The following is a 57,671-nucleotide window of genomic DNA, read 5'->3' on the forward strand; positions in this document are numbered from 1 at the left end:
TCCAGCAATGGTAGTAGATAGTTTTAGTTCCTATCAGAACATGGTGCGGAAGGAGAGACTTGAACTCTCACATCCGAAGATACTGGAACCTAAATCCAGCGCGTCTACCAATTCCGCCACTCCCGCATATTGCTCTAGTAATGTTGGAACCTAAATCCAGCGTTTAATACAAAACGTTGGCCAATCCCGCAACTTTCGCATACTCAAACAAAACTATGGTAGCATGTTTTAAAACATGGTGGCTACGCCCTGATTTGAACAGGGGACCCCATCATTATGAGTGATGTGCTCTAACCAGCTGAGCTACGTAGCCATGTTTTGTTCGTTGTCATCATCGCTGATGCGGGGCGTATTATGCTGATTACCCCCAAATCCGTCAACACCTTTTTTTCAAAAAAATGAATATTCCGAGTTGTTTGCGTTTTTTTTATTCGAACTGAACAAAAAACCGCAAAACAGAAGGTTGTTTAAGTTAAATATTATACAAAGGGTACTGCTGGAATTTAAATATTTATAAGCCTTTATTCATTTTTACTTGCGCATGCTGAGTATTTTATTGCGTTAAGAAGTGAAAATAGCAACGCTAAGAAACATTGCTAGATTAACTTTTAAGCATATCTAAATATCAAAGTGGCATTATTATCAACCGTAAGGTTGCCAGTGATTGCAAATCTGGATAACGAATGTCTTTATAGCATTGTTATCGCGCAATTTTGCGATAGGTTTATCTGTAATAGAGGCGCACTTTTGCTTCACGAAAATGAGCCTTATACTGAGCAAAACCCTAGATTGCAGTAATAACAGGTTTTGTAAGTTGAGGTGCTTTACTATTTTGAGTACACACCTGAAATTGAGTTGCACAAATTAAGCTGGATTTGTGAAATGGGTAAATTGGGGTTTGCTTCAGATAAGCACGCTTCGTTGATGGGTGAATACTTGAATTTAGTATTAAAGCTGTCTTGGCGCCCTAGCATGGGCCAGTAGAAAGAAAAAAGGCCCGCAAATGCGAGCCTTTTCAAACACTATTTTCTTATACGTTAAATAAGAAGTTCATTACATCGCCATCTTTAACAATGTAATCTTTACCTTCTTGACGCATTTTACCTGCTTCTTTAGCACCTGATTCGCCTTTGAACTCAATGTAGTCATCAAAGCCGATAGTTTGAGCACGAATAAAGCCGCGTTCAAAGTCAGTGTGGATTTTACCTGCAGCTTGCGGCGCCGTTGCACCGACAGGAATAGTCCATGCACGTACTTCTTTAACACCAGCAGTGAAGTAGGTTTGTAAGTTAAGCAATTCATAGCCCGCGCGAATTACACGGTTTAAACCTGGCTCTTCTAAGCCTAAGTCATCCATAAACTCTTTTTTGTCTTCGTCGTCTAATTCTGAAAGCTCAGCTTCGATTTCAGCACATACAGGTACAACTACCGCATTTTCTTGTGCTGCAATCTCACGCACTTTATCTAAGAATGGGTTATTTTCGAAACCATCGTCATTTACGTTGGCAATGTACATTGTCGGCTTAATAGTTAAGAAGTTGATGTACTGGATTGCTGCTTTTTCTTCTTTTTCAAGCTCTAATGAACGAAGTGTAAGGCCTTCATCAAGGTGCGCTTTCACCTTTTCAAGCACAACGAGTTCGAATTTCGCGTCTTTGTCGCCGCCTTTTGCTTTTTTAGCGTTACGTTGCACTGCTCGATCAGCCGCTTCCATATCAGCAAGCACAAGTTCAGTATTGATAACGTCAATATCGTCTGCAGGGTCAATTTGACCTGCAACGTGTACAATGTTTTCATTTTCAAAACAACGTACAACGTGACCAATTGCATCAGTCTCGCGAATATTTGCGAGGAATTGGTTACCTAAACCTTCACCTTTTGACGCACCTTTTACAAGACCTGCAATATCAACAAATTCCATTGTTGTTGCCAGTACTTTTTGTGGATTTACGATAGCAGCTAGTTGATCTAGGCGTGCATCTGGAACCGCAACAACGCCTGTATTTGGTTCGATGGTACAAAATGGAAAGTTTGCAGCTTCGATACCAGCCTGCGTAAGTGCATTAAATAGTGTTGATTTACCTACATTTGGTAGACCAACGATGCCACATTTAAAACCCATAATAATAAACCTTAAACTAAGTTAAACCAGTCTTAAGCGACTGGTTTAAATGTATGTAATCTGTTTTGTGCTTTTAACACACCGTCTTTTGCTAGTATTTCCATGCAGCGAACTGCCTCATCCACCACATCATCAATTAAAGCTTGATCTGCGGCAGGTGCTTTTCCTAGTACCCAGCCAGTGACTTTGTCTTTATGACCTGGGTGACCAATACCAATTCGCAAACGCATAAATTCTTTTTGGTTTGCCATTTTACTAATGATGTCTTTTAGTCCGTTATGGCCGCCGTGTCCACCGCCTTTTTTAATTTTGGCAATACCAGGCTCAAGGTCCATTTCATCGTGTGCGACTAAAATATTTTCGACAGGAATTTTGTAAAAATTGGCTAAACTACTGACCGCTTTACCACTTAAGTTCATAAAAGTAGTGGGGATCAATAATTTGAATTCTTGATTTTGGATAATCACTTTGCCCACTAGGCCGTGATGTTTAGAATCGTGTTTGAGAATGCAGTTGTAACGTTTGGCAAGTTCTTCGATGAACCATGCACCAGCATTATGACGGGTTTTTGCGTATTCGGGGCCTGGATTAGCCAGGCCCACAAGCATTTGAATATTATTCAAGGTGCTAACACCTTAATAATTATTCTGCAGCGTCTTCTGAAGCTTCTTCAGAAGCAGCGCCTTTAGGAGCGTTTAAAGTCACAACTGCTTGGTCGTGATCTGCACCTTTAGCAAGCTCAACTGAAACAACGCCAGCTGGAAGAGCGATATCAGAAAGGTGCACGGTTGCACCAACTTCTAACGCAGCAACGTCAACTTCGATGAACTCAGGAAGTTGTGCTGGAAGACATGTGATTTCGATTTCAGTTACAAGGTGAGCAACAGTGTTACCGCCTTTAGTTGCAGCTTCTTCGTTAAGGAAGTGTACAGGAACCTTAGTGTGGATCTTGTGGTTAGCGTCAACGCGTTGGAAATCTAAGTGCATTACTTTAGGCTTGAACGGGTGACGTTGGATATCTTTAAGGATAGCTTCAACTTTTTCACCGCCAATGTTTAAAGTAAGGATGTGGCTGTAGAAACCTTCATCTTCTTGCGCTTTGATCACTTTGTTGTGAGCTAAAGTTAGAGATACAGCTTCTTTTTCTGCACCGTAAAGAACAGCAGGAACTTTGTCAGCACGGCGTAGGCGGCGGCTCGCACCAGTACCTAAGTCAGAACGTACTTCTGCATCTAATGTGTATAATTCGTTAGACATGAATGTCTCCAATATTTTAATTAAAGTATGTTGAAAGCTTCGCGACCAAAGCTCTCACCTAAAAAAGGCGCGCTATAGTAACACTGCAACCTAATAAAAGAAACCATTATTGTACTTTTAAAAAGCGAAGGGTGAAATGCTGGTTTCATGATTGCAAAACCTAATGGCATAATTAGATTAACTCGATAATCAAAGCAAGTATCACGTGGCCTATCAATTAAGACCTTATCAGCAAGAAGCGGTTGAAAAAACCTTAGCTCACTTTCGCAAAAGCAATCACTCAGCGGTTATTGTATTACCCACAGGGTCAGGGAAAAGTTTAGTAATTGCCGAACTCGCGCGTCTTGCACGTAAAAAAATATTGGTGGTGACACATGTTAAAGAGCTTGTGGAGCAAAACCATGAAAAATATGAAAGTTTTGGCTTAAAAGCGAGTATTTATTCGGCAGGGCTTAAACAAAAGTCGCTTGCACACCAGGTTACCTTTGCCAGCGTTCAGTCACTTGGGCAAAACCTTGATGCGCTAAATGACGAGTATTCATTGGTAATTATCGATGAATGTCACCGCGTCTCTGGCGATGATAATTCACAATATCAAAAGTTGATTAGCCATATAAAAGGGAAGAACTCTGAGTTAAAAGTGCTGGGTTTAACCGCTACACCGTATCGTTTAGGACTTGGTTTTATTTATCGTTTTCATTACCACGGCTTTGTAAGGGGAGATGGAAATGCCCCGTTTGAACATTGCATTTATGAACTGCCATTAAGGTATATGATTAAGCATCAATACCTTACGCCACCAAAATTAATCAATGCCGCAATCACGCACTATGACTTTGATTCACTCAGTAAAGATGCGTTTGGGCGTTTTAGCGAACGTGATCTCAACCAACTGCTGCAAGAAAATCAGCGTGCAACTAAAGCGATTATTAATCAGGTGCTTGAGCTATCTGACTCGTGTCAGGGTGTGATGATTTTTGCTTCAACCATTCAACACGCACAAGAGATCATTGAATATTTACCAAAAACGCAAAGTGCGCTGGTGATTGGTGATACCCATAACGCTGAACGCGATGCAATTATTCGTCGATTTAAAGCAAAAGACATTAAATATTTGGTGAATGTATCAGTACTCACTACAGGCTTTGATGCACCGCATGTGGATTTTATCGCTATTTTAAGGCCAACCGAGTCGGTTAGTTTGTATCAACAAATCGTTGGTCGGGGTTTACGCCTCGCTGAAGGTAAAACCGAATGCTTGGTCATTGATTATGCCGCTAATGGCTTTGATTTATTTCACCCCGAGGTTGGCAGCGTTAAACCTAATAGTGACAGCGAACCCGTGCAGGTGCTGTGCCCCGGTTGTGGTTTTGCTAACACCTTTTGGGGCAAAACCGATAGTGATGGCAAAGTAATAGAGCATTTTGGTCGTCGTTGTCAAGGGATCTTAGAAGACGAGGGGCATAGCGAGCAGTGTGACTTTCGCTTTCGCTATAAAGAATGTGAGCAGTGTGGCGCACAAAATGATATTGCCGCGAGGCTGTGTCATCAGTGCCATCAACCTATTGTTGATCCTGATGATAAGTTACGTGATGCGCTTAATTTAAAAAATGCGTTGGTATTGCGTGTCAGTGGCATGCAGTTAGAAGCACATAATCAGCGACTGAAAGTGACTTATCATGATGAAGATGGTGCAGACGTGAGCGAATACTTTAGTTTATCGTCAGACAAAGCGTCGTTTTATTTTAAACGGCAGTTTTTGCGCGTGGGTGTTCCCAGTAAAATTGATTTTTCTAACCCTAACTCAGTCGTTACTCATCAATCATTGCTAAAGGTGCCGGACTTTGTGGTTGCAAAACGAGACAAAGGTAAACATAAAGTGGTAGAGCGAATTTTTGACTACCAAGGGCAATTTAGGAAAGCACATGAGTTAAGATAAAAAATTTATATAAAACAAACAATAAGTATTTGGTACTTGGTTAAAAATAGACCTAAACTCTAAATAAAAAACAGGCAGGGACGATGTTTTCAAGTACTAAAATTACATTTCGTGTGACTCTCGCATTTATATGCTTGCTAATAGCTGTGATTACAGCATCTGTTGCTATTGGCTTACAATATTATTTTTCTAAACAAATTACCGTAAGCGCCAGTCAGCAGTTTGCTGAACAAGTAGCCAAGCAAGTTGAGTTATCAATATCAAAAATGGATGATACGGCGAAAAATACCGCCTCATTACTCGCTAAATATTCATCGTTAATTGAAGGTCATACGCTTGTTGGCAAAGCAGACCAAATTCTCACCGATTTACTTATTGACCATAATGATTTTTACGCTATTTATTATGGATTTGATAATGGCGATTTTTATGAGTTGATTAATCTTGAGACTAACCAAAAAGTCCGGAAACAGCTCGATGCCGCAATGGAAGACCGGTTTGTTAAAATACATATTTATACCGATGGCGAGCAAAGAGTTAGAAAAACTGAGTACCTTAACGATAAATTGCAGGTAAGACACAGTAAAGTTGAAGAGAGTGATTATGATGCAAGTAGTAGGCACTGGTTTATTAACGCCAATACAAAACGTGTTGTAAAATCCCCACCTTATCTATTTCATCATTTACAGGCTTCTGGCCAAACCTATTCGAAGATTGTTCATGGCACCAACCATGTTGTGGCTGTTGACTTAACATTGCAAACAATCGCTAAGCAGCTCAATGGCAGCTTTGAGCGTAATCGCAACTCAGATAGCATAGAAGCGTATATTTATGATAATCAAGGTGAGTTACTGCTCAGCAATTTAAATGGCAAAGACAACGCAGCGCTTAATGTTGAGCCGTTAACGCTTTCTAGCGAGCAGCAAGCATTAGTTAAGGAAGTTGGCTCTCTTACTGTTAGTAATGAAATAAATTGGGCGCCGGTCGACTTTTCCATTTCAGGTATGCCGAAAGGGTATACACCAACATTAATCTCTTTACTCGGGCAAAAACTTAACTTAGATATTAATTTTATCAATGGTTATACGTGGTCTGAGTTAGTTTCTTTGTATCAAAACGGCAAAATTGATGTGTTGCAGCCAGTGCATCAAACATTAAGCAATAAACAGTGGGGCGTATATTCTAAGCCTTTGCTTAATTTGCCACTGACACTTGCAACCTTACCCAAAAACAAGACGATTTCATCTCTTTCTGATCTTAATAATAAGCGATTAGCCATTCCTGAAGGCTGGTCACTGGTTGCAGCAATAAAACACAGTTACCCTGAAATCACCATTGTTGAAGTAGCCGATTTACAAACGGCACTGTTAGCAGTTAAAAATGGCACGGTAGATGCCGCAATTGATAGTCAGTTGATACTAGCCTATACGGCGAAGATGTTTTTTATTGACGGACTGCAATTTCATACAAATATTGATGCGAGCTTATTAAGTTTTGATACACACCTTCGTATGGTAGCAAAAGACAACAAAATTATTGAACTGCTAAACTTTGCACTTGAAAATGTAACGCAACAGGAACTTGCTTATTTATCTGAGCAGTGGCTAACGTTTGACCGAAGCGCTAAGGCCGTGGATGCCTCAAGGGTTGTGCCTTATAAGCAATTAATTACTCTGTCAAAAGACAATGCTAACCACAATCGCTTACAAGTTATCGAAATTGAAAATACCGACTATTTACTTTTTATCGCACCTACAACGCTTGGTACAGAAGAACAAAATTACTTAGCCTTGCTGATCCCCACTAAGCTCGCGTATTCAGAGGGGCTAAGCTATGTCACTAAATCAATAATAGTGACAACCATTATTTTATGTTTGTTAATGCCATTAACCTATTTTGTTGCGAGTCCCATTGTCGCTGCAATGCGCCGTTTAAGTGCAGAGAATACAAAAATAAAACAACGAAAATATAACGCAATTGACGTTGAGCATAGCTTTATTAAAGAAATTGACGATGTGTTTGATTCGCTCAATCAAATGGCCGAATCTATTCAAGCACATGAAGCAAAACAAGCAGAATTGCTCGATTCTTTTGTAAAATTAATAGCGCAAGCAATCGATGATAAATCACCTTACACAGCCGGCCACTGCAACCGTGTACCAGAGCTAGGCCTTATGCTTGTTGATCATGCGAGTGACTGCGATGAACCTCATTTTAAAGCATTTAAACTAGATACCGATGATAAAAAACGAGAGTTCAAATTAGCGGCATGGTTACATGATTGCGGCAAAATAATTACGCCAGAGCATATTGTTGATAAAGGTACTAAGTTAGAGTGTATTTATAACCGTATTCATGAGATAAGAATGCGTTTTGAAGTTTTATTACGCGATGCAGAAATTAGTTGTTATAAGCAGTTGCTGCAACAGCCAGAGCGTGAAAGCGAATTACAACTTGAGCTAAATGCTACTCAGCAAGCGCTTTACGAAGAGTACGAATTTGTTGCCAAAATTAACCAAGGTGGCGAATTTATGGAAGAAGACAAAATAACCCGCTTAGAAGAAATAGCAAAACGTACATGGCTGCGCCATTTCAGTGATAAAAAAGGATTATCACCGCTTGAAGAGTTAAAAAATGATCAACCTGATGAATTATTGCCTATTACCGAGCAATTATTAGCTGATAAAGAAGGTCACATCATCAAACGTGAGCAGGCGGTTGAGTATGCGCCTCATTTAGGTATCAATATTGAAGTTCCTGAGTATAAAGCGAATTTAGGCGAGTTGTATAACCTTAAAATTGGTCGTGGCACACTGACCGCGGAAGATCGTTTTATTATTAATGAGCACATTATCGGCACAATTAAAATGCTTGATTCGTTGCCTTTCCCATGTGAATTATCGAATGTGCCACGTTATGCCTCAACTCACCATGAAACACTCAAAGGAACGGGGTATCCACGAAAGTTAACAGGGGATGATTTATCAATACCCGAGCGTATTTTGGTACTTGCCGATATATTTGAAGCACTTACCGCATCCGATAGACCGTATAAAAAGGCAAAGCCCCTTAGTGTGGCGATTGATATTTTGCATAAAATGTCACTCGATCAGCATGTTGATATTGAAGTGTTTAAGCTCTTTTTACGCTCTGGCGTGTATAAACAATATGCACAAAAGTACATGCCAAAAGAACAAATTGATGAGATTGATTTAACTAAATACTTATAGCCTATGATATAGGTTTTATAACTGCGTGAGTATGTTAACGAAGCAAATGCATTATTAAGTGTGTTGAGAGTTGAAAATTAGATAGCTCAGGGTCGAATTTTTTGCTTGGCTTTTGGTGTGTTTAGCTATATCAACAACTGAAATAGCATGGTTATAAGAAATTAAAAAAGGCTTGTTAAAAGCCTTTTTTAATTTCTTGAGACATAACCTAATTTGGTTGATTTTGCCTAATTTAGGTTGTAAGAGTGGGTTCCTTTCTCACACAATCGCTTTAAATACTATCCGCAGTTGAGAGCGGACAACGGGCAATTTCTGTTATTTCACCGTTTGCATCTTCTTGCTCTAAAATCACGTCAAACCCCCATAAACGATATAAATGTTTAATCACTTGGTCTTTAGTGTTCGCAAGCGGTATATCGTTATGTGGCGTATAACGCAGTGTAAGCGCACGGTCGCCTCGAACATTAACATTGAACACTTGAATGTTGGGTTCTAAATTGCTTAGGTTATATTGCTCAGAGAGTGCCTGACGAATGGCGTGGTAGCCCGATTCATTGTGAATAGCACTGACTTCTAAGTGGCTTTCTTTCTCGTTATCTAAAATAGAGAAAAACTTAAAGTCGCGCATTAACTTAGGCGATAAAAACTGACTGATAAAGCTTTCATCTTTGAAATTTTCCATCGCAAAATGCAAAGTATCGAGCCAGTTACTGCCAGCGATTTCAGGAAACCACCGTTTGTCTTCATCTGTTGGGTTTTCGCATATACGACGAATATCCACCATCATATTAAAACCGAGGGCATAGGGGTTAATGCCAGAATAGTAGGGCGAGTTATAAGGCGGCTGATACACAACATTGGTATGGGATTGCAGCACTTCTAACATAAAGGCGTCACTTAACTTTCCCTCATCGTACAAATGATTAAGCAAGGTGTAGTGCCAAAATGTAGCCCACCCTTCATTCATTACTTGAGTTTGCTTTTGTGGGTAAAAATATTGCGAAATTTTGCGCACAATACGGATTATTTCGCGTTGCCATATTTCGAGTAATGGTGCTCGTTTTTCAATAAAATAAAGAATATTCTCTTGTGGCTCACTGGGAAAGCGTGCGGCTTGTGTTTCAGCTTCGTTTTGTTGTGAGGGAATGGTTTTCCACAATTCATTAACTTGAGATTGTAAGTAATCTTCGCGTTCTTTCTGCCTTTTTTGTTCTTCAAAAAGGGATATTTGTTGAGGTCGTTTGTAGCGGTCTACACCATAATTCATTAATGCATGGCACGAGTCGAGTAGTTTTTCGACTTCTTCAACGCCGTACTTTTGTTCACATTCGGCGATATAATTTTTAGCAAACAGTAAATAATCAATTATAGAGCTTGCATCGGTCCAGGTTTTAAATAGGTAATTACCTTTAAAAAATGAATTATGCCCATAACAGGCGTGTGCCATAACCAGTGCTTGCATCGGCATGGTGTTTTCTTCCATCAAGTATGCAATGCACGGATCTGAATTGATTACAATTTCGTAGGCAAGTCCCATTGCACCACGCTTGTAATTTTGCTCTGTTTGAATAAATTTTTTGCCAAAAGACCAATGACTATAGCCAATAGGCATGCCAACACTGGAGTAGGCATCCATCATTTGCTCTGCGGTAATTACTTCAATTTGATTAGGGTAAGTATCGAGGCGGTAAATCTCAGCAACCCTAGCAATCTCGGTTTGGTATTCTCCGAGTAAATCGAATGTCCAATCAGGACCATCGCTTAGTACTTTTTTACTCATAACTAGTCCTTGAAAATTAAGCTACATCTGCGGTGGTATCTTTTTTAAATAACTCTCTGAATATAGGGTAAATGTCTTCCACAGATTTAATGTGTTGAATGGCGAAGTTTTCATGAGTATCAGCGAGCACTTGATATTCACGCCATAAGCTTTGATGTGCTCGTGTGGTGATTTCAATATAAGCGTAATAGCGCGTAACTGGCAGAATTTTATTTGTAAGCCAATCACTGCATTGTGGCGAATCATCAGCCCAGTTATCACCATCAGATGCTTGCGCAGCATAAATATTCCACTGTTCAGAGTCATAGCGCTCTTTGATTATTTCGTCCATGAGCTTTAATGCACTTGATACGATTGTGCCCCCCGTTTCTTGCGAATAGAAAAATTCGTGTTCATCCACTTCTTTTGCTTGGGTATGGTGACGAATGTAAACAACTTCGATGTCTTTGTAGGTACGAGTTAAAAATAAATAAAGCAAAATATAAAACCGTTTTGCGGTTTCTTTGGTTGCTTGATCCATCGAGCCCGACACATCCATTAAGCAAAACATCACAGCTTTAGAACTTGGCTCAGGGCGCTTCTCATAGTTTCTAAAACGTAAATCAAAGGTATCAATAAACGGTACTGTGGCAATTTTATTTTTAAGTTGCTCTATTTCTTTTTCAAGCAGGGCAATTTCGCTTTGGTTGTCCTTTTTGTTTTTTGTAAGCTCAGCAAGTTTTTGCTCAAGTTCAGCTAATTGACGTTTGTTGCCTGCAGTCATGGCAATACGTCTTGCGACTGAGCCTTGCAATGAACGAACAATATCAATATTTGATGGAACTCCATCGTTACTGTAACCAGCACGATGGGTTTTCATTTGAACTAACTTATTGAGTTGATTCTGTTTCAAGTTTGGCAGTGCAAGATCTTCAAACAGCAAGTCTAAGTATTCATCTTTTGAAATGGAAAAAACAAAATCATCTTGGCCTTCTCCAGAGTCACTGGCATCACCTTCGCCCGCACCTTGACCTTGTCCGCCAAGGGGGCGTTTTATTCTGTCCCCTTGACTGAATTGGTCATTGCCTGGATGCACCATATCGCGTTTGCCACCTTTACCTTGATGGAAAATAGGCTCTTGCATATCACGACTTGGAATCGAAATACTTTCGCCTGTTTCCACGTCAGTTACGCTGCGTTTGGCAATCGCATCGGAAACCGCCTCTTTAATTTGGCGTTTGTAACGCTTAATAAAACGTTGGCGGTTAACCGTATTTTTGTTTTTCCCGTTTAAGCGTCGGTCAATAAAATGTGCCATATACGCCTCCGTAGGTCTTCTTTACAATTACTACTAACTTACTGTGACTTACGAACTCGTAAATACCATTCACTGAGCAAACGAACTTGTTTCGCTGTATAGCCTTTTTCAACCATGCGGTTAACAAAGTCCTCGTGCTTTTGCTGATCTTCGGCGCTGGTTTTTGCATTGAATGAAATAACAGGCAGTAGATCTTCGGTATTTGAGAACATTTTCTTTTCGATGACCGTTCTTAATTTTTCATAGCTCGTCCAAACAGGGTTTTTACCATTGTTGTTAGCACGCGCTCTTAAAACAAAGTTTACGATCTCGTTGCGGAAATCTTTTGGATTAGAAATTCCCGCTGGCTTTTCAATTTTCTCTAGTTCTGCATTGAGTGCAGCTCTATCAAATAATTGGCCTGTATCTGGGTCGCGGAACTCCTGATCTTGGATCCAGAAATCGGCATAGGTTACATAACGGTCGAAAATGTTTTGGCCATATTCAGAATAAGATTCTAAATAAGCGGTTTGAATTTCCTTGCCGATAAACTCTACATATTTCGGAATTAAGAAACCTTTTAAGAACTCAAGGTAGCGCTCTTGGGTTTCTTGTTGGAATTGCTCGCGCTCAATTTGTTGCTCTAGCACATAGAATAAATGAACTGGGTTGGCTGCCACCTCAGTGTGGTCAAAGTTGAAAACACGCGATAAAATCTTAAAGGCAAAACGTGTTGATAGGCCGTTCATGCCTTCGTCAACACCGGCGTAATCTTTGTATTCTTGGAACGATTTAGCCTTAGGATCGGTGTCTTTTAAGCTCTCGCCATCGTACACGCGCATTTTTGAATAAAGACTTGAATTTTCAGGCTCTTTAATTCGTGATAACACTGAAAACTGCGCTAGCGTTTCTAATGTACCTGGGGCACATGGCGCTTCGTTTAGTTCTGAGTGTTGTAGTAGTTTCTCGTAAATTTTCATTTCTTCAGAGACACGCAGGCAATAAGGTACTTTCACAATGTAAACACGGTCTAAAAACGCTTCGTTGTTTTTATTGCCTTTAAACGTTTGCCATTCTGATTCATTAGAGTGAGCCAAAATCATACCATTGAAGGGCAGAGCAGAGAGACCTTCGGTACCGTTGTAGTTACCCTCTTGGGTTGCGGTTAATAATGGGTGAAGCACTTTAATTGGTGCTTTAAACATTTCAACAAATTCCATTAAACCTTGGTTAGCATGGCAAAGTGCACCGGAATAGGCGTATGCATCGGCATCGCTTTGCGCAAAATGTTCAAGCTTGCGAATGTCCACTTTACCTACAAGCGCGCTGATGTCTTGGTTATTCTCATCGCCAGGCTCAGTTTTCGCGATAGCAACTTGGTCTAGAATAGATGGGTAACGCTTTACTACTTTAAATTTCGTAATATCACCGTTGAATTCGTGCAGGCGCTTAGTGGCCCACGGTGACATAATTGTTTTTATGTATCGATTGCTAATACCATATTCTTTTTCGAGGATATCGCCGTCTTCTACTGGGTCGAATAAGCAAAGGGGGTGGTCATTTACAGGGGAATCTTTAAGGCAATAAATAGGTACTTTTTGCATTAGGTACTTTAGCTTTTCAGCAAGTGACGACTTACCACCACCTACAGGGCCAAGTAAATAAAGTACCTGTTTGCATTCTTCAAGCCCTTGCGCTGCATGCTTTAAGTAGGCAACGATTTGTTCAATGCTATCTTCCATGCCATAAAATTCTTTAAAGGCAGGGTAGCGCGGAATAACACGGTTAGAAAAAATACGACTGAGTGTTGGATCTTGTGATGTATCCACCATTTCAGGCTGACCAATCGCCATTAATAACCGCTCTGCTGAGCTGGCATAGGCGGATTTATCTTCTTTACAGATCTCGAGAAACTCAGCAATAGTAAATTCTTCTTCTTTTGCGGCTTCGTAACGAGATTGGAAATGATCAAAAATTGTCATATAGACCTCCTAAATACCGGAAATTTTGCAACAGCAATAAAACTAGCCACTATTTATAAGGTTAGACGGGATTTTTGATTGTGCGAGATAAATAAAAGATATTTAAAGAAAAAACTTTACTATATTTCAGAGCGTTGAATATTATGCAATAGTCGGTGAGGAATTATGGAAAGTGCTGGGAAATGTCAGTAAAACGCATGCGTTTTACTGACAAAAATAGGAATTAAGCTAGGTTTGCGTTTGCAAATTCCCAGTTAACTAGTGCCCAGAAACCGTTTAGGTATTCAGGACGCACGTTACGGTAATCGATGTAGTAAGCGTGTTCCCAAAGGTCAACAGTGATGATTGGCGTAACACCCGCTTCAGTTAGTGGTGTAGCTGCATTTGACGTGTTAACGATGTCTAGGCTGCCGTCAGCTAGTTGTACTAACCATGTCCAGCTTGAACCAAAGTTGTTAACAGCTTTGTCGTTGAAAGCAGCTTGGAATTCAGCGAAAGAACCCCATTTTGCGTTGATTAGCTCAGCAACTTTACCTGTTGGCTCGCCACCACCGTTTGGTGAAAGGCTGTTCCAGTAGAATGTGTGGTTCCAGATTTGTGCTGCGTTGTTGAATACACCACCTTCAGAGCTACATACTACTTCTTCAAGAGTTTTGCCTTCGAAGTCAGTGCCTTCTACTAGACCATTTAGTTTTACAACGTATGTGTTGTGGTGCTTACCGTGGTGGAACTCTAGTGTTTCTTTTGAGATATGCGGCTCAAGCGCATCGATTGCATATGGTAGTGACGGTAGTTCAAAAGCCATTTTATTTCTCCGTTGGCGTTAAAAAAGCGGACAACATTTTACATGAAGATGTCCGATATAAGTGTTAAACTATACCCGAGTATTTTACTCAAGTTTTTATAAACAGCAATGCTAGAAATAATTTGCGTTTATTTTATAAACAGTTAGTTACATTTTAACTGTTATTCAACGCGTCTAGCATAGTATTAACTTAAAGAAAATTCACCTATTGTGATAGGGTGCATTTAACTTTGTTGATATTTTTTCAGCTAGGTATTTGAGCTAAGGCCTAACGCGCGATTATCGGCTCGTTTTAACCGATGTAATTGATAATTTAGTGTGTGAGATGTGCATGGTCAAATGCCTGCCAATAGATGCGAATAGGCCTATTGGCATGTTGAAAAAGAGTAACAATCGACAATGAAACTGCGCTAGTGTGCCAAATAAGGCGAGTAAATCACTCGGTTGAATTGCTAAACAAAGATAAATTACGCCAAAAGGTGTCGAGGTAGTAAATGGAAACGTTAGACAAGATTAAGCAACAGATCGCAGAAAACTCAATTCTACTTTATATGAAGGGCTCTCCAAAATTACCGAGCTGTGGTTTTTCATCTCAAGCGTCACAAGCTTTAATGGCATGTGGTGAGCAATTTGCATACGTTGATATTCTTCAAAACCCTGATATCCGTGCAGAGTTGCCAGCTTATGCAAACTGGCCTACGTTCCCACAGTTATGGGTTGAAGGTGAGCTAATTGGTGGTTGTGACATTATTGTTGAAATGTTCCAACGCGGTGAACTACAACCTTTAATCACTGAAGTAGCCGCTAAAAATAAAGAAGCAGAATAATATTACGTTAAGTAGTAATTGATTTTGTGGTATTTTTGCTAAGCTTAAATCATTAGTATGATGTTTTAAGCTTAGTATGACTTTTCAACCTTATTATATTCCTCTCGTTGTTACGCTGTTTTTATTGAGTTTAGAGAGCGTTGCAAAATCATTTGAACTTTCATATCAACATCAGCAACAAACTAAAACGATCACCGTTAATCAGCCCTCTGCCAACCGTTTTGAAATAGCTCGTGAATTACCACAGCAATTAAGCTTAGTAACGCTTGATTGGCCGCCATACATTGACCGTAATTTATGTGACAAAGGTTGGGTATTTACACTTACCGCAGCGCTATTTAATGAACTTGGGTTTGGTATTAGTGTCGAGTTTTTTCCTTGGGCTCGCTCGGTACGCATGGCTGAATTAGGGCAGGCTGATATTTTGTTTCCAGAATACTTTATAGAAGTGACCGCCCCCAGTGATGTAATAGCTAATAGCTTTAGACGCAACAATTTAGCCTTATCGACTCCTTACGCAGGCGGCTTAATTGGGCTAATGAGCCGTGAAAATTATAAAGCAAAGTATGATGGCACTTTTCAGTCAATCCAAGGGGCACGAATTGGCGTTGTAAGAGGGTATCAAAATACCCCTGAGTTTGATAAGCACCTTGATCTTGGCTTTTTTAATGCAATTCAAGCGCGCGATGATCAACAAAACCTAAAACTCTTATTGGCGAGTCGGGTAGATTACATTGTTGCTGATCCCAATGTGGTCGATTACCTATTAAGTCACGACGAGCAAGGTGACAAAAATCAAATTAAATTCATTGAACCCGCCTTTCAATATAATGATTTTTACTATGCTATAAGTAAACGCAACGCAATGTGGCAATCGCTGCAAGTTAAAATTAATGCCAAGCTATCAGAGTTTGAGCAAGGCGGAACGATTAAAACCATTCAACAAAACGCTGGAAAGTGTGCGCCCGCAAACTAGCGTCCTGCCTGATGTACAAGATAATTCAAGTTTAAAAAGTGGGTTTTCGGTTAATTGGTATTACCATGAATAAATATTCAAAATCATGAATAGCTTACGTTTACGTAAACTACAGTTGAGAGTTGTTTTTATTTACATGGTGTTAATATGATACCGGTGTCAATAAGATCCTATAACCAAGATAACCCCAGTTTAGAGGCTTTTATCGGCAAATTTGTTGAATTTATGTATAAGTGAAAAATATTCAACAACCTGAATATGTATTCACAATTTGGTTGACTCTAACCAATATCTTGGTTAATTTTGAGAATCGCGCAAGTGAACACACGGCACGTACCAACATTAGCAACCTTTGTTTCGCGTTAACAAAATCGCTATTACTTATCGAACTGTCATAAAACTTCGATACGGTCATGCCAATACTTCCGTCAATCACAACTGTTTTGTTCACTTGAGCTGTAGCAAGGGAGGAGTCCAACATGTTATATGACTCGAGATTAGAAAAAGATAATTGCGGTTTTGGCCTTATCGCGCACATTGAAGGTCAGCCGAGTCACAAATTAGTTCGCACAGCGATCACTGGGTTAGACCGAATGCAACACCGCGGTGGTATTGCAGCAGATGGTAAAACCGGCGATGGCTGTGGGTTGTTATTGCAAAAACCAGACGGTTTCTTCCGTGCTGTTGCCGCTGAAAACGATTGGCACTTAGGTAAAAACTACGCTGTTGGTATGTTATTCCTAAGTCCTGATCCAGTTATCGCAGAGCACAACAAACAGATTATTAGTGAAGAACTAGAAAAAGAAACGCTAAAACTGGTTGGTTGGCGCGATGTGCCCGTTAATCCAGCAAGTCTAGGACCGATTGCGCTAGAACAATTACCGAATTTTCAACAGGTCTTTATTTCAGCGCCAGAAGGCTGGCGTCCAAAAGATTTAGAACGCCGTTTATACATCGCACGCCGTCGCATAGAAAAACAAATTAACGATGATCATTTTTATATTGCGAGCCTATCAGGCTTAGTATCGGTGTATAAAGGCTTAATGATGCCGGCAGATTTGCCGAATTTCTACCTTGACCTAGCCGATATGCGTATGGAATCTGCTATCTGCGTTTTCCACCAACGTTTTTCTACCAATACGCAACCGCGCTGGCCGTTGGCACAACCATTTAGATACCTTGCACACAACGGTGAAATTAATACTATCGAAGGTAACCGCCAGTGGGCAAGAGCGCGCGCATATAAGTTTTCGTCACCATTACTGCCTGACTTACAAAGCGCGGCACCATTTGTAAATGAATCGGGCTCAGACAGTTCAAGCCTAGATAATATGCTAGAGCTATTCTTAGCGGGTGGTATGGATATTTTCCGAGCGATGCGCATGCTAGTGCCACCTGCATGGCAGAAAAACCGAGCGATGGATGAAGACTTACGTGCTTTTTATGATTTTAACTCAATGCACATGGAGCCTTGGGATGGTCCTGCAGGGTTAGTAATGTCGGATGGCCGATTTGCCGCGTGTAACTTAGACCGAAACGGGTTACGTCCTGCGCGTTATGTAATTACTAAAGACAATCATATTACTTTAGCGTCAGAAGTTGGTATTTGGGATTACTCTGCTGACGAGGTTAAAGAAAAAGGCCGTGTTGGGCCGGGTGAATTACTCGTTATTGATACATTGCATGGCAAAGTATGGCAATCGTGCGAAATCGATGAAGATTTGAAAAAGCGTCATACCTACAAGCAGTGGTTAACTGAAAACGTAAAACGTTTAGTACCACTAGAGGAAATTGACGAGCAAGACCTTATCGGCCAACGTGAATACGACGATGATATGCTGGCGATTTACCACAAGCAGTTTGCTTACAGTAATGAAGAACTTGACCAAGTTATTCGCCCAATGGGTAACTCAGGCCAAGAAGCAACGGGGTCAATGGGCGATGACACGCCATTTGCCGTGCTGTCGTCACAATCGCGTTTAGTGTATGACTATTTCCGTCAAAAGTTTGCGCAGGTGACAAACCCGCCAATTGATCCATTACGTGAAAATCATGTTATGTCACTGGCTACCTGTATTGGTCGTGAACAAAACGTATTTAACGAGACAACAGGCCACGCAAAACGCTTGCAGTTTTCATCGCCAGTATTGACTTACTCTGATATGAGTCAGTTGCTCTCTGCAGATCAGGCGCATTATTCATTTGCCTCATTGTCGATTAATTATGATAAAGATGACTCATTGTTATCGGCAATTGAAAACGTATGTGACCAAGCGGAAGAGTTAGCGCGTCAAGGTACGGTATTGATTGTATTAAGCGATAAGGGTTTAACGCCTGACACCTTACCGATCCCTGCTGCGATGGCGGTGGGTGCGGTGCAACGTCGTTTAGTGAGTAAGAACTTACGCTGTGATACTAACATTATTATTGAAACAGCAAGCTGTCGTGACCCACATCAATTTGCAGTATTGCTCGGCTTTGGCGCTACCGCTATCTACCCATATTTAGCGTATGAAACGCTAACACAAATGGTAGACACCGGCATCATCGAAAAATCGTATCGCGATGTGACCTTGGCGTATCGTAATGCAATTAATAAAGGTCTCTACAAAATAATGTCTAAAATGGGCATTAGTACCGTTGCTAGCTACCGTTGTTCAATGCTTTTCGAAGCAGTAGGATTAAGCGATGAAGTTGTAGACTTATGTTTCTCAGGTGTTGTTTCGCGTATTCAAGGTGCAGACTTTAACGACTTCCATCAAGATCTTATTAATTTATCGCGTAAAGCATGGATCAAGCGCAAGCCGCTCGACCACGGTGGTTTATTAAAATATGTGCATAACGGCGAGTATCACGCGTACAATCCTGATGTGATCCAAACATTACAAGTAGCCGTGCGCTCAGGTAATTATCAGGATTATCAAAAATATGCGGATTTAGTAAACACTCGTCCAGTCACTAATATTCGTGACCTGTTAAAACTGAAAACAGGGCAAACGGCTATTGATGTGAGTGAAGTGGAAGATGCAACTGAACTCTATAAGCGCTTTGACTCAGCGGCAATGAGTATTGGTGCGTTATCGCCTGAAGCACATGAAGCGCTAGCGATTGCCATGAACCGCTTAGGTGGCTGTTCAAATTCAGGTGAAGGCGGTGAAGATGTAGCTCGCTACGGCACCGAGAAGAACTCGCGCATTAAGCAAGTTGCATCGGGTAGATTTGGTGTAACGCCACACTATCTAAAAAATGCGGATGTTATTCAGATAAAAGTGGCTCAGGGTGCAAAACCTGGTGAAGGCGGGCAGTTACCGGGTGAAAAAGTGACACCGTACATTGCTAAGCTACGCTATTCAGTACCTGGCGTAACATTAATTTCGCCACCACCGCATCATGATATTTATTCAATCGAAGATTTAGCCCAGCTTATTTTTGACTTAAAGCAAGTAAACCCAGACGCCATGATTTCAGTGAAGCTAGTATCCGAACCGGGTGTAGGCACAATTGCTACTGGTGTTGCTAAAGCTTATGCTGATCTTATTACCATCGCCGGTTACGATGGTGGTACGGGCGCTTCACCATTAACCTCTGTTAAATATGCGGGTTGTCCTTGGGAGCTTGGCCTTGCAGAAACGCAACAGGCGCTGGTTGAAAATGGTTTACGTCACCGTATTCGTTTGCAAACCGATGGTGGTTTAAAAACAGGTTTAGATATTATTAAAGCGGCTATTTTAGGTGCAGAAAGCTTTGGTTTTGGCACCGGTCCTATGGTTGCACTTGGCTGTAAATACCTGCGAATTTGTCATTTAAATAACTGTGCAACAGGTGTTGCAACGCAAGACGAAACACTGCGTGCGAAGCATTATCACGGTTTACCAGAAATGGCGATGAACTACTTTAAGTTTATTGCAGAAGAAGCGCGCGAAATTATGGCGAGCTTAGGGGTAACTAAATTAGTCGATTTAATTGGCCGAACTGATCTGCTTGAAGTGCTTGAAGGCACAACAGCAAAACAAAGCAAGCTTGATTTATCGCCTGTTATTGCAAAGCCAAATAATAAGAGTGGTGAAACCTTATATTGCAGTGCGCCAAATACATCGCACTACGAAGGCAAACTTAATGAAAGTTTGTTGGCTCAAGCAAAAGAGGCAATTGAGAGCAAAACGTCTATTAAATTGCGATCTCCTATTCAAAATACCGATCGTTCAGTTGGTGCGTTGTTATCTGGCTATATTGCTGATCTTCATGGAAATCAGGGGTTAGCGGCCGATCCGATTATTATCGAATTGCAAGGTACTGCAGGCCAATCATTGGGTGTTTGGAATGCGGGCGGTCTTGAACTGCATGTAACTGGTGATGCTAACGATTATGTCGGTAAAGGCATGGCTGGCGGTAAAATTACCGTACGTCCGCCGCTTGGTTCATCGTTTAAATCACATCATGCAACAATTGCAGGTAACACCTGTTTGTATGGTGCAACTGGCGGTAAATTATTTGCTGCAGGCAGAGCGGGTGAGCGCTTTGCGGTACGTAACTCGGGTGCTATTGCGGTAGTAGAGGGACTCGGTGATAACGGCTGTGAATATATGACTGGCGGTATTGTGTGCGTGCTTGGCGATACTGGTATTAACTTTGGCGCGGGTATGACAGGTGGTTTTGCTTACGTACTTGATGAAAAAGGCGACTTTGATAAACGCATCAATACAGAGTTGGTCGAGTTAGTAGAGCTTGCAGATTTAAATATTCATCATGAACATTTACGCGGCTTAATTGGCGAGCATTTAGAAGCAACACAATCAAATCGTGCAGAGCAAATTCTTGCTGATTTTGAGTCATACATTGCGCAATTTAGATTGGTTAAGCCTAAATCGAGTGATGTGAAAGGTTTGCTTGGTCATAGAGCACGTTCAAGTGCTGAATTAAGAATACAGGCGCAATAGGAGAAGTACCATGTCACAAAACGTATATCAATTTATCGATGTGCAGCGTGTCGACCCGCGCAAAAAGCCTATTTCGTCACGTAAAAAACAGTTTGTTGAAATCTACGAACCGTTTTCTGCGAAACAAGTTGATTCGCAAGCCGATCGTTGCCTTGACTGTGGTAATCCATATTGTGAATGGAAGTGTCCTGTACACAACTACATTCCGCAATGGTTAAAACTGATCAAAGCCGGCAAAGTTATCGAAGCGGCTGAATTGTCGCATCGAACTAATAGTTTACCCGAAGTATGTGGACGCGTATGCCCACAAGACCGATTATGTGAAGGTGCATGTACGCTCAACGAGGAGTTCGGTGCGGTAACCATAGGTAATATCGAAAAGTATATTTCTGATACGGCCTTTGCGATGGGCTGGAAGCCAGATATGTCGCACGTGGTTTGGAGCGATAAGAAAGTTGCTATTATCGGCGCGGGACCTGCAGGTTTAGGTTGCGCTGATATTCTAGCGCGTAATGGTGTAAAACCTGTGGTGTTTGACCGTCATCCTGAAATTGGTGGTTTACTGACCTTCGGTATCCCATCGTTTAAATTAGAAAAATCGGTAATGGAAAACCGCCGTGAAATTTTCACGGGGATGGGCGTTGAATTTGTGCTAAATACTGAGGTTGGTAAAGACATTGCACTACAAACCATTATTGATGAATACGACGCGGTATTTTTAGCGGTGGGCACTTATCAAAATATGCGTGCAGGTCTTGAAAACGAAGATGCTGATGGTGTGTTTGATGCATTGCCATTTTTAATTGCTAATACCAATTTTCAAATGGGTTACGACGAAACACCAGAATCTTACATCAATATGCAAGGCAAACGCGTCGTTGTGTTAGGTGGTGGTGATACAGCAATGGACTGTGTGCGTACCTCAATTCGTCAAAATGCCAGTAGCGTTGTGTGTGCTTATCGTCGTGATGAAGCCAATATGCCAGGCTCAGTACGTGAAGTAAAAAATGCCAAAGAAGAGGGCGTTGAGTTTATGTTTAATGTACAACCAAAAGGGGTTGTACTTAATGACAGCGGCAAAGTAACTGGCGTAAAAATGGTTAAAACGCAGCTTGGCGAGGCTGATGAAAATGGCCGTCGTCGTGCAGAAGAAGTAGCAGGTTCTGAGCATGTTGTGCCAGCTGATGCGGTAATTATGGCGTTTGGTTTTCAGCCTCATGCAATGCCGTGGTTAAGTGAGTTTGATGTAGAGCTTGATAAATGGGGTCGCATTGTGGCACCGGAGCAAGGCGCATATACGCATCAAACATCTAATCCTAAAATCTTTGCTGGTGGCGATGCAGTAAGGGGTTCTGATTTAGTGGTTACCGCTATTTATGAGGGTCGCAACGCAGCAGAAGGCATTATGGACTATCTCGAAGTTTAGTGCTGTGTAGCCTGAATGTGGTTAAACATTTAAGGCAGCTTATAACATTAAAAAAGGTGGGCAAATGCCCACCTTTTTTGTATTTATGTTTTTTTGCTTAATGATATTGCGACAGTAATTCTGAGGCATTAGTACGGGTAATTTCACTAATATTCGTGCCACCTAATAAGCGTGCAATTTCATCAATTCGTCCCGAGTTATCGAGTACCGACATATGGGTATGCGTGTGGGTGCCATCATCGCTTTTACTGACAAAAAACTGATTATGACCACTTGATGCTACTTGCGGTAAGTGGGTTACACAAATTACCTGTGTACTATTGCCTAATTGGCGCAATAATTTGCCAACTGCTGATGCAGTTGGGCCAGAAATACCCACATCGACTTCATCAAAAATTAAGGTTGGTGTAGTCATTTTATCTGCAATGATAACTTCAATGGCAAGACTAATACGTGATAGCTCACCACCCGAGGCTACTTTCACAAGCGGTTGTAAACGTTGACCTGTGTTAGCAGCTACTTGAAAATCTATGCTGTCTAGGCCTTTGCTACTGGTTATCTCTTGTTGCTCAACCACAATGGCAAACTTTGCGTTTTCCATTGATAACATTACTAGTGACTCAGTAACTTGCTTTGATAGTTCATCTGCTGCGACTTTTCGGCTTTGCGAAAGGCGCGTTGCGACAGTTATATAATGTGTTTTAGCTTCGGCGATTTCGCTTTCTAGTGCGGCGAGACGTTCGTCACTTTGCTCAATGTTGACAAGACTTTGCTTTAGCTCAGCGTGTAAATCTGGGATTGCTTCAGGTGAAATATCGTGTTTTCTAGCCAAATCAAGTGCGCGTGCGATACGGTCATCGAGTTCTGATAACTGCGCAGGGTCCATCTCAATGCTGTCTTGATAATGGCTAAGTTCGCGCGCAGCTTCTTCTAAACTGATACCTGCTTCAAATAACAAGTCGGCGATTGGAGCCAATTTTTTATCTAAACTTGCTAACTCAGCAATTTGGTTTGCGCTCGATTGCACCATAGAGTACGCATTATAATTATCTTGTTGATAAATAATTTGCAGCTCTTTTTGTGTACCTTCAAGCAACGAATTTGCGTTACTTAGCAGCTTATGTTGCTGTTCAATTTCTTCAAACTCACCGTGCTCAAGTGAAAACTCATCTAACTCAGCCACTTGATACTCGAGCAATTGCTTTTCGGCTGCTGCTTGTTGTAGTGACTGGGTTAGCGTCGCCTTTTCTTTTTCAAGTGATTGCAGTGCGTTGTATGCTGTTTTAACGTCGTTCACAAGATCAACGTGTCCCGCAAAGCTATCGACTACCGACAACTGATAACCAGCTTTATTGAGCTGTTGGTGCGCGTGTTGGCCGTGAATTGAAATAAGCAGGCTGCCGAGAGACTTCAACTGGCCTGCAGGCACCATTACGCCGTTTATATAGGCTTTACTGCGGCCGTTTGCCGATACTACACGGCGAATTATGCATTCGCTACTATCACCTAGTTCATGCTCACTAATAAAGTGTTGTGCAGCAGGTAAGTTCTGAATATCAAACACCGCTGAAACTTGGGCTTTATCGGCGCCTTCGCGCACCATGCTGGCTTCGGCACGTTCGCCTAAACATAGCGATAGGGCGTCTATTGCGATGGATTTACCTGCGCCAGTTTCACCTGTGATAGTTGTCATACCTTGATGCCATTCAATATCAAGGTGTTCAACAATTGCAAAATTTGTTACTTGTAATGATGCTAACATAACTGATTATCCATACAGTACATTAACTGGTAATTTATACAGTAAATAAAAAATAGGCAAGTTAAAAATGAAGATATTTTATTTCGGTAGAAAAAAGGAGTAGGCAGAATTATTGAAAAGGGTTGCGCTAATGGCTTGTATTTAGCCTTTAGCGCAGATCAAATTAAATGTTTTCTTCGTGAAGTTCCGGCTCAACGTGTTCATCGGTAGATGCAGGTGTTGGCGTTATCACTTGTTGGCTTAATGAAGGCAATTGATGCCAATAAAAATCACTGTTGAATTGGTGGCCAGATGTCGGTAATTGTTCAACAAAGGCGTAAATTTGTTTGCTTAACGTTAGTTTATCGTCTGCCGATTCAAACTTTAGCAGCTCATTTTCGAGTAAGTCAGTTAGGTTACCGATGACTTGTTCATAGTGGGTAATGGTTTCATCACTTTTACGTTGCATTACAAAATAATTGTTGTTGATTTGCGATAACCCACTAATGTCTTTTGGTTTTACAATGCGTGATTTGCCATAGCTTTGCACTATTTTGCTGTAACGAGAGCTAACAACCTCGATACGTTCGCTTTGTTGTTGTTTTTCAAGTGCTAATGCTTTTTTTCGATTGTTATCTATGACTAAAAATGTCGTTAACAGTACAATTAATAAAACGGTGGTTAAAAATACTACAAACCCCACTTTTTCTTTCCTTTCAATTGATTACTCTGAATCTGACTAATTAAATTGCGTAACACACTTAGCAATAATGTTTTTGTTCGTTCTAGTTTTATCGATTTTCCAAATACAAAACAAATTTGTGCGATAAAATAGGGCTAGTGTACTCACATTTAACGATGTAATGCCTTAGTGTCCGCTAGAACTTAATTTGTTATGTTGATTTCAGGTTGATTAATATAAACGACTGCCCCAGTTTAACTTTTGGCGCAGTACATTGTAATACGAATATTTGCTTGGATGCACCATGCGCAACTGTTGTTCACTTCGTTTGATTACAATTTCATCACCTGGCAATACCGCTAACACAACATGGCTATCACAACTCACTTGTAAGTCCACATCATTCGCAGGACTCAATACCAGTTTTACTTCACTATTTGCATCCACCACGAGTGGGCGGCTTGTTAGTGTGTGCGGAAACATAGGCACCAATGAAATGGCGTTGAGTTTTGGGTTTAAAATGGGGCCGCCGCCAGAAAGACTATAGGCAGTAGAACCTGTTGGCGTTGACACAATAAGGCCGTCAGATTTTTGCGAAAATACAAACTCTCTATCAATAAAGGCTTCAAACTCAATCATGTGTGCAACTTTATTGGCATGCAGCACGGCTTCGTTAACCGCCGTATTTGAGCTTTTTAGCACTTCATGGCGATAGATTTCCACTTCCAACAAGAAGCGTTTTTCTTCACTAAATTTACCAGCCAGTACTTGCTCAAGCTCACGCTCAAAATTGTCGGGGTCAAGGTCGGTCAGAAAACCGAGATTACCTCTATTTACACCGATAACCGCAATATCAAAGCGGGCCAATACGCGAGCAGCGCCAAGCATATTGCCGTCACCACCAACCACAATCGCTAAATCACAGTTGCGGCCAATTTCAACTAACGACGCTGAATATTCTTCATCAACAATGGGTTCAGCGACACGGCTTTCAACGTAAACTTGATAACCGAGAGCCGTTAAAAAGGTATGCAGTTTGGCAAGTGTTACAGCCGCGCCTTCATGGTTCGGTTTGCCAATCAATCCTATGTTATTAAATACTTGTGCCATAAAATCGTCACTGATAAAGTCTTGCCTACAGTATATCTTGATTTTTAATCATCAGGCCATAAATAATAATCATGAAATTAAGCGCCCGTGATCAACTCATTTTTTCTGCCGTTATGGACTTATATTGCAATGGTGAAGGTACGCCAGTTGCATCAAGCCATGTGGTAAAGCAGAAACAAATTAATATTTGCAGTGCGACAGTACGCAATGCAATGGCGCGTATGGAAAAGTCGGGGCTATTGTATGCGCCTCACACCTCTTCGGGACGTGTACCTACAGAGCTAGGTTTTAGCTATTGGTTTGATGAATTTTTTCAACTTTCTGATATTGCAGACTATTGGCAACCTAGTGCGCAAAGCCTTATTGAATTTTCTCATCGCTTAAGTCAACAATATAAACTGTGTGTGTTGGTGAGTTTGCCAGAGGCGATGCAGCAACATATTTATCGTGCAGAAGTGCTCGATTTTAGTTTTGAAAACTGGCTTATTTTACTATTCGACAGGGACGGTAATAGCCAAAACATTCAGATTACTAAGCCTCGCGAAGCAAACGATGCATTACGCAATCAATTTAATGCGTGGTTAAATACTGTTTTCGCAGGGCATAACTTGGCCGAAGGGTTACGCCGCATGGCGGCGATGCGCCAAAGTGCACCAATGTTTTGTCATGGTTCACTGGGTATGTGGATTAAAGCGCTCGCTGAAAAACTGCATGTAGATAGTAGCATTGTGATTGGCAGTCACTATTTATTTGGTGCACTGTCTAGCGAGCAGTTAAATCAAATTGGCGCGCCATTTTTAGATTATGTAGAACAAAAATTAGCGATGAAAATGGGTATGTCGGTTATGTACCACGACAACTTGCCGTTTGGTGCATTGGAAGACTATTTATTACTGAGCGTGCCGTACTTTTCACAAGAGATATACCAAGGCCGTTTATGTGTGCTCTGTCCAAAGTCGGCGAAAATTGAAGCAATTATCAACGAAATATCGATTAATTGCGCTATTAGCTCTTGAAAGGCGTTTATCAATCCCCATAATTAGCATCAGTTGTAAGATTTCGGAGAGTATCAATGTCTGAGCAAAATAATCAGCCAGAGCAAGAAGCAGAAGTACAGGAAACCCTTGACCAAGTAGCAGAAGAGCTACAAGGTGGTGAAGAGCTAAGCGCAGAAGCGGAAATTGCAGTATTAAATGCAGAGCTTGAAGCAGCGAAGCAAACAATTGAAGAGCAAAAAGACAGTGTAGTACGTGCTGCCGCAGAAGTTGAAAACATGCGTCGTCGCACAGCGCAAGATGTTGAAAAAGCGCACAAGTTTGCCCTTGAAAAATTCGCCAATGAACTACTACCTGTGCTTGATAACTTAGAGCGCGCGATTGAGTTTGCTGACAAAGAAAACGAACACATTAAGCCGGTTATCGAAGGTGTTGAGATGACGGCAAAAAGCTTTGTTGATGCCGTAGCAAAGTTTGGTGTTGAAGTGGTTGCGCCACAAGGCGAAACGTTTAACCCTGAATTCCATCAAGCAATGTCAATTCAGCCATCTGCTGATGTTGCACCAAACACTGTTATTGCAGTAATGCAAAAAGGTTACCTATTAAATGGTCGTTTGCTTCGTCCAGCAATGGTAATGGTGTCTAAAGCTGCTGAATAATAGCGCTTAAGAATGCAAAAAAGCTGTAACCTTGGTTACAGCTTTTTTTGTGCCTGTTGTATTGAATAACAGGTATTAATGGCCGAACTTTAACTGCTTTAATTGGCAGATTAAAATACCGCTTACTGCCATTGCCATAGCAACCGCAAACCCGATGCTTGGTGGCAATGGAATAAACGCTAAAATTGGGCCAGCAAAGGCGCCACTGCCAAAGCGTAAAGTACCTATCACTGCGGTAGCTGTTCCAGACTTCTTCTTGAAATTGATTAAAATCAGCGCGTCGGCGTTGGTTGCCATAATGCCTAAACTCATCATCAGCGGCGCAATAAAAGCGGCAACCAAATATACATTATGCGTAAATACACTGACTAAAATAAGGCACGTTACCGCAATAAAACTAATAGCTAAGCCAATATTGAGCATTTTACGTGAGCCAAATTTAGGTACTAGCCGGGTATTAATAAAGTTACCTAACATCAACGCCAATACATTAAATGCAAATAACACCCCAAATAGTGTTTCATTCACCTTAAAGTGTGCCATATAAATTGCTGATACTTTAGTTAAAAAGCAAAAGAATGCGAACGAGGCGAGCATGGAAATAACAATATCAAATCGTGCTTTTTTGTTTGTAAGCACGATACGATAGTTTGAAAAAAATAGCGCCAAACCTTTAATTTTACTCGGGTGGATAGGCACTTCTCGCAAATAAAAATAAGCTAATACAAAGAGCACGCTGGCATAAATCGTCAATGCATAAAATATCGCGTGCCAATGCCAAGTGATCATTAAAACACTGCCGATACTTGGTGCGAGCAGGGGAGCTAACATCATAATCATCGACACGTAAGACATGCCTTTCGCTGTATTTTCTTGATACATATAGCGAATAATACCAGGTACGACGACGGTGACAGCAGAGCCAAAAAATGCTTGTGCAAAGCGTAAAACAATAAATGTATCAATAGACTGTGTTACGGTTAGCAAAAAAGAGCATAAGCTAAAGCCTAGCAAGCCAAAGAGCGCGAACAAGCGCCTGCCTTTTTGATCAATAAGCGGCCCAAATAACATCATACCTATGGCATAGCCGGCTAAATAACTACTTAAAGAGAGTTGGACTTGCGCCATATCAGTGTTGAAGTAGCTTGATATTGCAACAAAAGCTGGTAAGTACAGGTCAATTGCTAATGGCGTTGTTGCGACGAGCGCCGATAGCAGAGGTAAGATGGATTTAGATAACGTTTTTTCAGTCACAGAAATACTTATTCAGGGTATCGGGGAACCCTATTTTACGTGTAAAATACTTGATTTGATACACCAGATCCGATTAAGCGCTTTGCTAAATTGTAGGTTTATTGTTAAAAATAAATTAGCTTACCAATTCAGGGCTTTGTGATGGTAAATATTGCAAAATCAATATTTGTTAAACAGCGCTAAACGACATTAGGGAAAACGTAATGAAATTATCTCATGTATTGCTCTCACTTTCAGTGGCTGCCACGCTGGTTGGGTGTAAATCGAGTCCAACAGGGCGCACACAAATTGCCATGTATTCTGAAGCGGAAATGAACCAGCTTGGCAAACAAAGCTTTGTTCAAATGAAAAAGCAGCAACCAATTAATACCGATGCCAAAATCAATCGTTATGTGCAATGCGTTGCTGATAACGTTATTTCAGTGCTTCCTGCAAAATACGCAAATCAACAATGGGAAGTGGTGGTATTTGAAGAACCATCTGCAAACGCATTTGCGCTTCCTGGCGGTAAAATAGGTGTGCATACGGGGCTATTAAAAGTAGCACAAGGGCAAGACCAATTAGCAACAGTACTTGGCCACGAAGTTGGGCACGTAATTGCCGAGCATTCAAATGAACGTATGACTGCAGCCGGTATTAAACAGGCAACATTGCAAGTTGCAGACGCGTATAGTCGTTCGCAAGGAAACCGTTTACATAATGAAACTATGATGGCGTTAGGTGTAGGTGCTGAATATTTAGGCATGATGCCGTTTAGTCGCATGCATGAAAGCGAAGCCGATAAAATAGGCTTAGACTTGATGGCAAAAGCGGGATTTAATCCAAAGCAGTCAGTTGAATTATGGCGTAATATGGCGGCAAATAATAACGGTGCACCACCGGAATTTTTATCAACGCACCCATCATCAGATACCCGTATTAGTGATTTGCGTAGCTGGATGCCAGATGCGATGGCATTACACAATCAAGCAAAAGCACAAAATAAGCGCCCTCACTGCGAATAACGCAGCTTTTTTCTAATTGAGTAAATTGATTTTTACTCAATTAGAAATTCAAATTAAAAGTTTAAAAAAACGTCAGCTTGGTCTACATTTATAAATAAGAATAATTATAATTTAATGTAGTCCGTTGAAACTGAAAAACCCCTTAGCAAAACAACTGCTTGTTGGTATTTTACTCACTAGCTCTGTGTTAACGTTAATGATCACCAGCGCCATTTTATGGATGGACTACAAGCGCGATCTCAGCGTGATCGATCAAGGTTTTCAGCAAATTGAAAAAAGCCACTTACCTTCGGTTACCAATGCGCTTTGGGCCGAAGATGAGAAACAGCTTGAATTACTATTACAGGGTATTAGCGAACTTCCTAACGTATCGTCAGTAACGATTTGGCAAGATAATGCCAACCGTCTTACCGTTAATAAAACGCAAACCAAATACGCTAAAAGTAAATCTTGGGCTATTGATTACCGATTTAATCGCACTAAATACCATTTGGGCGAACTGATTGTAGTAATGGATATGTCTGGGGTGTATGGCTATCTCACAGACAAAGTCGTGGTAACTTTGCTTACTCAAGGTGCAAAAACCTTTATTGTATCTATGATTATTTTCACCTTAGTGCATTTATTAGTAACCCGTCATTTAAATCATTTAGCGTATTCTATGAGCCACGTGAATATGTCGGCACCTAAAAAATTTAGACTTGACCGAAAACAAGCGTGCGATGACGAAATTAATCGTCTTGTTGTAGAATTTAACGCCATGATGGCAGCGTTGTCTAAATCATTCGGCGATCTTAAAAAGCAAAAACAAGCAGAGCAGAATGCAAATAAGCTTAAAGGTGAATACCTCGCTAATATCAGTATGGAAGTAAAAACGCCAATGAATGGGCTTTTGGGCATGGCGCATTTGTTGTCAGAAACCAAGCTTGATCACCGCCAACATAGTTACGTTAGTGTTATTCAAAAAAGCGCATTCAATATGCTTGAGCTACTAAATGGTATTTTAGATTACTCCAAAATTGAACACAGCCAACTTGCGCTCGACCAACATATTTTCGATATTCACGCCTTAATTCGTGAGATTTTTCAAGAGTGTGAGTTGAGAGCGAAAGAGAAAAACCTGCACTTAGTCACCTATGTTGACCCCGCTATAAATAGCTATTTAGTCGGTGACTCGGTGCGTTTAAAGCAAGTTATTTGTAATCTTGTAAACAAGGCAATTAAATATTCTGATCGTGGCGATATTTCGATTAATGTTGATGCTGAAGTAACGACGGGCTTGTCAGAGCTTACAATTAGTGTACGTGATAACGGTCAAGGCATTGATGAAACCGTGTTAGCACAGTTAAATAATCCGAAAGCAAAAGCTAATAAGGGCAATTCCTTAAATGCGCTTGGCTTAACAATTGCCCAAAACTTGGTAACGCTAATGGGTGGCACATTTACGGTGAACTCAAAAGCGGGGCTTGGCACAGATGTTAGATTTACCTTAGCACTGCCAACGAGTACATTAATTGAAAATCACCTTGATGATGAGGGACTACTTGTAAATAAACGTGTCTTAATTTTAGACAGTAAGTTGTTTTTAGCGCGTTATTTAAGTGAACTGTTTGCACAATGGCAGATGCAAGTCACCCACGTACAAGACGCAGAAATTGCCCTGAATTATATGCTGGGGGATGACTTACAGTTTGCTGGATTCGATTTTGTATTGTTGTCACACAATGAGCTTGAAAATCAATTGGTTAGCTTTTATGAAAAAATTAACCGTCACAGATTCAACCGACCAGCAAATTTAATCGTATTTGGTGATGAAATTGCGGATGTAGATGTCAGCAGAGTGACGAACATCGGCTATAACCAAGTATGGCAACTACCAAAGCACCCAAGTGATATTAAATCGGCCTTGGTCAATAACATTAAACAGAGTAACGATGTGGTTACGCCACAAGAAACCGTGCCGTTAACCGTGTTAATAGCTGATGACGCACCGATTAGCCAACGCGTTCTTAGCGCGATTTTAATGAACCGTGGCGATAATGTGATTGTCGCAGCTGATGGTGAAGAGGCGGTAGCACTGTGGCAGCAGCATCAGCATGAAATAGATATTATTTTAATGGATTGTGCTATGCCTAAAATGAGTGGCTATGAAGCCGCTCAAACAATACGTATGCAAGAGTCCGGCGATAAAATAGGCGTACCGATAATTGCGGTTACGTCGAGTGACCGTGAAGATGAGTACAACTATTGTAAAACGTTTGGAATTGATGAAGTGTTATTTAAACCGTTTTTACCTGTTGAGCTGTTGGATGTATTATCGCAATTTAAACTGCATATTGAAGAACATAAAGCGTTCAATAATTTGAAAAATTAGTCAGGGTTCAAAATAGTTTTAAATTGATATTTTGGTAAGGCTAAAAAATCTCGGTTAGCAGCACGTATTATTGATTGATAAAGAGTATGCTTTACGCGGGCTTATTTCTCTGAGTGATATCGAAAGAGATTACATCTCTCAATAACATTTACGAGAAGGCGCATATCTTCAAAGAAATCTGCAATGTGGCGTTTACGTAACTAGAAAAAACAAAACCTCATAATATGAAAAAGGGCGTACATTACGCCCTTTTTCGATGAAATTATTTAACTTACCACTTTTTCTTCGGTGCAAAGAGCTCATCTAAGTCATCTTTTTCGTTATCAAGCTTTTTCTTTGCATCACTGGCGTTGGTTGCTTTTAACTCGGTCATTATTTCTTCAAGCATATCTTCTATTTCTTGTTTGCGTGATGCGACATACTCGTCTGTAAAGTTGAGCGAATTAATTACCGCAAGCGCTTTTTCAAAATACTGGCGTGCAGAGCCAAGCATATTAGCACTGCGCGCTGCTTTGCCGCGTTTTAATTGGCTGTCGATATTTACTTGTAATTGCATTTTTTCTAAACGTTTGTCTTCGTTTAAGAACACTTGTGTATCAATCTTGCCTTTTGAATGCTCAGAGCGAACTATGCTGCGTAGCTTTTTAACACCTTGCAATAATGCAATGACTTGTTTTTCATTATCAGGTAGCGCAATGCGTTCTGCAGAAGAATCTTGGCTTGACGAATTTTCGATACGCTCTTTTGCTTCAGTTAAGCGATTTCTGATTTCTTTAGAATTGGGAGAAAGTTCAGCCATAACCGCTAACGCGGTATAAATGCGTCGATATAATACGGAAAATAGGGCTTTTGACATTGGAATATTAGCAGAATTCATCAACACTTCTTCAGTCTCTTCAATGATTTTTTTCTGCTTTGTAAGCTCCTGACGTCGCTCAGCATTTTGTTTTTCTTTATGCTGCTGTACCGCGTTGACCCAAACGCCAATAACAATTAGTGCCACTATTAGCGTGATGATAATGTAAACTACCATGGAGTTTTTCTCATTCTTATAATTGCCCTAATCTTAACTAATTCTAATTACTTAGTGTAGTGTTGTTAAAAGGAAAGTTCTAATAATAGCACTTTATTACCAGCTTTTTTTATGGCAAAACAAGGGTAAATTTGCTGCCACCTAATCGCCCGTCATTGGCAAGCGCGATATGTCCCTTGGTTTCTCTATTAACATGTGCTGACGCAATTAAATTAGCGAAATAGATACCCAGCCCAGTACGCCCTTGACTAATAAGGGCAGCAGACATTTCATTATTGGCTTTCTCAAGCATGCTTTCTGGGTAGCCTTCGCCATTATCGTGAATTTCAATAACCAGCTTATCGTTTTGTTGATGTGCGCTAATGAGAATTTTTGATGCTGTGTATTTTAGTGCGTTAATAAGAATGTCATTAAGTAAATTGGCAATTAGGTCGGCGTCAAAAAACCACGCCAGATCTTGTTCAATATCACAACTGACATCAATATTTTTATTGGTGATATAAAGCTCATTTTTAGCAAGTAGCTCGTCGACGACGTCATCTAAAAAATGCTCTTCAATATTGAGCGGCAGTTGTGCGTTGTGTTCGCGATAAAGGGCGAGTACTTGCAATAAGTTGGAATTAACGCGGGCAACTTCGTAATGAATCTTGGCGAATTCAGATTGTGCTTGTGGCGTTTGCTCAATACTTTGACTAATTGTTTCCATCGATTGAAGCAGCATACACAAAGAGTTTTTCATATCGTGCATACTTGCGCCAAGGACAACGGAAAAGTCGAGCTTATTATGGTCCATAATTATCCCGTTAATTTAGCTTTAGCAAAGTTTAACAGACTTTGACTTTGCTTGTGGCGATGGTCGTGAGGCGCTAACGTTTTTAACGCATTCAGTGACAAAGCAAACTGGCGCTTTGTTAATGTGAACTTTTGATTTTGTTTATGCAATTGATACGCCGCTTGTAACAGGTTTAATGCAATATTTGGGTTGTTAGGGGCATTGGCTAGGGCAGTTGCAAATGCGCCTTGAGCGCTTTCAAATGCTTTCTCTTTGTATTTCACCATGCCTTGGTGATTAAAGTTCTCTGATTTTTCGTGGTCTTCGTGAGAAATAATCTTTGCTTTACCGCGCGTAATAATTGGGTCGAGCTTGGCGGTTACCACTTCAATATCAGCGTGCTTCATAATGATTTCGAGCAGGTTAATAAATGCCGAATTGAGCGCGTCTGGGTAATCAACAATTTTATCTACCACTAAAATGAGTTTTTCACCTTTTGCGCCGTCTTTGTTAACTAAGTACTCAACAAATACTTGATGTATTTCAATTGCTAATTGACTTTGCACACCAGGGTAGAGTTTTGTGATTGTACGATAAATTGCGGGGTACTCTTTTTTTGCGCGTCGCACAAAGTTTGCTTGATCCGTAAGTTGTATCTGTGTGCAAACACATAACTGATTTATATAGTCATCGAGTTGCGCTAAGCATGAATACTTGGCTAATTGCATAACGCGCTTGTAAGCGTTAAAGGCAATTTCCAGTTCATTGTAGCGGGTTGCTAACAAGGCTAACTGGCGCTGCCTGACAATTGAGTTGGGCGATGCGGCAATTGCTTTTTGTGTAATTGCGTATGCTGCTTCGAAGTCGTGCTGTTGAATAAAGCACTCACAGGCAAGGTCGTATGCTTCAACGGCTTGTGGGTTTTTAGTGGTAATCAGTTTGCAAAGGCTTAATGCCTGGTCGCTTTGTGATAGCGCCAAATGACAAATCGCTGCGCCCATTTGTGCCCAACTAAGCTCACGATTATGCAAAATCGAATTATAAATGCTGAGCGCTTGCACATATTTAAGTTCTTTTAAGTAAATCTCAGCTTTAAGGCGCAAGCATTCAATACCAACGCGTTTGTTTTTTGCCATTAGCTGGTCACAAAGCTCAAGGGCTGTTTTTGGCTTATCTTGATTTAACGCCGTATAAATAGGCTTAAATGCGAGACTTTTCTCAACAAGCTTATCCAAGCGAGATTTCAGGGTTGTTTTGGTAAATGGCTTTGCAAGGTAATCGTCGGGGCGGTATTCAAGTGCCCCCATCACTAAGTCTGAAGCGGTTTCACCTGTGATCAGTACATAGTTTGTACCGTATTTTAGTAAGTTGCGATGATTAAGCTCGGCAAGCAGCTGCAGCCCATTTAATCCATCACCTAAATTGTAATCGACTAACAAAATATCATGTTGATGTTCGCTGTAGCAGGAAAGGGCATCTTCGGCATTGGTACACACATCCACATGGTGAACACCAAAACTTTCTACCATTTGTTTTAGTGATAGGCGGAATTCGGAAAAATCATCCAAAATAAGCACCGAGATAGATTTGTATCGTTGAAGAGGGTTAACCATAAAAAGCGAAAATTATTTTTGATACTAATAATTTAGACGCTTTTTTCTGACTTTTACAAAATACTAAGGTAGTTTGTAGTTAAAAATGGAATAAATACGTAAGTTTTGAATTTATGCTTGGCATAAAAGAGACAAAAGTATATAAATAAAGGTAATAATAAATACAAAATACTCGCTATGAAATTACAGCAGCTAAAGTACATTGTTGAAGTACTCAATCACAATCTTAATGTTTCAGCCACCGCTGAAAACTTATATACCTCGCAACCTGGTATTTCTAAACAAGTGCGTATGCTCGAAGATGAGCTAGGTGTGCAAATCTTCGGTCGTAGCGGTAAACATTTGACGCATGTTACGCCGGCGGGCAAAGACATTATCAATATCTCCCGTGAGATTTTGGCGAAAGTTGAAAGCATTAAAGCGGTTGCCAACGAGCATACTTTACCAGATCAAGGTAAGCTGAATATCGCCACTACGCACACTCAAGCGCGTTACGCTCTGCCAAACGTCATTCAAGGGTTTATGAACAAATACCCGAAAGTATCTCTGCATATGCATCAAGGTACACCGCAGCAAATCTCTGATGCTGCCGCGCGTGGTGACGCAGATTTTGCAATAGCAACAGAAGCGCTTCACCTATATACCGATTTAATTATGTTGCCGTGTTATCACTGGAATCGCAGTATTGTGGTGGCAAAAGATCACCCACTTGCTGCTAAAGCAAATAACCTCACAATTCAAGATGTTGCTGCATTCCCGTTAATCACTTATGTATTCGGTTTTACTGGGCGTTCTGAATTAGATAAAGCATTTACTAAACACGGATTAGAGCCGCAAATTGTGTTCACTGCAACGGACGCTGACGTGATTAAAACCTATGTGCGTTTAGGCTTAGGTGTGGGTGTTGTTGCCTCTATGGCCATTGATGAAATGAACGATAAAGACTTGGTAGTCATTGATGCGAGTCACTTGTTTGAAGCAAGTACCACCAAAATTGGCTTCAGAAAAGGTACTTTCCTACGCAGTTACATGTACGATTTCATTGAGCGTTTTGCGCCACACTTGGATAAAACCATTGTTGAGCGTGCGTGCATGTTACGCAATCAAGATGATGTCGACCATCTATTTAAGGATATTGAGTTACCGGTTCGTTAAGGCGAATTTTAACTCAAAAAAAACGCCACATTATGTGGCGTTTTTTGTATCTGTTAACTGTGATTAACACTCAATGATATTTACAGCGAGTCCGCCTCGAGCCGTCTCTTTGTACTTGGTTTTCATATCATTACCTGTGTCCCACATGGTTTTGATTACTTTATCAAGCGATACTTTTTGTTCACCTGAGCCGCGCATTGCGAGACGAGATGCATTAATTGCTTTCACAGCACCCATCGCATTTCGCTCAATACACGGTACCTGTACAAGGCCACCAACCGGATCACAGGTTAATCCCAAGTTGTGCTCCATACCAATTTCAGCAGCATTTTCAACTTTCTCAACATTGCCACCTAAAATTTCAGTGAGTGCGCCTGCAGCCATTGAGCAAGCAACGCCCACTTCACCTTGGCAGCCTACTTCTGCACCTGAAATTGATGCATTCTTTTTGTAAAGAATACCAATCGCAGCAGCGGTTAGCAGGTAACGCGTTGCAATGTCTTTATCTACTTCTTTAATGAACGTGTGGTAGTACATTAGCACCGCTGGAAGAATGCCTGCTGCACCGTTTGTCGGCGCGGTAACAACACGACCGCCAGCAGCATTTTCTTCATTTACCGCAAGGGCAAATAAATCAACCCATTCCATTGCACGTAGCGGATCGTTATGTGTTTCAATGTTCAGTTGACGGTGCAGACTCGGTGCACGACGTTTTACTTTTAAACCGCCCGGTAAAATACCTTCGGTGCGCATACCGCGCTCAACGCACGCTTTCATCACCAGCCAAATATTGTATAGCTCGTCAGTGATTTCGCTTTCTGTTTTAAGGGTTTTTTCGTTTGCCATCATCAGTGCTGGCACACTTAAACCGTGCTCTTTACACAGCGCCATTAACTCTGCGCCCGTATCAAATGGGTATGGTGCAGGGTTTTCTTCGCGAATGGTTAGTGCAGCTTGCTTTTCTTTTTCGAAATCTTCGTCGCGAACAATAAAGCCGCCACCGATAGAATAGAAAATCTCACGGAAGACACATTGTTCGCCGTTAAATGCTTGTAGTTCCATTGCATTTGAATGCTTTGGCAAAGTCTTACGACGGTGGAATACAATGGCGTCTTTTTTTGGAAATGCCGCAGCATGGCTTTGATCAAGATAGATAGTTTCTTCTTTTTCGATTTTATCTAAAATGCTTGGCACCAGATCGGCATCAATGGTTTCTGGATCGTAACCAGCAAGGCCTAAAATAACTGCTTTACCCGAACCATGACCAATACCCGTTTGTCCAAGTGAGCCAAACAATTCACAGCGAACACTGGTTACTTGCTCTAATAGCGCTTGCTCTTGTAATGACTTTACAAACAGTCTTGAAGCGCGCATCGGGCCCACAGTATGTGATGAGGAAGGACCAATGCCGATACTAAACATATCGAATGCACTTATCATACGAATATCTCTTACTTAATCTTTGAACGGCCGGATATCATAACTCTAATTTATAATCATGTTAACTTTAATTAGTATGATTAATGCTTATGTGCTTAATTTAGATGTTTAATCAAATTGCGAATGATTTGCGCGGTGGCACCCCAAAGCAAGCCGTATTCAGTTTGAAACCCAGTTAGAGTATAGGCAGAAAACTGACGTGTGAATTGAATATCTTGCCAATTTTTTTGATCTATAAGCTGTGACAGCGGCAGATAAAATGCACTGGCGACTTCATTGGTTGCTAGTACCAAATTGGGTTTTTCGGGAAGTAGGGCAATGTAGGGTTTTATTTCAAATCCGGTGAGCGTCCAATAACTGTCCATATCACCAATTACATGGTTATCATTCACCTTAATGCCAATTTCTTCCTGTGTTTCACGCAGTGCTGTGGCAAGTAAGTTGGCGTCAGAATCTTCTAGTTTACCACCGGGAAAGCAAATTTGCCCGGGGTGATGCTTTAAATAGTCAGGACGCTTACACAGCAATAAATGAATTTCACCGCTTACATTAACCAGCGGTACCAATACAGCGCTTTGCTTAGCAATATTGCGCATTTGTATTGGAAAACCAACGTCATTGCTTGGCTGCTGAATATGGAAACGGGCTAGAAATTCACTTAACTGCATAACACGTCCTAAGCGAGCATTTATTCAAGTACAGGTAAAATACGATTTACCTTATCGTATGTTTCTTGTAGCTCAGACTCAAGGGTTGAATCGGCAACTACGCCACCGCCAGCCCAGCAATAAATTGTACCTTTTTCACAAACTAGGGTGCGAATGGTTATGCTAGTATCCATGGTGCCACAGGCCGAAATATAGCCAATTGAGCCACAATAAATTGAGCGGCGGTGAGGTTCTAACTCTTCAATAATTTCCATTGCCCGGATTTTTGGCGCGCCAGTAATCGAGCCACCAGGAAATGCTGCTTTTAATTGATCAATCGCACTGTAACCGTCGGCAAGGGTAGATGTAACCGTTGATACCAAATGATGCACAGCGTTAAAGCTTTCAATCTCAAAAAGCTTTGGTACTTCAACAGTGCCAGCCTTTGCAACCTTGCCTAAATCGTTTCTCAGTAAATCCACAATCATCACGTTTTCAGCGCGATCTTTGGTTGAATTTGCAAGGCGGGCTTTATTGGCGTCATCAATATGTGCATCTTGACTGCGCGGCACTGTGCCTTTAATCGGCTTGGTTTCAACCTGACGCTCTTTTACCTGAATAAAACGCTCAGGTGAAAGTGAGAGTATTTGTTGCTCACCAGCATTAATATAAGCCGAAAATGGCGCTTGGTTTGCGCTTCGCAACTTACAATAGGCGAGCCAAGGGTTGCCAGTAAAACGTGCATCAAAGCGCTGTGCCAAATTGATTTGGTAGCAATCGCCGCTTTTTAAATATTCTTGCACTTTATTAAAACGCTCACCATAACCATCTTTAGTCAGATTTGATTGCCACTTAGTTGTTAAGGCAAATGGTTTACGCTCGTCTTCAGCGCCTGTAAGCGGTGCAAGGTAGTTATTAAGCCGTGTTTCGCTATCACAACATGGCTGTGCGATATAAAACCATTGGTTTTCGTGATGATCAAATATCAGGGCATCGGGGTAAATACCCACCAGCATTTGGCCTAAATCGATATCGTTTTTTGCAATTTCTGGCATCACTTCAATTGAGCGACCTAAATCGTAACTGAATAAACCTAAAGCACCGCCTGAAAACGGTAAATCAAACGGAGCTTTGTCTTTTACGAATGAGTTTATTGCTTGGTGTATCGCACTAAACCCATCACATTCGCTTTGGTGATTATCAACAAAAGTCACATTGTTTTTCACTTCAATCAGTGAAATTGGATTAATCACAATTATGTCAAAGCGGTTATTTGGGTGCGCTGGGTTTGCCGAATCTAAGAAAATGGCATACTGCAAATCTGCAAAAAAACTAAAAACGTGCTCGCTAGTTAGCGCTAAGTCTAATTTTTTGCATATTAATTGTTCATTTATCATTAACTTTAACTACCAGACTGGTCGCAAACGAGTTGGGAGGTTATTATACATGCATAGTTTAACGAATTACTGCACAGATTGCATGAGTAAGCTGTGTTTGACACTATTCACACTGTAAACATTTGCCACCGTCACGGCATATAATAAGGATACATAATGAGCACTATCCGTCAGCAAGACTTTATTGACAGCATCGAAGATGCATTGCAATACATTTCGTTTTATCACCCACTAGATTTCGTACAAGCGCTTGATAAAGCGTACCAAAAAGAAGAAAGCAAAGCTGCTAAAGATGCGATTGCACAAATCTTAATTAACTCTCGTATGTCGGCAGAAGGTAAGCGCCCACTGTGTCAAGATACGGGGATTGTGACGTGTTTCGTTAAAGTGGGTATGGACGTTAAATGGGATAAAACCAACTTGACGGTTCAGCAAATGGTTGATGAAGGCACTCGCCGCGCATACCTTAATCCAGATAACCCACTGCGTGCTTCAATCGTAGCAGACCCAGCAGGCAGCCGTAAAAACACTAAAGATAACACACCGTCAGTTGTGCATATCGACATGGTGCCAGGCGCTGAAGTTGAAGTAATGATCGCTGCGAAGGGCGGCGGCTCTGAAAACAAAACTAAAATGGTGATGCTTAACCCATCTGATGATGTTGCTGCTTGGGTTGAAAAAACGCTACCAACTATGGGTGCGGGCTGGTGTCCACCGGGCATGTTAGGTATCGGTATTGGTGGTACAGCTGAAAAAGCAGCGGTACTTGCGAAAGAATCACTGATGGATCCGGTTGATATTCATGAGTTAATGGAGCGCGGCGCAGAAACAGCGGAAGAAAAGCTACGTTTAGAGATTTTTGAGCGCGCAAATAAAACTGGTATTGGTGCACAAGGCCTTGGTGGTTTAACTACCGTTGTTGATATTAAAATCAAAACAGCACCAACACACGCGGCATCTAAGCCTGTTGTGATGATCCCTAACTGTGCGGCAACGCGTCACGTTCACTTCACATTAGATGGTTCAGGCCCTGCTGACCTTAAAGCGCCTAAGTTAGAAGATTGGCCAGAAGTAACATTTGAAGTAGGTGAAGATACACGCCGTGTTAACCTTGATACCTTAACAAAAGAAGACACAGCCGATTGGAAAATGGGCGAAACCGTACTGTTAAGCGGTAAAATCTTAACTGGTCGTGATGCTGCGCATAAGCGTTTACAAGACATGATTAATTCTGGTGAAGGCTTACCTGAAGGTGTTGATTTCACAAATAAATTTATCTACTACGTAGGCCCTGTAGATGCAGTAGGCGACGAAGCGGTAGGTCCTGCGGGCCCAACAACAGCAACCCGTATGGATAAATTTACTGACTTAATGCTAGAGAACACAGGCATTGTTGGCATGATTGGTAAAGCAGAACGCGGCCCTGCAACAGTTGAATCAATCAAAAACAACAAGTCAATCTACCTAATGGCAGTGGGCGGTGCAGCGTACTTAGTATCAAAAGCAATTAAGAAAGCAAAAGTGGTTGCGTTTGAAGACTTAGGTATGGAAGCAATCTACGAATTTGAAGTAGAAGATATGCCAGTAACTGTTGCTGTAGATAGCGAAGGTAACAACGCGCACAGCGCAGGCCCTGCAATCTGGAAAGCAAAAATTGAAGAGCTAGACGCAAAACTAAAATAATTTTTGGTTGAGCAAAAAGTTTAACAAAGCAAAAAGGGCGCTTATGCGCTCTTTTTTATTGCCACATTCAAGAATTTAACTGACAAAAAATGATTGGAAATTATGCTTGAGCTGTATTTGCGCATTGATTAAGCTCTGAACCCTGAACCCTGAACCCTGAACCCTGAACCCTGAACCCTGAACCCTGAACCCTGAACCCTGAACCCTGAACCCTGTAACTTCTTCTTTACGCTCTACCATCTTGCTGGCTTATCGCTTACGTAAACGTCAATCTACAATTTAAATATTAGCGGATCTTTGCGATATTTTGCTTGGAATAGCGCTGTAATTGCATTGTTTATTATTAAATAAAACTTAAGTGGAATTGAATATGTTTAATTGTAAGTTTAACTGGGTTGTTCATCTAAAATTGTAGTCTTGATGAAAGGATAATGTTAGAGTCGGTGCAAACCAAGAATAACCCGTTCATTTAACGCCATACTTATTATACGCGTTAAACATTTACAAGTTGGAGAGTCGTGTGACTGTTTTTAATCGTACTGAATTTGATAACCACGAAAACGTTGTTTTTTGTGCAGACAAAGAAACTGGCTTAAAAGCAATTATTGCTGTACACAGCACTAAATTAGGCCCAGCAGTGGGTGGTTGTCGTTTATGGGATTACGCAAGTGACGAAGATGCAGTATACGATGTACTGCGTTTATCAAAAGGCATGACATATAAGAATGCAGTTGCGCGCTTACCATTCGGTGGCGGTAAATCGGTAATCATCGGTAACGCAAAAGAAATCAAATCAGATGCACTATTTAAAGCATTTGGTCGTCATTTAGAGCGTTTAGGTGGTAGCTATTACTCAGCAGAAGACGTGAACATCACCTGTGATGACGTTGCAGTAATGAATACTGAAACAAACTATGTACTTGGCCTTGAAGGTAAAAGCGGTAACCCATCACCATTTACTGCACTAGGCACGTTCTTAGGTATTAAAGCGGCTTACCAGCACAAGCACGGTCACCAAGACTTAGCAGGTGTAAAAGTGTCAGTACAAGGTCTAGGCGCGGTTTCTTACACTCTATGTAAATACCTACACGAAGCAGGTGCTGAGCTGTTTGTAACAGACATCAACGAAGAGCGTGTAAGCCGTGTAGTAAACGACTTTAACGCAACTGCGGTTAACATTGACGAAATCTACGACCTAGATGTTGATGTATACGCGCCATGTGCACTTGGTGCAACAATCAATGATGAGACTATTCCTCGCATTAAAGCAGGCATTATCGCAGGGTGTGCGAATAACCAGCTAGCAGAGCCTCGTCACGGTGAAATCATTCGTGAAAAAGGCATTTTATACGCGCCAGATTACGTAATTAACGCAGGTGGTATCATCAACGTTTACTACGAAACAGCGCCAGAAGGTTATAGTGCAGAAGCTGCAACTAAGCATGTTGAAGGTATTTTCGATACACTAAGCGAAATCTTCAAACGTTCGGAAGATGAGCAAAAGTCAACGCACATTATTGCAGACGAACTAGCACAAGAAATCATCGAAAACGGTTTGTAATTTACCCGTTTGTTACTTGTAAAAGCTAGGGTAACAGAATGAGCTTGAAAGTTCATGCTATGCTCGGTAAGGTGCCCGCAATTGCGGGCATTTTTATTTTAAGATTATGGCAACTCAAATCGACCTCTCTACTTGGCAACGCGCCGAACACTTCTCATTTTTTAAAGACTTAGCAAACCCCTACTTTTCAGTGTGCGTGCGTATAGATGCGGGTGAATTGTTTGCTGCATGTAAGCAAAATGGTCAGTCTTTCTACTTAGCTTGCCTTTATGCCTTGCTGCGTGCCAATAATAGCTATCAACCCGTTTGTCATCGTATTGATAACAACCAAGTATGGCTGTGCGATAAAATTGAAATCAACGCGGTGCAATTAGATGAGCAAAACCTCTTTAAAATTTCGTACTTACCTTATGCTGAAGGCTTTGCTGACTTTAGTGAAAAAGGCAAAATTGCATTCGAAACAGCAATAAGTCAGCCATTTTTCTCAGAGCAATTTAACACGATTGAAGGGCGCCTTAACTGTATTCATGTGTCGGTGTTACCTTGGCTTGATTTTACGGGTTTTTCCCACGCGACACCCTTTGGTGAGCAAAATGGCATTCCCAAATTTGTGTTTGGTAAATTCGATAAACAACTGGGCACCATGCCACTCAATATTGATGTACACCACGGTTTAATGGACGGCTTTCATGTTGCGCAGTTTGTTAATGTACTTCAGCAAGAAATGACAGCACTTGCTAAAAGCTTAGGGTGAATTTACGTAATCTAAATACAGTTATTTAATATCCACCAATTTACTGGCGCGACGATATTGTATTTTTGCGCCATTAAAATTGGGTAGCTCCCACTTTTTTGGTGCTTCAACCCGTTTGCCACTCATATAATGAAGCAGTACGCGTTTTGCGCTAATAAAGTATTCCACCCTAAGTTGTTGCTGTGGCAACACCACTGTTAGCGGGTACAGTTCACAAAACTGTTGCCATGTGTAGTCATCAACTAAGCTATAGGCAAAATCACTGTTATCAAGAAGTGCCAACTCATCAAGCGAGCTAACTTCTAAATCACTTAATATCCGTGTGATTTGTTCGTGTGGTGCTAATAATTGCCAATCGGTGCTATGCACATTTTGGTAAAGACAAAGCTGCTGGTATTCCTGAGTTAATTTTTTAAAAAGCGACTCACAAAGTGCGTCAGTTTCAATTAGGTTAACGGTGGCGGCTATAAATTCATGGCTTTTAATTACATCGCTAAACGATTTTAATGGGGTGCCTGCGTATTGGTATTGGTAATTACCCATTAATTCATTTTGCTCGGTAATCTCAGAGGAGCATAGCTTTGCTTCACCTAAGTCATTATCAATAATAACGTTGGTGGTGATGGGACTTACTTTGGTTGCCAGTGTTTTGCGGTCTTTTACTGCACGCCCAGCAAGGCTGTAGGTTTTAAGTACCAATAGGGCGTCAGGCTCGTTACTTAAGTAGCTGTCTTTAGCGATCACCACTTCTTGCTGACCATTGTTGTAACTGCCACGGCGATTTTGCTTTTTAATATACACGCAGCTTGGCAGTAAAGCGGCAATGGCGTGTTGCAATTCGGTGATGTTGTAACTGGCGTATTTACTGAGTTCGGGTAAATCAAAATGGCTACGCAGCTGGCTGGCAAATTGCTTTGCCTCAATCAGGGCGTTTTCTTCTGCGCTGATATACTCTAAAAACTGGCCGCGCACTAAGCCAATGAGCAAGCTAAAGTCACAGAGGTTCGGAAAGTCATTTTCTAATTGCAGGAACTTTTCTGAATTCTTATCTAGAGTGTACAGTTTGGCTGGCACGCTTAGGGCACCTGCAAGGTCGGCCATTGCCTGCTTTAGGCGGTTATTCGGCATGCTTGCCACTAAATGGGAAAGCGAAACGTCAATGGGCAGTGGCGCAAGGGCTTTACCATAGTCAGTTGCAATACCCGCATCGTTAATGGCATTGATGGATTTAAGCGTTGAAAACGCTAAATCATGGGCTTGTTGTGATAGGGGGTTGATAAAGCGTAAATTGCCAAGAGCATGATTATTTGCCGCGGCTGCCAACATCATATCCGTTAAGTTCTCACGCTGGATTTCAGGTGGTGTATGGGCTTCAAGTGGTGCATGTTGACCAAACAGTGCTAAGTAAACACCTTGTTTAATGCGCCCAGCGCGGCCGCGGCGTTGTAGTTTGGAGTCATTAGCAATTGCGGTTAGATCCAACACACTTTGGCCGTTACGAATATGCGTGCGGCGCTCAAGCCCCGAATCAATCACTACATCAACACCGGGAATGGTTAAAGATGTTTCTGCCACGTTAGTCGCTAAAATAAGGCGGCGTTTTTCCCCTTGTTGCAAAGCGCGTTTTTGCTCGCTGATGGGGCTTGCACCATGCAAGGTGATTATATCGAATTGGTCGCTCAATCGCGTGCGCAAATAGCTGGCACACAGTTGAATTTCCCCTTTGCCGGGTAAAAATGCCAATACATCTTGGCTGCCAAGTTGGTACGCTTTTTCAGCGGCAAATGCCATGCGCTCAGTGAGGTTATCTTTATGTGGCATATCACGCATGGCGGGGGCAAGGTATTGCTCATCTACTGGGAACACTTTACCTTCGGCATGTAAATGTACGCCCTCACAATAGTTAATGAGTTGCTGAGCGTTTAATGTGGCAGAGGTTATCACCAGCTGATAGGGCTGGTTGCTGGTTTTATTATGCTCAAGCAGTAAAGCCAGCAGTAAATCGGTATCCCAGCGACGCTCATGAAACTCATCGAGCATAATGGTATTGAAGTCGTCTAGTAACCCTTCATTTAACCAGCGCAGTGCCACACCTGGGGTAACAAACACTATTTCGCTGTTGTGATTTGCTTGTATTTCAAAGCGAATCGCATAACCCACTTTTTCGCCAAGGGGCGTTTGCATTTCGTTTGCGACGCGCTCGGCAAGGCTAGTACATGCAATACGCCTTGGCTCAATGACCAATACTTTGCCAGTGTGTGTGCACCACTTTGGCAATTGGGTCGATTTACCCGTACCCGTGTTGGCGCTCACAATAATCGGTTGATGGCTATTGTTGTTGCCAATATGGGCTAAAAAATCGGTTTTAATCTGGTTGATTGGTAGCATGCGTTTATTTCTTTGTCCGAGTCGCGATATAATTGACGGTATTATTTGTCTATTAGGATAATGTTTTGAAAGACATTGCGATTTTGATTTCACCTGTTGCAAACGGTGCTTATTTTAACGAAACCATCGATATTGCACAAAAAGAGTTTAAACAGTGTATTGGCGAGTATGACCTGACACTAAACGAGATTGGCGGCATGCAATTTTTACAAACCCAATTGCCAGAGCAAAAACTTGAAGCACTAGCTCGTTTATCGTTTGTACAAGGTATTTTTAGTCATGATTCGGGCACATTAACGCCGCTATCGTTAAATACTGATTTTAACTTACACAGTGATTTTGTATTTGGTAGCAAGTACAAAGGCAAAACCAATGAAATTTTAACGCAGTTGTTGCTCAATGTGGGTTTGAGTTTCTGTAAAGAAAAAGACATCAGCAAGATTAAATTGCTTGACCCAATGTGCGGGCGCGGCACCACTTTAATGTGGGCAATGCGTTATGGCATTAAGTCTAAAGGCATTGAGCAAGACCCGAATGCGGTATTGGACTTTAGAACCTTTGCCAAAAAATGGACTAAGCTTCACCGCCAAAAGCATGAGCTTAAAGAAGGTTTTATCGGCAAAGCCAATAAACAAAACAAGGGTAAGTTTATTGATTTTACTGCTAATGGCGTTAATACCCGTATTATTAATGGCAATGCGACGACCGCGTGTGATTTATTAAAGCGTGAAAAGCAGCATTTAATCATTAGTGATATTCCTTACGGTGTGCAGCATTTTACGACTGAAAAAACCCGTAACCCGATTGCTGTGTTAGAAGAATGCGCACCGCAATGGGCAGATTTACTGCACAAAGATGGTATTTGCGTTATTGCGTTTAATAAGTACATTCCAAAACGCAAAGAGCTGATTGCGGTTTTTGAAGCGGCAGGGCTTAGCGCGCTTGAGTTTGAAGCGCCACACCGCATGAGCGAATCAATTTTCCGTGACGTTGTTGTTTTAAGAAAGAACTAAAAAATATATTCTCTACCTTGAACAACGCCATGCTTCACCCAATAACTACTTAAGAAGTAGAAAAGGGCTGAAGCATGGACTTCATATTAATAATATTAACCTTGGTATTTATCGCTGCGTATTGGCATTTTGATGCGCTACGCAATATTTACTGGGAACATAAACTAAAAGAGCGCACCTTAAGCGACAGCGATCGCAATGTATTACTCAAGTACATGCCGATTTATCGCCGAATGACAGATAGCGAACGCGCACAATTAGAAAAACACATCATCTGGTTTTTAGCGACCAAAGACTTTTTAGGGCGCGATGGCCTAGTGGTAAACCACGCAATGAAGTTAATTGTAGCGGCCGATGCCTGTGTTTTGGTGCTAAATAAACCGTGGCCGCTTTATAAAAATGTGAAGCAAATTTTGCTTTACCCAAGTGCCTATTATGCAAATTCAGAAAGCCGAGATGGCGCTGGGCTTGTTAGTTTTCACCAAACGGTTAGGCAAGGAGAGTCGTGGCCGGGCGGTACTTTGGTGCTTTCATGGCATGATGTACTTAACGGTAACCGTTTACCAAACGATGGCCATAATTTAGTATTTCATGAGTTTGCCCATCAACTCGATCAAGAAACTGGTGCAACAACAGGCACGCCGCTATTAAAAGACAAACTTACCTATGAAAGTTGGGGACGCGAATTTTCTCGTGCCTACAATATGTTAAAAGCGCATGTGGCGTATGGCATGCCCCACGTTATTCACAGTTACGGTGCCACCAATGAAGCGGAATTCTTTGCGGTGATCACCGAAACCTTTATTGAAAAACCCAGTGAATTAAAAGCATATGATCCGGTTATTTTTGATCTATTGCTTAATTACTTTGGCTTTGATCCAAGGCGCTGGAACTAATACCAATTTTATTAATCCTTTGATCATTCTGGCGAGTTAAATGACCCATAAACTGCGTTTTAAAATTCTTAATTAGAACAACTACATGTCGAATTATAAGCCTTGTTTCTGAGCCATTTCTCCGTCGCAATACATGACCAGCTAATTAATGCAATTGGTATCAATCTGCCAGTTAGCTTGGCATAGTCGTTCAATAAACCATTGAAAGGCTTTGCCTTGATTATCTTTATGCCATGCAATGTATAAGTCTTGTTTTGGTCTTGGAATGGTGCACTCTTTTTGCACCAGCTCGCCATTTTCAAGATACGGTTTAGCAATATGACTTGGCAAGAACCCCACACCAATGCCGGCAAGTTGTGCTGCGAGTTTTGCCTGCATAGAATTAACATTGATTACTTGCTTGGCACTAAATAGCCCTGTACTTCGCTCTGGCAGCAAAGTGGAAGTGTCAGATACCACAATCGCAGGGTAGTGTTTTAAATCATCGTCGTCCAGCGGCGTAGTAACCTTTGCCAATGGATGCGATGCTGCCACAGCAAATATAAAACTTAGCTCTGCGATTTTGTGGGTGCGATACACGCCTTTTGGCAACTCGCCTGTTGCACCAATAACAATATCGGCACGCTTACTATGTAAGGCATCCCAGCCGCCACCTAAGGCTTCTACGCTTAGTTGAATATCAACTTGTTCAGGTCGTTTGGTGAACTCTTTTAATAAATCAAAAATGACATCTTCAGGGATCACGGTATCACGGGCGATGCGCAGTTGTTTTTCCCAACCTGATTCTAATTGGCTTACAGCATCGAGCATTTTGCTGGTGGAATGCAAAATTTGCCTGCCATGTTCTAACACCAGCTTACCAACGGGGGTAAGTACAGCACGCTGTTTTGAACGGTCAAACAGTGGCGTGCCAATGTCTTCTTCAAGTTTTTTGATGGTATAGCTTAGCGCCGAAGGCACTTTATAAAGTGATTCGGCTGCGGCGGCAAAACTGCCTTTTTTATCGATGGCATCGAGTGCTTTTAGGGCGTCAATAGTGATGGCTTGATACATAATTCTTTTATTCAAAAAATTTGAACTAAGGGTTCAAAATGTTCCGATTTTTTATTGAGTTTAGCATGCTTATACTTAATTTCATCAGTTAAGCAGATGCTTTAACAAATTAGATAAGTTTAAAATTTTTGAGGAATAAATTATGAAAACACTATTAACAACACTGACATCAAGCCAAGCAGGTTACGCAGCACTGGCGTTAAGATTACCTATCGGCATTATTTTTATGGCACATGGCGCGCAAAAATTATTTGCTTGGTTTGGGGGTTATGGCCTTGAGGGCACAGGTGCATGGATGGAATCTATTGGCTTAGCACCAGGCTATTTAATGGCGCTAATGGCAGGCAGTGCAGAGTTTTTTGGCGGTTTATTTATTTTACTTGGCTTATTAACTCGCCCTGCGGCATTGGCACTTGCAGGCACTATGATTGTTGCAATCTTTACTGTGCACTTTGAAAACGGACTGTTTATGTCTAACAATGGCTATGAGTTTGGCTTAGCATTATTGGCAGCAAGTATTTCTTTGGTGTTCTCGGGTGCGGGTAAAGCCTCACTGGATGCGCTTATTTCAGATAAATTGACACAACACGCTTAATTAGGGGGTAAGTACGATGATCACACTTAGAAAAGCAAATGAGCGCGGCGGCGCTGACTATGGCTGGCTTAAGAGCAAACATACTTTCTCTTTTGCAAATTACTACGACCCAAAACACATGGGCTTTTCAGCCCTTCGTGTTATCAATGATGATGTTGTGGCACCGGGCGCTGGGTTTGATACCCATGGCCACCGCGATATGGAAATTATTAGCTATGTATTGTCAGGCACCATTGAACATAAAGACAGTGCGGGCAATATCAAAACGCTTCCTGTGGGTGAATTTCAGTTAATGTCGGCAGGCAAAGGGATTTTTCACAGTGAATACAATGCATCAAATGAAGAAGAGCTTAGATTTTTACAAATCTGGATTGAGCCGAATAGTTTTGGCGACAAACCCGGTTATCAACAAAAAGATTTTGGTAAAGACGTTGGTTTAACGACGATTGTGACGCCAGATGGCGAAAATGGCACGCTTGCGATAAAACAGGATGCAAAGCTACATCAACTGATCCTTGAGCCAAAACAGCAGTATATATTTGAATCAAATAATGCACCTGTGTATGTACATCAAGTTTCAGGCAGCACTCTAGTGAATGCTATTCAAATTGAAAGTGGTGATGGTGCAAAAGTGTTAGATGAAACTGAATTAGTATTTGAAAACGTATCTAACACCCCAGCGACATTAATTATTTTTGAATTACCACAGGTTTAAGGAGCAGATCATGGGATTATTAGTTGAAGGTAAATGGCACGATAAGTGGTACGACACCAAAAACAGTAAAGGTAAATTCGAACGTGAAGCTGCGCAATTACGTAATTGGTTAACAAAAGACGGTGAAGCAGGCCCTTCAGGTACAAATGGGTTTGCAGCAGAATCTGGCCGATATCATTTATATGTATCACTGGCGTGTCCGTGGGCGCACCGCACCCTTATTTTTCGCGCATTAAAAGGGCTAGAACAGCATATTTCTGTATCAGTTGTAAGCCCAGATATGTTAGAGCATGGTTGGAAATTTGATAAAACGCAGCACAGCACGGGCGATGCATTATTTGATTTTGATTATATGCATCAAATATATACGCGTAATAACGCAAACTACAGCGGCCGTGTTACTGTGCCAGTGCTGTGGGACAAAAAACAAAACTGTATCGTCAGCAATGAGTCGTCAGAGATTATTCGCATGTTTAATACCGCCTTTAATCATTTAACAGGCAACGAGCATGACTATTACCCTCTGCATTTACGTGCTGAAATTGATGAAATTAACGAATTTGTTTATCACAATATTAATAACGGGGTATACAAAGCGGGTTTTGCTACCACACAAGACGCATATGAAGGGGCGTATATTGCGCTTTTTAATGCCCTTGATAAAGTTGAAGCCATTTTAGCTAAACAGCGCTACTTGGTGGGTACACAAATTACCGAGGCAGACTGGCGTTTGTTCACTACCTTAATTCGATTTGATGCGGTTTATTTTTCACACTTTAAATGTAATCAACGTCAGCTTGAGTCGTATCCGAACATAGCAAACTATATTCGCGAGCTTTATCAAGTGACGGGCGTGGCTGAAACGGTCGATTTTTATCATATTAAACGCCATTACTATTTTAGCCATACCATGATTAACCCAACGCAAGTGGTACCCGTTGGGCCAAAAGTGGATTACAGCAGCGCGCATAATCGTTCGTCACTTTAAAAAGTAATAGGCAATAAAAAAGGCAGCGAAAGCTGCCTTTTTTAATTAATAACGAATTTGTTATTAAACAACACCGCGCGGAAGACGTGTGTCGTGCTCACGCTCAGCAAGCTCTTTAATCCAGAATTCTTCAGCAGTAAAGCCTTCTGGGTTTGGCTTAGTAACTGTGTATTCTTTTTCTTTAGTTGCAGTTACTGGCGCTGCTTTTTTAGTAGCGGCTTTCTTAGCCGGTGCTTTTTTAGCAGCAGGCTTAGCTGGTGCTTCTTCTTTTGCTGCAGGAGCAGAGCCAGATGAAAGTTCCTCTGCAAGCGTTACTAAATCAGCAAGGCGAACGTTTTTACCGCCATCTACACTGTACCAACCACTTTTAGCTGTGATCTCAGGTTTTTTACCATTTGCTGCTTCATACGCTTTTTCAAACGCAGCTAGCACTTCAGTTTTATCGAGTTTACTCATCGTATATCCCGTTTATTTGATACGAAGATTACTGTTAAAAATACATTTATACCTAGTTTCACGTCATTTTTCAATTTTTTGAGAATTTTCTTTATTTTTGACGGTAGGTTAAGGACAATTCAATGATCAAAAACAACTTATAGGTAAGCATAATGCAACTTTCTAAATTGCTCCAAGAATTAGATAGTTTACTCGCCCCCCATAAGGTTAAAGACTTTAGTCCAAACGGCCTTCAGGTCGAAGGAAAAGACACCGTTAATAAAATTATAACGGGTGTAACGGCAAGCCAAGCGCTGATAGATGCCGCTATAGAAAAAAATGCTGATGCGATATTGGTTCACCACGGCTATTTTTGGAAAGGCGAAGCGTATCCAATTACGGGTATGAAAAAACGTCGCATTGGCGCGTTAATTAAAAATGATATCAGCTTAATTGGCTATCATTTGCCGATTGATGTGCATCCAACCCTTGGTAACAATGCAAAACTCGCAGAGCTATTAGATATTGAGTACGAAGCAGGGCTTGATCCATTCAGTGAGCCAAGCATTGCAGTGAAAGGTCGCTTAAAAACACCACTTACGGCTGAAGAGTTTGCTGAAAAAATAGAAAGTGTACTCAATCGCAAACCATTAGTTGAAAGTGTGCGTGGCAAAAAAATTGAAACGATTGCGTGGTGCACCGGCGGCGGTCAAGGTTATATTGATTTAGCCGCAAGCCAAGGCATTGATGCCTACCTTACCGGTGAAGCGTCAGAGCAAACTATTCACAGTGCGCGCGAGCAAAATATCGACTTTTTTGCTGCGGGGCATCATGCGACCGAGCGCTATGGTGTAAAAGCCGTGGGTGAATATTTAGCTGAGCAATTTGGCTTAAATGTTGAGTTTATTGACATAGATAATCCAGTCTAAACAACAAATAAAAAAGCAGCGATTACGCTGCTTTTTTATTTGGATCTATTTACTGACCCCATGTACTACTGAGAATGCAGTGTATGGGTTAGTAACCACCTTTTAAAATGGTAATTTGCTGGTCAATTACAGCGAGTTCGCATCGCTTGTATTTTAGTGCAGCTTGCTGAGAATTTGGTAACTCATTGAGATAACGCCATTGGCAGTTATCGGAAATATAGCTATCAAAACTGTTTTTACTGCGTTGAAAACTTAAAAATAATTGGGTATTGCCCGTGTTATTTTGCTTTATTTCCACTTCTTTTTCTAATTTTGTGAGCCAAGTTTGGCGTGTACGTTTGTGGTCAATAATGGCTTGATCTAAGCATTGTAGCTGCAATACTACTTTGCCTTTGCTACAGGGCTTTTCATCGTTTTGAGCTAATGCATTAATGCTCAGCAGCATTAACACGGTGTAAAAAAGAGTGTATTTATTCATAATTAAAAACCAAGGTAAATAGGGCGCCACCGAGCTGGCTTGTGGCAATGGTCATTTTGCCGTTATAGGCATCCATCAGGTCGCCTACAATCGCCATGCCAACACCGTGGCCGTGTTCGTAGGTATCTAAGCGTTTTCCGCGAATTGTAAGTTCTTCTATTTTATCTGCGGGTACGCCTGGGCCATCATCACCAACTTCGATAATGAGTTGTTGTCCTAACTGCTTCACTTTTATTTCAATTAAAGCGTCACATGCTTTGCAGGCATTATCGAGTATATTGCCTAGCAATTCCATTAAATCAGTTTTATCGCCTAAAAAGGTACTTTTTTCATCAATAGCTTGAATAAATTGAATGCCTTTGTCGCGATACACTTTACCCATAGCATTGATAATTGAATCGAGTATTGGCTTAACTTTAGTTTGTTTTTTCCATGTATCAGTGCCGCCCGAGGCCACTTTTTTAAGCTGGTGTTCAATCATATTACTGATGCGGTCGAGCTGTTCTTGACTGTCGCCATTACTGGCTAGATCACTTGATTTTAAAACAGCCAACGGGGTTTTTAAAGCATGGGCAAGGTCGCTTAATGATGCGCGATATTTATCTTTTTGCCTTTGTTGCGTAGCCAATAATAAATTAAGATCTTGCTGAATTTTTTCTAGCTCTTCTGGGTATTCACCATTAATTTGGTCGGCATTACCACTTTCGATTGCGACAATTTCTTTATCAAGGCGTTTAAGTGGGTGACTACTCCATAAAAAGCCCAGCATAATCAGTAAACCCATCACTATGGCGATAATAATCAGCCAGTGCCTCAAGGTTTCTTGGAAGTCTTGCATTTGCGATAAAATGGCTTCTTCGTCTTTTAATACCAATACAGTGACTTGATATTCAATGCCATCGGCATCCATGTAAAACACAAAGCTAAGTTGTCGAAAGTACTTATCAAGTTCTTCAATTTTCGAAAAGTCCATAATACCGGGCGCGGTTGCTGCGTGTTTTGGAATATATTGATAACCGAGCGTTGATTCAGATTGCCAAGCAATTTCTTTGTTAAGATAAATATAGGCAAAGGTATCGGATACGGGGCGAGTGAGTTCAGGAGCTATTAGGGTAATCGGCGCCAGTTCGCCTTGCTCAATTTCCACTTTTGCCATCAGTGAGTACAAATGCGCTTCGAGTGTGCGTTCGGTGTTGTCGACTAAGCTTGCGTAAAGTGCCTTACCAATTGAAAAGAACATGGCAGGCATAAGTACTAAAAGCAAAAAGACAAGGATAAATCCTTGTCTAATTTTTAACGATATACGGTGGATCACAGTTTGCCGCTTAAACGGTAGCCGCGACCACGGAGTGTTTCAATTGGTGCGATTGAGCCGTCTGGATCGAGCTTTTTACGCAGGCGTAATACAAATACTTCAATTACGTTTGAGTCTAAATCGAAGTCTTGGTCATAAATGTGCTCTGTTAGCTCAGATTTAGACACGACCTTTTCTGGGTTAACCATTAAGTACTCAAGTACTTTGTACTCGTATGCGGTGAGCATTAATTCATTGTCGTTAACCCATACTTGCTGAGAACGGGTATGAATGCGAATTGGACCCGCAGTAATAGTTGGGTCTGCTTTACCGGCGCTGCGTCTAATAAGCGCATTACAACGGGCAATTAATTCTTCGTTATGAAATGGTTTGGTTAAGTAGTCATCAGCACCGGCGTCTAACCCTTCCACTTTATCTTGCCAGCGGTCGCGGGCAGTTAAGATTAAAATCGGAATATCAATGCCTTGCTTTCTCGCATTGCTGATCACGTCAATGCCATCCATTTTAGGTAGGCCTAAATCAACGACGGCTAAATCTAACGGGTATTCAGTAAGGTGAAATAAACCAGCTTCGCCATCGTGACACATATCAACGCTGTAACGGGCTTTTTCAAGTGCATGTTTTAGATTATCTGCCAGTTGCAGATCGTCTTCTATTATTAGAATGCGCATTGTTATTGTTTTCCTTTTTTAACCTGGCCATTTGATTTATTTACTTTAAAGTCAACAACCTTACCTTTTGGTTGTAACATTCTTACTTTGTAGTAATGGGTGTTCTCTTTCACGCTTAAAATCTTACCAGGGTAAGATTGCGACACTTTTTTGGCCGCTCTGCGCTTGGTTAAACCCAGAGTGTTAACATTTTTAAGCGCTTTATTCGCTGCCGCATTTTGTGAAGATGTTTTGACCTTTGAGTCATTTTCATTACTTGCATTGGCATTAAATAGCACTAAGCAACTGATCAGACTAATCAAATATTTCATACGTTAGCTCGCCACGTTATGGAGTAAGTTAAATGTACAAAAAGTTCACTGAACTTACTCTGAATCAGTTACGGTAAAACTCGTTTAAACGGTTTAACAATTGATTCTTTGTAAATACCCGCTTCGATATAGGGATCGTTTGCAGCCCAGCTGCGCGCATCTTCTAACGAATCGAATTTAGCAATCACTAATGAACCAGTGAAACCCGCTTCGCCTGGATCGTCGCTGTCGATTGCTGGTAGTGGCCCGGCAGATAACAAACGTTCTTCTGCTTTTAACGCTTCTAAGCGTGCTAAGTGAGCAGGACGCGCTTCTTTTCGCATCGCTAAGCTGTTTTCAACATCTATTGAATAAATCATGTACCACATACAGCACCTGTTTGGTTATTTTATTGAATATAAAAATAATTCTATCAACAGAAAGGATAAAACTAAAAATCATTTTTCGCGAAAACTTGAAACAGTAGGTTTAACACTGATAGCATCCAAGGTTGAAAACAATAATACTAAGGTTCAGCATGAGTGCATCGCGAGAGCATTTTAGCTCCAAACTCGGATTTATTTTGGCCGCTGCAGGCAGTGCAGTAGGCATTGGAAACCTCGTTGGTTTCCCAGTATCGGCAACCAAAAATGGCGGTGGTGCATTTTTAGTTGTTTATGCATTGTTTGTAATTTTTGTTTGCTTACCAGTAATGATGGCCGAAATGGCTATGGGTCGTAGCGCGCAAAAAGACCCACTTGGCGCGTATAATAAATTATCGGGTAACAGCAGTAAGTGGCGATATCCTGGATTTTTAGCGGTACTTACGCCATTTATGATTGGCGTGTTTTACATGGTGATCACTGTGTGGATTTTTGGTTACCTTGTTCAGGCAGCCATTGGCAACTTAGATGCACTTGCCGATCCCAGCAATTTTGGTCAGTTTATAAACCAAACCAGTGTATTTTTTTACATGGTAGGCGTTGGTGTGCTGGTTAATCTAATTCTACTTGGCGGTGTAAAGCAGGGCATTGAAAAAGCAGCAAAACTGCTTATGCCAGCGCTATTTGTGCTACTAGTTGGCCTTGTTGCTTACGTACTGACATTAGATAATGCGATTGCTGGCCTTCGTTATTACGTTGTGCCTGATTTTAGCAAAGTGAATGCTAGCGTTTTAAATGGTGCACTGTCGCAAGCGTTTTTCTCGCTGTCGCTCGGTATGGGTATTTTAATGACTTATGCATCATATATTTCTAAGAAGGAAAATATTGTAGGCAGTGCAAAAATGGTTGCAGTAACTGACTCATTGGTCGCATTTATTGCGGGTTTAATGGTCTTGCCAGCGATTTTCAGCTTTAACCCAAACACCAATCCTGCGGAGTTATCTGACTCATCGGTATCAATGATTTTTGTTTATTTACCAAAAATCTTCCTCGCGATGCAGCAAGATATCGGCTACGTAGGCGCAAGCGCA

46 protein-coding genes and 2 tRNA genes (1 of these 48 running past the window's edge) are annotated in these 57,671 nt (G+C 41.2%); 21 read left to right on the forward strand and 27 right to left on the reverse strand.

Annotation, left to right across the window (positions count from 1 at the left end; genetic code table 11):
• Positions 1-41: 41 nt before the first annotated feature.
• The 5 genes from ACHSBP_RS03550 to ACHSBP_RS03570 form a co-directional block, all read right to left on the reverse strand.
• Positions 42-126, reverse strand: a tRNA-Leu gene (locus ACHSBP_RS03550).
• Positions 127-236: 110 nt separating this feature from the next.
• Positions 237-313, reverse strand: a tRNA-Met gene (locus tag ACHSBP_RS03555).
• A 717-nt stretch (positions 314-1,030) separates the two neighbouring features.
• Positions 1,031-2,122, reverse strand: coding sequence for a redox-regulated ATPase YchF (ychF, locus tag ACHSBP_RS03560; RefSeq protein ID WP_010560395.1), 1,092 nt, complete (start codon positions 2,120-2,122; stop codon positions 1,031-1,033).
• A gap of 32 nt (positions 2,123-2,154) precedes the next feature.
• Positions 2,155-2,745: an aminoacyl-tRNA hydrolase gene (gene pth, locus ACHSBP_RS03565; RefSeq protein WP_010560394.1), complete on the reverse strand. Its 591-nt coding sequence runs from the start codon at positions 2,743-2,745 to the stop codon at positions 2,155-2,157.
• A 19-nt stretch (positions 2,746-2,764) separates the two neighbouring features.
• Positions 2,765-3,379 (reverse strand): 50S ribosomal protein L25/general stress protein Ctc, encoded by a 615-nt coding sequence (locus tag ACHSBP_RS03570; RefSeq protein ID WP_010560393.1) that lies wholly within the window; start codon positions 3,377-3,379, stop codon positions 2,765-2,767.
• Between the two features lie 205 nt (positions 3,380-3,584).
• On the opposite strand from ACHSBP_RS03570, the gene ACHSBP_RS03575 reads away from it, so the two are divergent.
• On the forward strand, positions 3,585-5,318 hold the full coding sequence (locus ACHSBP_RS03575; protein WP_010560392.1) for a DEAD/DEAH box helicase family protein: 1,734 nt from the start codon (positions 3,585-3,587) through the stop codon (positions 5,316-5,318).
• Positions 5,319-5,464: 146 nt separating this feature from the next.
• Positions 5,465-8,548, forward strand: a complete 3,084-nt coding sequence (locus tag ACHSBP_RS03580; RefSeq protein ID WP_395388158.1) for an HD domain-containing phosphohydrolase — start codon at positions 5,465-5,467, stop codon at positions 8,546-8,548.
• A gap of 271 nt (positions 8,549-8,819) precedes the next feature.
• Here the strand turns inward: ACHSBP_RS03580 and ACHSBP_RS03585 are convergent, their stop codons facing one another.
• From ACHSBP_RS03585 to ACHSBP_RS03600, 4 genes are all read right to left on the reverse strand, one after another.
• Positions 8,820-10,328, reverse strand: a complete 1,509-nt coding sequence (locus tag ACHSBP_RS03585) for a SpoVR family protein (protein ID WP_395388159.1) — start codon at positions 10,326-10,328, stop codon at positions 8,820-8,822.
• A 16-nt stretch (positions 10,329-10,344) separates the two neighbouring features.
• Positions 10,345-11,625: a YeaH/YhbH family protein gene (locus ACHSBP_RS03590; RefSeq protein ID WP_395388160.1), complete on the reverse strand. Its 1,281-nt coding sequence runs from the start codon at positions 11,623-11,625 to the stop codon at positions 10,345-10,347.
• 38 nt (positions 11,626-11,663) lie between these two features.
• Complete coding sequence (locus ACHSBP_RS03595) at positions 11,664-13,586, reverse strand: PrkA family serine protein kinase (protein WP_010560388.1); 1,923 nt, start codon at positions 13,584-13,586, stop codon at positions 11,664-11,666.
• Positions 13,587-13,809: 223 nt separating this feature from the next.
• Complete coding sequence (locus ACHSBP_RS03600) at positions 13,810-14,391, reverse strand: Fe-Mn family superoxide dismutase (protein ID WP_010560387.1); 582 nt, start codon at positions 14,389-14,391, stop codon at positions 13,810-13,812.
• Positions 14,392-14,885: 494 nt separating this feature from the next.
• Between ACHSBP_RS03600 and ACHSBP_RS03605 the strand changes: the two genes are divergently transcribed.
• From ACHSBP_RS03605 to ACHSBP_RS03620, 4 genes are all read left to right on the forward strand, one after another.
• On the forward strand, positions 14,886-15,218 hold the full coding sequence (locus tag ACHSBP_RS03605; RefSeq protein WP_010560386.1) for a Grx4 family monothiol glutaredoxin: 333 nt from the start codon (positions 14,886-14,888) through the stop codon (positions 15,216-15,218).
• Positions 15,219-15,294: 76 nt separating this feature from the next.
• Positions 15,295-16,194: a substrate-binding periplasmic protein gene (locus ACHSBP_RS03610; protein ID WP_395388161.1), complete on the forward strand. Its 900-nt coding sequence runs from the start codon at positions 15,295-15,297 to the stop codon at positions 16,192-16,194.
• Between the two features lie 479 nt (positions 16,195-16,673).
• A complete protein-coding gene (gene gltB / locus ACHSBP_RS03615) occupies positions 16,674-21,131 on the forward strand; it encodes a glutamate synthase large subunit (protein WP_395388162.1) in 4,458 nt (1,485 codons plus the stop codon).
• Between the two features lie 10 nt (positions 21,132-21,141).
• Entirely contained in the window at positions 21,142-22,557 is a 1,416-nt protein-coding gene (locus ACHSBP_RS03620; RefSeq protein ID WP_054980965.1) for an FAD-dependent oxidoreductase, read from the forward strand.
• A 97-nt stretch (positions 22,558-22,654) separates the two neighbouring features.
• Here ACHSBP_RS03620 and recN read toward each other — a convergent pair whose 3' ends face one another.
• The 3 genes from recN to nadK all read right to left on the reverse strand — a co-directional run bounded on the left by recN (position 22,655) and on the right by nadK (position 26,090).
• Positions 22,655-24,319 (reverse strand): DNA repair protein RecN, encoded by a 1,665-nt coding sequence (recN, locus tag ACHSBP_RS03625; protein ID WP_395388163.1) that lies wholly within the window; start codon positions 24,317-24,319, stop codon positions 22,655-22,657.
• A gap of 163 nt (positions 24,320-24,482) precedes the next feature.
• Positions 24,483-25,001 (reverse strand): hypothetical protein, encoded by a 519-nt coding sequence (locus ACHSBP_RS03630; protein ID WP_395388164.1) that lies wholly within the window; start codon positions 24,999-25,001, stop codon positions 24,483-24,485.
• Between the two features lie 210 nt (positions 25,002-25,211).
• Positions 25,212-26,090 carry an NAD(+) kinase gene (gene nadK, locus ACHSBP_RS03635; protein ID WP_395388165.1) on the reverse strand — a complete coding sequence of 293 codons (879 nt, stop codon included), beginning with the start codon at positions 26,088-26,090 and terminating at the stop codon, positions 25,212-25,214.
• 71 nt (positions 26,091-26,161) lie between these two features.
• Between nadK and ACHSBP_RS03640 the strand changes: the two genes are divergently transcribed.
• A complete protein-coding gene (locus ACHSBP_RS03640) occupies positions 26,162-27,106 on the forward strand; it encodes an HrcA family transcriptional regulator (RefSeq protein ID WP_395388166.1) in 945 nt (314 codons plus the stop codon).
• Positions 27,107-27,162: 56 nt separating this feature from the next.
• Entirely contained in the window at positions 27,163-27,744 is a 582-nt protein-coding gene (gene grpE / locus ACHSBP_RS03645) for a nucleotide exchange factor GrpE (protein ID WP_010560378.1), read from the forward strand.
• 75 nt (positions 27,745-27,819) lie between these two features.
• On the opposite strand, the gene ACHSBP_RS03650 is transcribed toward grpE, so the two are convergent.
• On the reverse strand, positions 27,820-28,998 hold the full coding sequence (locus ACHSBP_RS03650; RefSeq protein ID WP_395388167.1) for a multidrug effflux MFS transporter: 1,179 nt from the start codon (positions 28,996-28,998) through the stop codon (positions 27,820-27,822).
• 203 nt (positions 28,999-29,201) lie between these two features.
• Here ACHSBP_RS03650 and ACHSBP_RS03655 point away from each other — a divergent pair, with 203 nt between their 5' ends.
• Entirely contained in the window at positions 29,202-30,002 is an 801-nt protein-coding gene (locus tag ACHSBP_RS03655) for a M48 family metallopeptidase (RefSeq protein ID WP_010560376.1), read from the forward strand.
• 124 nt (positions 30,003-30,126) lie between these two features.
• Positions 30,127-32,376 (forward strand): response regulator, encoded by a 2,250-nt coding sequence (locus ACHSBP_RS03660; protein ID WP_395388168.1) that lies wholly within the window; start codon positions 30,127-30,129, stop codon positions 32,374-32,376.
• A gap of 271 nt (positions 32,377-32,647) precedes the next feature.
• Here the strand turns inward: ACHSBP_RS03660 and ACHSBP_RS03665 are convergent, their stop codons facing one another.
• The 3 genes from ACHSBP_RS03665 to ACHSBP_RS03675 all read right to left on the reverse strand — a co-directional run bounded on the left by ACHSBP_RS03665 (position 32,648) and on the right by ACHSBP_RS03675 (position 35,749).
• Entirely contained in the window at positions 32,648-33,409 is a 762-nt protein-coding gene (locus ACHSBP_RS03665; RefSeq protein WP_010560374.1) for a hypothetical protein, read from the reverse strand.
• Between the two features lie 109 nt (positions 33,410-33,518).
• On the reverse strand, positions 33,519-34,202 hold the full coding sequence (locus ACHSBP_RS03670; protein WP_395388169.1) for a sensor histidine kinase: 684 nt from the start codon (positions 34,200-34,202) through the stop codon (positions 33,519-33,521).
• 2 nt (positions 34,203-34,204) lie between these two features.
• Positions 34,205-35,749, reverse strand: coding sequence for a response regulator (locus tag ACHSBP_RS03675; RefSeq protein ID WP_395388170.1), 1,545 nt, complete (start codon positions 35,747-35,749; stop codon positions 34,205-34,207).
• Positions 35,750-35,971: 222 nt separating this feature from the next.
• On the opposite strand from ACHSBP_RS03675, the gene cysB reads away from it, so the two are divergent.
• Positions 35,972-36,949, forward strand: a complete 978-nt coding sequence (gene cysB / locus ACHSBP_RS03680; RefSeq protein WP_100913165.1) for an HTH-type transcriptional regulator CysB — start codon at positions 35,972-35,974, stop codon at positions 36,947-36,949.
• A gap of 63 nt (positions 36,950-37,012) precedes the next feature.
• Here cysB and ACHSBP_RS03685 read toward each other — a convergent pair whose 3' ends face one another.
• The 3 genes from ACHSBP_RS03685 to pabB form a co-directional block, all read right to left on the reverse strand.
• Positions 37,013-38,389, reverse strand: a complete 1,377-nt coding sequence (locus tag ACHSBP_RS03685) for an L-serine ammonia-lyase (protein WP_395388171.1) — start codon at positions 38,387-38,389, stop codon at positions 37,013-37,015.
• 95 nt (positions 38,390-38,484) lie between these two features.
• Positions 38,485-39,057, reverse strand: a complete 573-nt coding sequence (locus tag ACHSBP_RS03690) for an NUDIX hydrolase (protein WP_395388172.1) — start codon at positions 39,055-39,057, stop codon at positions 38,485-38,487.
• 20 nt (positions 39,058-39,077) lie between these two features.
• Entirely contained in the window at positions 39,078-40,433 is a 1,356-nt protein-coding gene (pabB, locus tag ACHSBP_RS03695) for an aminodeoxychorismate synthase component I (protein ID WP_395388173.1), read from the reverse strand.
• 156 nt (positions 40,434-40,589) lie between these two features.
• Between pabB and ACHSBP_RS03700 the strand changes: the two genes are divergently transcribed.
• From ACHSBP_RS03700 to ACHSBP_RS03710, 3 genes are all read left to right on the forward strand, one after another.
• The gene (locus ACHSBP_RS03700) at positions 40,590-42,116 is read left to right on the forward strand and encodes a fumarate hydratase (protein WP_010560367.1); all 1,527 of its coding nucleotides are present in this window, start codon (positions 40,590-40,592) and stop codon (positions 42,114-42,116) included.
• Between the two features lie 520 nt (positions 42,117-42,636).
• Complete coding sequence (locus ACHSBP_RS03705; RefSeq protein ID WP_010560366.1) at positions 42,637-43,677, forward strand: Glu/Leu/Phe/Val dehydrogenase dimerization domain-containing protein; 1,041 nt, start codon at positions 42,637-42,639, stop codon at positions 43,675-43,677.
• Positions 43,678-43,783: 106 nt separating this feature from the next.
• Entirely contained in the window at positions 43,784-44,431 is a 648-nt protein-coding gene (locus tag ACHSBP_RS03710) for a CatA-like O-acetyltransferase (RefSeq protein ID WP_395388174.1), read from the forward strand.
• A gap of 21 nt (positions 44,432-44,452) precedes the next feature.
• Here the strand turns inward: ACHSBP_RS03710 and ACHSBP_RS03715 are convergent, their stop codons facing one another.
• On the reverse strand, positions 44,453-46,819 hold the full coding sequence (locus ACHSBP_RS03715) for a helicase-related protein (protein WP_395388175.1): 2,367 nt from the start codon (positions 46,817-46,819) through the stop codon (positions 44,453-44,455).
• 65 nt (positions 46,820-46,884) lie between these two features.
• On the opposite strand from ACHSBP_RS03715, the gene ACHSBP_RS03720 reads away from it, so the two are divergent.
• Together ACHSBP_RS03720 and ACHSBP_RS03725 are read left to right on the forward strand one after the other, a co-directional pair.
• Positions 46,885-47,832, forward strand: coding sequence for a TRM11 family methyltransferase (locus ACHSBP_RS03720; RefSeq protein WP_010560363.1), 948 nt, complete (start codon positions 46,885-46,887; stop codon positions 47,830-47,832).
• A gap of 74 nt (positions 47,833-47,906) precedes the next feature.
• Positions 47,907-48,728 (forward strand): M90 family metallopeptidase, encoded by an 822-nt coding sequence (locus ACHSBP_RS03725; protein WP_010560362.1) that lies wholly within the window; start codon positions 47,907-47,909, stop codon positions 48,726-48,728.
• 141 nt (positions 48,729-48,869) lie between these two features.
• Here the strand turns inward: ACHSBP_RS03725 and ACHSBP_RS03730 are convergent, their stop codons facing one another.
• On the reverse strand, positions 48,870-49,781 hold the full coding sequence (locus ACHSBP_RS03730) for a LysR substrate-binding domain-containing protein (protein ID WP_395388176.1): 912 nt from the start codon (positions 49,779-49,781) through the stop codon (positions 48,870-48,872).
• Between the two features lie 142 nt (positions 49,782-49,923).
• Here ACHSBP_RS03730 and ACHSBP_RS03735 point away from each other — a divergent pair, with 142 nt between their 5' ends.
• From ACHSBP_RS03735 to ACHSBP_RS03745, 3 genes are read left to right on the forward strand one after another with little or no spacing between them, the layout of a single operon-like run.
• On the forward strand, positions 49,924-50,376 hold the full coding sequence (locus tag ACHSBP_RS03735; protein ID WP_010560360.1) for a DoxX family protein: 453 nt from the start codon (positions 49,924-49,926) through the stop codon (positions 50,374-50,376).
• Positions 50,377-50,392: 16 nt separating this feature from the next.
• On the forward strand, positions 50,393-51,091 hold the full coding sequence (locus tag ACHSBP_RS03740) for a pirin-like bicupin family protein (RefSeq protein WP_010560359.1): 699 nt from the start codon (positions 50,393-50,395) through the stop codon (positions 51,089-51,091).
• 10 nt (positions 51,092-51,101) lie between these two features.
• Positions 51,102-52,079 carry a glutathione S-transferase family protein gene (locus ACHSBP_RS03745; protein ID WP_010560358.1) on the forward strand — a complete coding sequence of 326 codons (978 nt, stop codon included), beginning with the start codon at positions 51,102-51,104 and terminating at the stop codon, positions 52,077-52,079.
• Between the two features lie 63 nt (positions 52,080-52,142).
• On the opposite strand, the gene ACHSBP_RS03750 is transcribed toward ACHSBP_RS03745, so the two are convergent.
• Entirely contained in the window at positions 52,143-52,535 is a 393-nt protein-coding gene (locus ACHSBP_RS03750; protein ID WP_010560357.1) for a hypothetical protein, read from the reverse strand.
• A gap of 152 nt (positions 52,536-52,687) precedes the next feature.
• Between ACHSBP_RS03750 and ACHSBP_RS03755 the strand changes: the two genes are divergently transcribed.
• On the forward strand, positions 52,688-53,443 hold the full coding sequence (locus ACHSBP_RS03755; protein ID WP_010560356.1) for a Nif3-like dinuclear metal center hexameric protein: 756 nt from the start codon (positions 52,688-52,690) through the stop codon (positions 53,441-53,443).
• A gap of 88 nt (positions 53,444-53,531) precedes the next feature.
• On the opposite strand, the gene ACHSBP_RS03760 is transcribed toward ACHSBP_RS03755, so the two are convergent.
• From ACHSBP_RS03760 to ACHSBP_RS03780, 5 genes are all read right to left on the reverse strand, one after another.
• A complete protein-coding gene (locus ACHSBP_RS03760) occupies positions 53,532-53,921 on the reverse strand; it encodes a hypothetical protein (protein WP_010560355.1) in 390 nt (129 codons plus the stop codon).
• On the reverse strand, positions 53,914-55,185 hold the full coding sequence (locus tag ACHSBP_RS03765; RefSeq protein ID WP_395388177.1) for an ATP-binding protein: 1,272 nt from the start codon (positions 55,183-55,185) through the stop codon (positions 53,914-53,916). Before ACHSBP_RS03765 ends, ACHSBP_RS03760 begins: the two co-directional genes overlap by 8 nt.
• 47 nt (positions 55,186-55,232) lie before the next feature.
• On the reverse strand, positions 55,233-55,907 hold the full coding sequence (locus tag ACHSBP_RS03770; RefSeq protein WP_010560353.1) for a response regulator transcription factor: 675 nt from the start codon (positions 55,905-55,907) through the stop codon (positions 55,233-55,235).
• A gap of 2 nt (positions 55,908-55,909) precedes the next feature.
• The gene (locus tag ACHSBP_RS03775; protein WP_010560352.1) at positions 55,910-56,218 is read right to left on the reverse strand and encodes a PepSY domain-containing protein; all 309 of its coding nucleotides are present in this window, start codon (positions 56,216-56,218) and stop codon (positions 55,910-55,912) included.
• 68 nt (positions 56,219-56,286) lie between these two features.
• The gene (locus ACHSBP_RS03780) at positions 56,287-56,586 is read right to left on the reverse strand and encodes a YciI family protein (RefSeq protein WP_010560351.1); all 300 of its coding nucleotides are present in this window, start codon (positions 56,584-56,586) and stop codon (positions 56,287-56,289) included.
• Positions 56,587-56,735: 149 nt separating this feature from the next.
• On the opposite strand from ACHSBP_RS03780, the gene ACHSBP_RS03785 reads away from it, so the two are divergent.
• Positions 56,736-57,671, forward strand: partial view of a sodium-dependent transporter gene (locus tag ACHSBP_RS03785; protein ID WP_010560350.1) — the 5' portion only. The gene runs 501 nt beyond the window's last position; only the first 936 of its 1,437 coding nucleotides appear in the window; its start codon is at positions 56,736-56,738; its stop codon lies beyond the right edge, outside the window.

This window comes from Pseudoalteromonas sp. XMcav1-K (assembly GCF_044005875.1).
GTDB lineage: Bacteria > Pseudomonadota > Gammaproteobacteria > Enterobacterales > Alteromonadaceae > Pseudoalteromonas > Pseudoalteromonas spongiae.

What these genes read in the sequence shown, in the direction of transcription:
- ACHSBP_RS03745 (WP_010560358.1), top strand. Translation starts at nt 51,102, where the DNA reads ATGGGATTATTAGTTGAAGGTAAATGGCACGATAAGTGGTACGACACC.
- ACHSBP_RS03585 (WP_395388159.1), bottom strand. Translation starts at nt 10,328, where the DNA reads ATGAGTAAAAAAGTACTAAGCGATGGTCCTGATTGGACATTCGATTTA.
- ACHSBP_RS03710 (WP_395388174.1), top strand. Translation starts at nt 43,784, where the DNA reads ATGGCAACTCAAATCGACCTCTCTACTTGGCAACGCGCCGAACACTTC.
- ACHSBP_RS03700 (WP_010560367.1), top strand. Translation starts at nt 40,590, where the DNA reads ATGAGCACTATCCGTCAGCAAGACTTTATTGACAGCATCGAAGATGCA.
- cysB (WP_100913165.1), top strand. Translation starts at nt 35,972, where the DNA reads ATGAAATTACAGCAGCTAAAGTACATTGTTGAAGTACTCAATCACAAT.
- gltB (WP_395388162.1), top strand. Translation starts at nt 16,674, where the DNA reads ATGTTATATGACTCGAGATTAGAAAAAGATAATTGCGGTTTTGGCCTT.
- ACHSBP_RS03670 (WP_395388169.1), bottom strand. Translation starts at nt 34,202, where the DNA reads ATGGACCATAATAAGCTCGACTTTTCCGTTGTCCTTGGCGCAAGTATG.
- ACHSBP_RS03570 (WP_010560393.1), bottom strand. Translation starts at nt 3,379, where the DNA reads ATGTCTAACGAATTATACACATTAGATGCAGAAGTACGTTCTGACTTA.
- ACHSBP_RS03600 (WP_010560387.1), bottom strand. Translation starts at nt 14,391, where the DNA reads ATGGCTTTTGAACTACCGTCACTACCATATGCAATCGATGCGCTTGAG.
- ACHSBP_RS03755 (WP_010560356.1), top strand. Translation starts at nt 52,688, where the DNA reads ATGCAACTTTCTAAATTGCTCCAAGAATTAGATAGTTTACTCGCCCCC.
- ACHSBP_RS03590 (WP_395388160.1), bottom strand. Translation starts at nt 11,625, where the DNA reads ATGGCACATTTTATTGACCGACGCTTAAACGGGAAAAACAAAAATACG.
- pabB (WP_395388173.1), bottom strand. Translation starts at nt 40,433, where the DNA reads ATGATAAATGAACAATTAATATGCAAAAAATTAGACTTAGCGCTAACT.
- ACHSBP_RS03655 (WP_010560376.1), top strand. Translation starts at nt 29,202, where the DNA reads ATGAAATTATCTCATGTATTGCTCTCACTTTCAGTGGCTGCCACGCTG.
- ACHSBP_RS03735 (WP_010560360.1), top strand. Translation starts at nt 49,924, where the DNA reads ATGAAAACACTATTAACAACACTGACATCAAGCCAAGCAGGTTACGCA.
- ACHSBP_RS03665 (WP_010560374.1), bottom strand. Translation starts at nt 33,409, where the DNA reads ATGGTAGTTTACATTATCATCACGCTAATAGTGGCACTAATTGTTATT.
- ACHSBP_RS03760 (WP_010560355.1), bottom strand. Translation starts at nt 53,921, where the DNA reads ATGAATAAATACACTCTTTTTTACACCGTGTTAATGCTGCTGAGCATT.
- ACHSBP_RS03640 (WP_395388166.1), top strand. Translation starts at nt 26,162, where the DNA reads ATGAAATTAAGCGCCCGTGATCAACTCATTTTTTCTGCCGTTATGGAC.
- ACHSBP_RS03610 (WP_395388161.1), top strand. Translation starts at nt 15,295, where the DNA reads ATGACTTTTCAACCTTATTATATTCCTCTCGTTGTTACGCTGTTTTTA.
- ACHSBP_RS03750 (WP_010560357.1), bottom strand. Translation starts at nt 52,535, where the DNA reads ATGAGTAAACTCGATAAAACTGAAGTGCTAGCTGCGTTTGAAAAAGCG.
- ACHSBP_RS03725 (WP_010560362.1), top strand. Translation starts at nt 47,907, where the DNA reads ATGGACTTCATATTAATAATATTAACCTTGGTATTTATCGCTGCGTAT.
- ACHSBP_RS03685 (WP_395388171.1), bottom strand. Translation starts at nt 38,389, where the DNA reads ATGATAAGTGCATTCGATATGTTTAGTATCGGCATTGGTCCTTCCTCA.
- ACHSBP_RS03690 (WP_395388172.1), bottom strand. Translation starts at nt 39,057, where the DNA reads ATGCAGTTAAGTGAATTTCTAGCCCGTTTCCATATTCAGCAGCCAAGC.
- ACHSBP_RS03605 (WP_010560386.1), top strand. Translation starts at nt 14,886, where the DNA reads ATGGAAACGTTAGACAAGATTAAGCAACAGATCGCAGAAAACTCAATT.
- ACHSBP_RS03595 (WP_010560388.1), bottom strand. Translation starts at nt 13,586, where the DNA reads ATGACAATTTTTGATCATTTCCAATCTCGTTACGAAGCCGCAAAAGAA.
- ychF (WP_010560395.1), bottom strand. Translation starts at nt 2,122, where the DNA reads ATGGGTTTTAAATGTGGCATCGTTGGTCTACCAAATGTAGGTAAATCA.
- ACHSBP_RS03730 (WP_395388176.1), bottom strand. Translation starts at nt 49,781, where the DNA reads ATGTATCAAGCCATCACTATTGACGCCCTAAAAGCACTCGATGCCATC.
- ACHSBP_RS03715 (WP_395388175.1), bottom strand. Translation starts at nt 46,819, where the DNA reads ATGCTACCAATCAACCAGATTAAAACCGATTTTTTAGCCCATATTGGC.
- ACHSBP_RS03780 (WP_010560351.1), bottom strand. Translation starts at nt 56,586, where the DNA reads ATGTGGTACATGATTTATTCAATAGATGTTGAAAACAGCTTAGCGATG.
- nadK (WP_395388165.1), bottom strand. Translation starts at nt 26,090, where the DNA reads ATGGCACAAGTATTTAATAACATAGGATTGATTGGCAAACCGAACCAT.
- ACHSBP_RS03740 (WP_010560359.1), top strand. Translation starts at nt 50,393, where the DNA reads ATGATCACACTTAGAAAAGCAAATGAGCGCGGCGGCGCTGACTATGGC.
- grpE (WP_010560378.1), top strand. Translation starts at nt 27,163, where the DNA reads ATGTCTGAGCAAAATAATCAGCCAGAGCAAGAAGCAGAAGTACAGGAA.
- ACHSBP_RS03620 (WP_054980965.1), top strand. Translation starts at nt 21,142, where the DNA reads ATGTCACAAAACGTATATCAATTTATCGATGTGCAGCGTGTCGACCCG.
- ACHSBP_RS03775 (WP_010560352.1), bottom strand. Translation starts at nt 56,218, where the DNA reads ATGAAATATTTGATTAGTCTGATCAGTTGCTTAGTGCTATTTAATGCC.
- recN (WP_395388163.1), bottom strand. Translation starts at nt 24,319, where the DNA reads ATGTTAGCATCATTACAAGTAACAAATTTTGCAATTGTTGAACACCTT.
- ACHSBP_RS03770 (WP_010560353.1), bottom strand. Translation starts at nt 55,907, where the DNA reads ATGCGCATTCTAATAATAGAAGACGATCTGCAACTGGCAGATAATCTA.